50 protein-coding genes (2 of these 50 cut by a window edge) are annotated in these 57,671 nt (G+C 56.8%); 28 read left to right on the top strand and 22 right to left on the bottom strand.

Annotated elements, in window-relative coordinates; translation table 11 throughout:
- Positions 1-151: the start of a glutathione S-transferase family protein gene (locus GVJ63_RS16750; protein WP_061901952.1), read on the bottom strand. 791 nt of this gene lie to the left of the window's left edge; only the first 151 of its 942 coding nucleotides appear in the window; the start codon lies at positions 149-151; its stop codon lies beyond the left edge, outside the window.
- A gap of 98 nt (positions 152-249) precedes the next feature.
- On the bottom strand, positions 250-1,161 hold the full coding sequence (locus GVJ63_RS16745; RefSeq protein WP_061901953.1) for a LysR family transcriptional regulator: 912 nt from the start codon (positions 1,159-1,161) through the stop codon (positions 250-252).
- Positions 1,162-1,302: 141 nt separating this feature from the next.
- Between GVJ63_RS16745 and GVJ63_RS16740 the strand changes: the two genes are divergently transcribed.
- On the top strand, positions 1,303-2,427 hold the full coding sequence (locus GVJ63_RS16740; RefSeq protein ID WP_010253462.1) for a GNAT family N-acetyltransferase: 1,125 nt from the start codon (positions 1,303-1,305) through the stop codon (positions 2,425-2,427).
- Here GVJ63_RS16740 and GVJ63_RS16735 read toward each other — a convergent pair.
- Entirely contained in the window at positions 2,424-4,256 is a 1,833-nt protein-coding gene (locus GVJ63_RS16735; RefSeq protein ID WP_010671490.1) for an ABC transporter ATP-binding protein, read from the bottom strand. The two genes, GVJ63_RS16740 and GVJ63_RS16735, sit on opposite strands and share 4 nt — an antisense overlap.
- A 72-nt stretch (positions 4,257-4,328) precedes the next feature.
- Here GVJ63_RS16735 and GVJ63_RS16730 point away from each other — a divergent pair, with 72 nt between their 5' ends.
- Entirely contained in the window at positions 4,329-4,829 is a 501-nt protein-coding gene (locus GVJ63_RS16730) for a GNAT family N-acetyltransferase (protein WP_010253457.1), read from the top strand.
- A gap of 35 nt (positions 4,830-4,864) precedes the next feature.
- Here GVJ63_RS16730 and GVJ63_RS16725 read toward each other — a convergent pair whose 3' ends face one another.
- The gene (locus GVJ63_RS16725; RefSeq protein WP_010253455.1) at positions 4,865-5,782 is read right to left on the bottom strand and encodes a sugar ABC transporter substrate-binding protein; all 918 of its coding nucleotides are present in this window, start codon (positions 5,780-5,782) and stop codon (positions 4,865-4,867) included.
- A 420-nt stretch (positions 5,783-6,202) separates the two neighbouring features.
- On the opposite strand from GVJ63_RS16725, the gene GVJ63_RS16720 reads away from it, so the two are divergent.
- The 9 genes from GVJ63_RS16720 (at position 6,203) to GVJ63_RS16680 (ending at position 17,826) form a co-directional block, all read left to right on the top strand.
- Positions 6,203-7,594 (top strand): MFS transporter, encoded by a 1,392-nt coding sequence (locus GVJ63_RS16720; RefSeq protein WP_033759126.1) that lies wholly within the window; start codon positions 6,203-6,205, stop codon positions 7,592-7,594.
- Positions 7,575-8,531, top strand: a complete 957-nt coding sequence (locus GVJ63_RS16715; RefSeq protein WP_033785708.1) for a 2-hydroxyacid dehydrogenase — start codon at positions 7,575-7,577, stop codon at positions 8,529-8,531. The genes GVJ63_RS16720 and GVJ63_RS16715 overlap by 20 nt, the downstream gene beginning before the upstream one ends.
- Before the next feature lie 160 nt (positions 8,532-8,691).
- The gene (locus tag GVJ63_RS16710; RefSeq protein WP_010671493.1) at positions 8,692-9,858 is read left to right on the top strand and encodes an HD-GYP domain-containing protein; all 1,167 of its coding nucleotides are present in this window, start codon (positions 8,692-8,694) and stop codon (positions 9,856-9,858) included.
- Between the two features lie 108 nt (positions 9,859-9,966).
- On the top strand, positions 9,967-10,056 hold the full coding sequence (gene kdpF / locus GVJ63_RS16705) for a K(+)-transporting ATPase subunit F (protein WP_010253443.1): 90 nt from the start codon (positions 9,967-9,969) through the stop codon (positions 10,054-10,056).
- On the top strand, positions 10,056-11,744 hold the full coding sequence (kdpA, locus tag GVJ63_RS16700) for a potassium-transporting ATPase subunit KdpA (RefSeq protein WP_159227136.1): 1,689 nt from the start codon (positions 10,056-10,058) through the stop codon (positions 11,742-11,744). Before kdpF ends, kdpA begins: the two co-directional genes overlap by 1 nt.
- Complete coding sequence (kdpB, locus tag GVJ63_RS16695; RefSeq protein WP_010671495.1) at positions 11,741-13,789, top strand: potassium-transporting ATPase subunit KdpB; 2,049 nt, start codon at positions 11,741-11,743, stop codon at positions 13,787-13,789. The genes kdpA and kdpB overlap by 4 nt, the downstream gene beginning before the upstream one ends.
- Before the next feature lie 10 nt (positions 13,790-13,799).
- The gene (gene kdpC / locus GVJ63_RS16690) at positions 13,800-14,366 is read left to right on the top strand and encodes a potassium-transporting ATPase subunit KdpC (protein WP_010253435.1); all 567 of its coding nucleotides are present in this window, start codon (positions 13,800-13,802) and stop codon (positions 14,364-14,366) included.
- Positions 14,367-14,592: 226 nt separating this feature from the next.
- Positions 14,593-17,268, top strand: coding sequence for a two-component system sensor histidine kinase KdpD (gene kdpD, locus GVJ63_RS16685; protein WP_159227135.1), 2,676 nt, complete (start codon positions 14,593-14,595; stop codon positions 17,266-17,268).
- A gap of 54 nt (positions 17,269-17,322) precedes the next feature.
- Entirely contained in the window at positions 17,323-17,826 is a 504-nt protein-coding gene (locus tag GVJ63_RS16680) for a TIGR00645 family protein (protein WP_010253431.1), read from the top strand.
- A 34-nt stretch (positions 17,827-17,860) separates the two neighbouring features.
- On the opposite strand, the gene GVJ63_RS16675 is transcribed toward GVJ63_RS16680, so the two are convergent.
- Positions 17,861-18,829, bottom strand: a complete 969-nt coding sequence (locus GVJ63_RS16675) for a LysR family transcriptional regulator (protein ID WP_052270753.1) — start codon at positions 18,827-18,829, stop codon at positions 17,861-17,863.
- A 93-nt stretch (positions 18,830-18,922) separates the two neighbouring features.
- Here GVJ63_RS16675 and GVJ63_RS16670 point away from each other — a divergent pair, with 93 nt between their 5' ends.
- From GVJ63_RS16670 to GVJ63_RS16650, 5 genes are all read left to right on the top strand, one after another.
- Positions 18,923-20,125, top strand: a complete 1,203-nt coding sequence (locus GVJ63_RS16670; RefSeq protein WP_010253427.1) for an MFS transporter — start codon at positions 18,923-18,925, stop codon at positions 20,123-20,125.
- 61 nt (positions 20,126-20,186) lie between these two features.
- Positions 20,187-21,533, top strand: coding sequence for a sodium:proton antiporter (locus GVJ63_RS16665; protein WP_159227134.1), 1,347 nt, complete (start codon positions 20,187-20,189; stop codon positions 21,531-21,533).
- 22 nt (positions 21,534-21,555) lie between these two features.
- Positions 21,556-21,900 (top strand): hypothetical protein, encoded by a 345-nt coding sequence (locus tag GVJ63_RS16660; RefSeq protein WP_010671501.1) that lies wholly within the window; start codon positions 21,556-21,558, stop codon positions 21,898-21,900.
- Positions 21,901-22,643: 743 nt separating this feature from the next.
- On the top strand, positions 22,644-23,540 hold the full coding sequence (locus tag GVJ63_RS16655) for an alpha/beta hydrolase (protein ID WP_022623984.1): 897 nt from the start codon (positions 22,644-22,646) through the stop codon (positions 23,538-23,540).
- A 1,117-nt stretch (positions 23,541-24,657) separates the two neighbouring features.
- Positions 24,658-25,050, top strand: coding sequence for a helix-turn-helix domain-containing protein (locus tag GVJ63_RS16650; RefSeq protein WP_232526500.1), 393 nt, complete (start codon positions 24,658-24,660; stop codon positions 25,048-25,050).
- Positions 25,051-25,334: 284 nt separating this feature from the next.
- Here the strand turns inward: GVJ63_RS16650 and gorA are convergent, their stop codons facing one another.
- Complete coding sequence (gene gorA / locus GVJ63_RS16645) at positions 25,335-26,687, bottom strand: glutathione-disulfide reductase (RefSeq protein ID WP_159227133.1); 1,353 nt, start codon at positions 26,685-26,687, stop codon at positions 25,335-25,337.
- 128 nt (positions 26,688-26,815) lie between these two features.
- On the opposite strand from gorA, the gene rnz reads away from it, so the two are divergent.
- Positions 26,816-27,727 (top strand): ribonuclease Z, encoded by a 912-nt coding sequence (gene rnz / locus GVJ63_RS16640; RefSeq protein ID WP_010253411.1) that lies wholly within the window; start codon positions 26,816-26,818, stop codon positions 27,725-27,727.
- On the opposite strand, the gene GVJ63_RS16635 is transcribed toward rnz, so the two are convergent.
- A complete protein-coding gene (locus GVJ63_RS16635; protein WP_159227152.1) occupies positions 27,724-28,542 on the bottom strand; it encodes a CPBP family intramembrane glutamic endopeptidase in 819 nt (272 codons plus the stop codon). The genes rnz and GVJ63_RS16635 overlap by 4 nt on opposite strands.
- Positions 28,543-28,605: 63 nt before the next feature.
- Positions 28,606-29,448, bottom strand: coding sequence for a 23S rRNA (adenine(2030)-N(6))-methyltransferase RlmJ (locus tag GVJ63_RS16630; protein ID WP_069025485.1), 843 nt, complete (start codon positions 29,446-29,448; stop codon positions 28,606-28,608).
- A 430-nt stretch (positions 29,449-29,878) separates the two neighbouring features.
- Here GVJ63_RS16630 and prlC point away from each other — a divergent pair, with 430 nt between their 5' ends.
- Complete coding sequence (gene prlC, locus GVJ63_RS16625; RefSeq protein WP_010253402.1) at positions 29,879-31,921, top strand: oligopeptidase A; 2,043 nt, start codon at positions 29,879-29,881, stop codon at positions 31,919-31,921.
- A gap of 8 nt (positions 31,922-31,929) precedes the next feature.
- Positions 31,930-32,676 (top strand): 16S rRNA (guanine(1516)-N(2))-methyltransferase RsmJ, encoded by a 747-nt coding sequence (gene rsmJ, locus GVJ63_RS16620; RefSeq protein ID WP_122457530.1) that lies wholly within the window; start codon positions 31,930-31,932, stop codon positions 32,674-32,676.
- A 50-nt stretch (positions 32,677-32,726) separates the two neighbouring features.
- Here the strand turns inward: rsmJ and uspA are convergent, their stop codons facing one another.
- A complete protein-coding gene (uspA, locus tag GVJ63_RS16615; RefSeq protein WP_010253396.1) occupies positions 32,727-33,164 on the bottom strand; it encodes a universal stress protein UspA in 438 nt (145 codons plus the stop codon).
- Positions 33,165-33,580: 416 nt separating this feature from the next.
- Between uspA and uspB the strand changes: the two genes are divergently transcribed.
- Positions 33,581-33,916 (top strand): universal stress protein UspB, encoded by a 336-nt coding sequence (gene uspB / locus GVJ63_RS16610; protein WP_010253393.1) that lies wholly within the window; start codon positions 33,581-33,583, stop codon positions 33,914-33,916.
- A gap of 37 nt (positions 33,917-33,953) precedes the next feature.
- Here uspB and pitA read toward each other — a convergent pair whose 3' ends face one another.
- Complete coding sequence (gene pitA / locus GVJ63_RS16605) at positions 33,954-35,456, bottom strand: inorganic phosphate transporter PitA (protein ID WP_010253391.1); 1,503 nt, start codon at positions 35,454-35,456, stop codon at positions 33,954-33,956.
- A gap of 243 nt (positions 35,457-35,699) precedes the next feature.
- Here pitA and GVJ63_RS16600 point away from each other — a divergent pair, with 243 nt between their 5' ends.
- Positions 35,700-36,884 (top strand): NAD(P)/FAD-dependent oxidoreductase, encoded by a 1,185-nt coding sequence (locus tag GVJ63_RS16600; RefSeq protein WP_010671506.1) that lies wholly within the window; start codon positions 35,700-35,702, stop codon positions 36,882-36,884.
- Between the two features lie 5 nt (positions 36,885-36,889).
- On the opposite strand, the gene GVJ63_RS16595 is transcribed toward GVJ63_RS16600, so the two are convergent.
- Positions 36,890-37,876 (bottom strand): aldo/keto reductase, encoded by a 987-nt coding sequence (locus GVJ63_RS16595; RefSeq protein ID WP_159227132.1) that lies wholly within the window; start codon positions 37,874-37,876, stop codon positions 36,890-36,892.
- Between the two features lie 292 nt (positions 37,877-38,168).
- Between GVJ63_RS16595 and GVJ63_RS16590 the strand changes: the two genes are divergently transcribed.
- Together GVJ63_RS16590 and GVJ63_RS16585 are read left to right on the top strand one after the other, a co-directional pair.
- Complete coding sequence (locus tag GVJ63_RS16590; RefSeq protein ID WP_010253388.1) at positions 38,169-38,366, top strand: hypothetical protein; 198 nt, start codon at positions 38,169-38,171, stop codon at positions 38,364-38,366.
- 1 nt (position 38,367) lies between these two features.
- Positions 38,368-39,195: a hypothetical protein gene (locus GVJ63_RS16585; RefSeq protein ID WP_159227131.1), complete on the top strand. Its 828-nt coding sequence runs from the start codon at positions 38,368-38,370 to the stop codon at positions 39,193-39,195.
- Between the two features lie 32 nt (positions 39,196-39,227).
- Here GVJ63_RS16585 and GVJ63_RS16580 read toward each other — a convergent pair whose 3' ends face one another.
- Positions 39,228-40,310, bottom strand: a complete 1,083-nt coding sequence (locus GVJ63_RS16580; RefSeq protein ID WP_010671510.1) for a type I restriction endonuclease — start codon at positions 40,308-40,310, stop codon at positions 39,228-39,230.
- Between the two features lie 343 nt (positions 40,311-40,653).
- A complete protein-coding gene (locus GVJ63_RS16575) occupies positions 40,654-41,673 on the bottom strand; it encodes a LacI family DNA-binding transcriptional regulator (protein WP_033773085.1) in 1,020 nt (339 codons plus the stop codon).
- Positions 41,674-41,901: 228 nt separating this feature from the next.
- Here GVJ63_RS16575 and GVJ63_RS16570 point away from each other — a divergent pair, with 228 nt between their 5' ends.
- Positions 41,902-42,579: an SDR family oxidoreductase gene (locus GVJ63_RS16570; protein ID WP_022623996.1), complete on the top strand. Its 678-nt coding sequence runs from the start codon at positions 41,902-41,904 to the stop codon at positions 42,577-42,579.
- Positions 42,580-42,594: 15 nt separating this feature from the next.
- Here the strand turns inward: GVJ63_RS16570 and GVJ63_RS16565 are convergent, their stop codons facing one another.
- Positions 42,595-43,983, bottom strand: a complete 1,389-nt coding sequence (locus tag GVJ63_RS16565; RefSeq protein ID WP_010253379.1) for a sugar porter family MFS transporter — start codon at positions 43,981-43,983, stop codon at positions 42,595-42,597.
- A gap of 271 nt (positions 43,984-44,254) precedes the next feature.
- Here GVJ63_RS16565 and GVJ63_RS16560 point away from each other — a divergent pair, with 271 nt between their 5' ends.
- Positions 44,255-44,914, top strand: a complete 660-nt coding sequence (locus GVJ63_RS16560; protein WP_022623997.1) for an epoxyqueuosine reductase QueH — start codon at positions 44,255-44,257, stop codon at positions 44,912-44,914.
- On the opposite strand, the gene GVJ63_RS16555 is transcribed toward GVJ63_RS16560, so the two are convergent.
- Positions 44,915-45,415: a helix-turn-helix domain-containing protein gene (locus tag GVJ63_RS16555; RefSeq protein WP_064691023.1), complete on the bottom strand. Its 501-nt coding sequence runs from the start codon at positions 45,413-45,415 to the stop codon at positions 44,915-44,917.
- Positions 45,416-45,759: 344 nt separating this feature from the next.
- On the opposite strand from GVJ63_RS16555, the gene GVJ63_RS16550 reads away from it, so the two are divergent.
- Positions 45,760-46,782: an alpha/beta fold hydrolase gene (locus GVJ63_RS16550; protein ID WP_159227130.1), complete on the top strand. Its 1,023-nt coding sequence runs from the start codon at positions 45,760-45,762 to the stop codon at positions 46,780-46,782.
- 26 nt (positions 46,783-46,808) lie between these two features.
- Here the strand turns inward: GVJ63_RS16550 and GVJ63_RS16545 are convergent, their stop codons facing one another.
- From GVJ63_RS16545 to uxuA, 5 genes are all read right to left on the bottom strand, one after another.
- Entirely contained in the window at positions 46,809-47,777 is a 969-nt protein-coding gene (locus GVJ63_RS16545) for a diguanylate cyclase (protein ID WP_010671514.1), read from the bottom strand.
- Between the two features lie 103 nt (positions 47,778-47,880).
- Positions 47,881-48,858, bottom strand: coding sequence for a porphobilinogen synthase (gene hemB, locus GVJ63_RS16540; RefSeq protein WP_010671515.1), 978 nt, complete (start codon positions 48,856-48,858; stop codon positions 47,881-47,883).
- 127 nt (positions 48,859-48,985) lie between these two features.
- Positions 48,986-50,491, bottom strand: a complete 1,506-nt coding sequence (gene proP / locus GVJ63_RS16535; RefSeq protein ID WP_010253365.1) for a glycine betaine/L-proline transporter ProP — start codon at positions 50,489-50,491, stop codon at positions 48,986-48,988.
- A 424-nt stretch (positions 50,492-50,915) separates the two neighbouring features.
- Positions 50,916-52,523 (bottom strand): EAL domain-containing protein, encoded by a 1,608-nt coding sequence (locus GVJ63_RS16530; RefSeq protein ID WP_159227129.1) that lies wholly within the window; start codon positions 52,521-52,523, stop codon positions 50,916-50,918.
- A gap of 287 nt (positions 52,524-52,810) precedes the next feature.
- Positions 52,811-53,995 carry a mannonate dehydratase gene (gene uxuA / locus GVJ63_RS16525; protein WP_159227128.1) on the bottom strand — a complete coding sequence of 395 codons (1,185 nt, stop codon included), beginning with the start codon at positions 53,993-53,995 and terminating at the stop codon, positions 52,811-52,813.
- Between the two features lie 149 nt (positions 53,996-54,144).
- On the opposite strand from uxuA, the gene GVJ63_RS16520 reads away from it, so the two are divergent.
- Positions 54,145-54,828 carry a FadR/GntR family transcriptional regulator gene (locus GVJ63_RS16520; RefSeq protein ID WP_132499639.1) on the top strand — a complete coding sequence of 228 codons (684 nt, stop codon included), beginning with the start codon at positions 54,145-54,147 and terminating at the stop codon, positions 54,826-54,828.
- Here GVJ63_RS16520 and GVJ63_RS16515 read toward each other — a convergent pair.
- A complete protein-coding gene (locus tag GVJ63_RS16515) occupies positions 54,817-55,872 on the bottom strand; it encodes an AI-2E family transporter (RefSeq protein ID WP_010253354.1) in 1,056 nt (351 codons plus the stop codon). The two genes, GVJ63_RS16520 and GVJ63_RS16515, sit on opposite strands and share 12 nt — an antisense overlap.
- A 300-nt stretch (positions 55,873-56,172) precedes the next feature.
- Here GVJ63_RS16515 and GVJ63_RS16510 point away from each other — a divergent pair, with 300 nt between their 5' ends.
- Entirely contained in the window at positions 56,173-57,396 is a 1,224-nt protein-coding gene (locus tag GVJ63_RS16510) for an MFS transporter (RefSeq protein WP_033785697.1), read from the top strand.
- A gap of 84 nt (positions 57,397-57,480) precedes the next feature.
- Here GVJ63_RS16510 and GVJ63_RS16505 read toward each other — a convergent pair whose 3' ends face one another.
- Positions 57,481-57,671: the end of a TIM barrel protein gene (locus tag GVJ63_RS16505; RefSeq protein WP_159227127.1), read on the bottom strand. The gene runs 625 nt beyond the window's last position; only the last 191 of its 816 coding nucleotides appear in the window; its start codon lies off the right edge, out of view; the stop codon is at positions 57,481-57,483.

Genomic DNA, 57,671 nt, shown 5'->3' with positions numbered 1-57,671 from the left:
GGTGGTAGCGATCCGCTTCTGCCGCAAATTCAGTGGAGCCATCGCTGCTGATAAAATCCCGGAAACCGGACGTCTGACGAACAAATCCACCCTGTTTATCGGTCGATTGCACCGGGTGCCAGTCACTACTCCATTTGCCTTCTACTAACATCGCGCGACTCCTCTGTAATGTGAGAAGCAGCTTAACTGATGACTAAACGGCTGATAATCCGGTCATAAAGACAATCATTTCTTCCATTCTGGAAGAAATTACGCGGGCGGAAAACGGGTAAAGTGGCTCACCAGGAAGTCGATAAGCAGGCGCGCACGGTGTGCCAGATGACGGGCGGGCGGATAAACCGCAAACAGGCCAAGCGGTGGCGTGTCGAAATTCTCCAGCAGCCGGACAATCTCACCGCGTTGCAGCGCGGGAGCTGCGATAAAACCGGGCAGCCGCGCAATGCCCAGTCCGGCCATCGCGGCCTGCAGGCAGGCTTCGGTGTTGGCGAAGCGCAGACGCCCGCGGACCGGTACGGTGACAATCTCGCTGCTGCCGTCGCCGTCGCCGCCGGCAAACGGCCAGTGCCAGGGATCGCGAAAATTGGTGTCGATGATGCACTGATGCTGGGGCATCTCGCGCCAGTGCTGCGGCGTGCCAAACTGCTCAAGATAGACCGGCGAGGCGGCGATGCGCACATACACCTCACCCAGCTTGCGCGCGACCAGGCTGCTGTCGCTGAGGGTGCCGATACGGATCGCCATATCAAAGCCTTCATCGACGATGTTGACGGACCGGTCTGAAAAGCTGACATCCAGTTCAATCAGCGGATAGCGCCGGGCAAACGCCACCAGCACCTCAGACAACACCACAGTACCAAAGGAGCCGGGGGCGCTGATTTTCAGCCTGCCGGTAGGCGTCGTAGCGCTTTCACGCACGCTGGCATCCAGCGTCTCAAACGCATCGAGCAGGTTTTTGACCCGCTCATAATAGCTGCGCCCGACATCGGTGGGTGACAGGGCGCGCGTGCTGCGCTTAAACAGCTGGACGCCGAGCCGCTGCTCCAGCTTTGAAACCAGCTTGGAAGCCTGACTGCTGCTGGTGCCGAGACGTAACGCCGCCGCAGAAAAGCTGCCGGTTTCCAGCACCGTGACAAACATCCGGTCACAATCGAGTCGATCCATGGCGGTGTCCTGTGGAGATAAAGTCGCAGTATAGAAGCTGTGCTCCGCTGATGCAGCCTTCACTTTGCGTGCCTTAACCCTTTCGCTGACGCGGAAAACCTGCTTGACTGACTCTCTGCCCGACGTTCTCTGGAGTAATTCATGTCGCTGATTCACCTGACGTCACTGGCGGAGATCCCGGCCGCCGAGTGGGATGCGCTGTTGCCTGATGACCAGCCCTTTTTGCGCCACGCCTTTCTGCTCACGTTAGAACAGAGCGGCAGCGTGCGGTTAGAGGCGGGCTGGCAGCCCGATCATCTGCTATGGCGGGAGGAGGGGGTGACCCGCGCCGCGCTGCCAGGCTACCGCAAACGCCATTCACAGGGCGAGTACGTCTTTGATCACGCCTGGGCGGATGCCAGCCAGCGCGCCGGGATCCGCTACTACCCGAAATGGCTGGGCGCGATCCCCTTCAGCCCGGTCAGCGGCGCGCGCCTGCTGGGCGAAACCGCTGCCGCGGCGCAACTGCTGTCGGCCCTGCCTGAGAGCCTGTTACAGCAGGGCTTAAGCGGGGCACATATCAACTTTACCGATGCGCAGGCTAACCAGCTGCTGGCCGATCAGCCCGACTGGCTCTCCCGGCTCGGTTGTCAGTATCACTGGCATAACCGTGGCTACCGCGATTTTCAGGATTTCCTGGATTCGCTGATGTCGCGCAAGCGCAAACAGCTGCGTAAAGAGCGTGAGCAGGTGATGCAGAGCGGCTTTGAGTTTGACCGCTACCTGGGCTACCAGCTGCGCGAAGATCAGTGGGATTTTGTCTACACCTGTTACGCAAACACCTATGCGGTGCGCGGGCAGCGTCCCTATCTGACGCGTGACTTCTTCAGCCTGCTGGCGGAACGCATGCCGCAGAATATTGTGGTGGTGATCGCCCGTTTACAGCAGCAACCGGCCGCGATGGCGTTTTATCTGCGGGACAGCAACGCGCTCTATGGCCGCTACTGGGGCTGTCTTGCGGAGTTTGACCGGTTGCACTTCGAAACCTGTTTCTATCAGGGAATGGATTTGGCCCTGGATGAGGGGCTGACGCGGTTTGATGCCGGCGCGCAGGGCGAGCACAAGCTGGTGCGCGGCTTTGAGCCGCAGATTACCCACTCCTGGCACTATCTGCTGCATCCCGGCCTGCGTGATGCGGTCGCTGATTTTCTGGTGCAGGAGCGGGAAGGCGTGCGCGGCTGGGCGGAAGAAGCCCGCGACGCCTTACCCTATCGACGCGGCGATTAATCGATGCCGACAAAACCGCCGGTCTGATGCTGCCACAGCCGGGCATAGAGACCGTTTTGCGCCAGCAGCTCGTGATGGCTGCCCATCTCGGCAATGCCGCCTTTATCCAGCACCACCAGCCGATCCATCTTCGCGATGGTCGACAGGCGGTGCGCGATGGCGATAACGGTTTTACCCTGCATCAGCGACTCCAGGCTCTCCTGAATCGCCGCTTCCACTTCGGAGTCGAGCGCCGAGGTGGCCTCATCCATGATCAGAACCGGCGCATCCTTCAGCAGCACGCGGGCTATCGCCACACGCTGACGCTGACCGCCCGACAGTTTCACGCCGCGCTCGCCCACGTGCGCATCCAGCCCGGTGCGACCCAGCGAGTCGGAAAGCAGCGGGATAAACTCATCGGCGCGGGCGCGGTGAATCGCAAGCTGCAGCTCCTCTTCGCTGGCGTCGGGACGACCATACAGCAGGTTTTCACGGATTGAGCGGTGCAGCAGCGAGGTGTCCTGGGTAATCATACCAATCTGGCTGCGCAGGCTCTCCTGCGTCACGGCGGCGATATCCTGATCGTCGATCACAATCCGCCCCGCGTTCAGGTCATAGAGGCGCAGCAGCAGGTTCACCAGCGTCGATTTACCGGCGCCCGAGGGACCAATCAGCCCAATCTTCTCGCCAGGTTTGATGTCGAGGTTAAAGCCGTTAATCACCTGACGGCCACCGCCATAATCGAAGCGCACATCCTCAAAACGGATGTTGCCGCGCGTCACCTTAAGCTGCTTCGCCTGCGGCGCATCCTGCACGCTCAGCGGCTGCGCGATGGTTTTCAGGCCATCCTGTACCGTACCAATATTTTCGAAAATGCCGTTGACCACCCACATGATCCAGCCGGACATATTCACCAGGCGGATGACCAGACCGGTCGCCAGTGCAATCGCCCCGACGCTAATCAGCGACTGGCTCCATAACCACAGCGCCAGCCCGGAGGTCGAGACAATCAGCAGGCCGTTCAGCGCCGACAGGGTCAGATCCATGCTGGTGACCATGCGACCGGCGTTCTGGGTTTTTTCGGTCTGCTCCTGAATCGCCTCACGCGCATACTGCCGTTCCAGATCGCTGTGGGCGAACAGCTTGATGGTGGCGATGTTGGTATAACCATCGACAATGGTGCCCATCAGTTTAGATCGCGACTCTGAGGAGACCACCGAACGCGCTTTAACGCGCGGCACAAAGAAACGCAGCGAGGCGCTGTAGGCCACCATCCACAGAATCAGCGGGATCATCAGCCGCCAGTCGGCACCGGCAAACAGCACCAGAGAGGTCACCGCGTAGATCAGCACGTGCCAGATGGCATCCACCAGCTGCACCGCGGAATCGCGCAGTGAACTGCCGGTCAGCATAATGCGCTGGGCGATGCGACCCGCGAAATCGTTCTGGAAGAAATTGAGGCTCTGGCGCAGCACGTAGTTGTGATTCTGCCAGCGGATCATGCTGGTCATGCTGGGGCTGATGCTTTGATGTACCAGCATGTCGTGCAGGGCGATAAAAATCGGCCGCAGAATCAGCGCCACCGCCCCCATCCACAGCAGTATTGGCCAGTTATCCCGAAACAGGGTGGCGGGCGTGGAGTGATTGACCATATCGATAATGCGGCTCAGATAGCTGAACAGCGACACTTCAATCAGGGCTGACGCCAGTCCCACTAGCAGCAGTGCCGCGAAACTCGGCCAGACCTGCCGCAGATAGTAGAGGTAAAACGACCAGACCGTTGAGGGGGGCGAGTCGGTGGGCGCGTCATGAAAAATATTGATAAAACGCTCAAAACGGCGATACAACATAGCGATACTCTTTCCGTCCGGTAAAGAGCTACAGCTTAGTGCATGAACCCCGTTCGGCTAAAAGGAGAAAATATGGAAATCATTATTCGGGCACGGGAACCGCAGGATGCCGCCGCCTATCAGCGACTCTACAGTCATCCCGATGTCTATCCCTGGACGCTGCAGTTGCCGTTTCCCAGCGTTGCCACCTGGGAGAAAAAAATCGCCAGAATGGATGCCGAGGGGTTTATCGCCTTTGTCGCGGAGATCGAGGGCGTGCTGGCCGGTGAGCTGACGCTGTTTGTGGATAACAAGCCGCGCACCCGCCACTGCATCAGCTTTGGGCTGGGCGTGCATCCCGATTACGCCGGTCGCGGCGTCGGTGAGCGCCTGATCCGCACCGCGCTCGACTATTCCCGTAACTGGCTGGGGATTACGCGTATGGAGCTGGAGGTGTTTCACGACAACGAACGGGCGCTGCGGCTCTATGAGCGGCTGGGCTTTGAGCGTGAAGGGGTGATGCGCCAGGCCGCCCTGCGCGACGGTCAGCTGCGCGATGTGGTGATGATGGCGAAACTGCTGCACGAGAAGTGATAACCGGAGCGGCAGCGCTGCCGCTCCGCTTTTCATTACGGATTTTTATTGCTGTATTGCTGCATGTTCTGCTGCGTCACCAGTTCAAACGGGATCCACTGGTGGGAATCGACTTTTTCCCCTTTGATCATCTGCTGCGCCACCTCGACCGATTTTTTGCCCTGGCCTACGGCATCCTGGAATACGGTGACGGCCAGTTTGCCGCTTGCCAGGGCTTTCAGGCCATCCGGCGTGGCATCAATGCCGCCCACCAGAATGGTTTTCTTCGGTTTCGCCTGGGCAATCGCCATGGTTGCGCCAATCGCCATTTCGTCGTTGTTGGCGGCGACAATATCGATCTCTTCCCCGTTCGACAGCCAGTTGAGCATTAAATCCATGCCCTCATTACGCGAATAGTTGGCGGTCTGCTTCAGCACCACTTTCATGTCGGGATACTTTGCCACCACCTGCTCGACATCTTTGGTGCGCTGCAGCGCACCCGCATCGCTGAGGTTACCGATGATAATGGCGACCCTGCCACGATAACCCGCCTGCTTCGCCAGCGCTTCCATCTGCAACGTGCCCGATTCGCGTTCGTCAGAGCCGACAAACACCACGCCCGGCGGCAGGGTTTTATCGCCCGGTGTGCGGTTAACGTAGACCAGCGGAATGTGAGCCTGCTGCGCCAGTCTGGTCAGGGCAGGGGTGCTGGCGGAGTCGACCGGATCGACGATAATCGCGTCTACCCCGGAACTGATAAAGCTCTGCACCTGATCGGTCTGACGGCCCACGTCGCCGCGTGCATCTTCGAACTGCGCATCCAGCTGACGCGCTTTGGCCTCTTTCTCGATCGACTGGCGGATAATGGTCAGAAAGTTCTGGTCGAAATAGGCCATTGAGACGCCAATTTTCTCTGCCAGCGCCGACGTGGAAAGAGAGAGCAGACAGAGTATTGCCCATGCACGTTTTTTCATTGCAGACTCCCGAGGTTAACTGAGTGGAATAGATTTTTCATTTATTATAAAAATGGATAAAGATTATCATTTGCAGCTTATGAACAGTCGCCGGGTTTGACAACCGGCCCTTTTCACTCTTGCTAGCGCCGCCACACTTTGCCGTAAAATCGCCGCGTCATAGCTGCCAGCGCCGATGAAATCCTCGACGTGGCGCACATTCTGCGGCAGGCAGCCGCGGCTTTTTGCGCTTTTGTGCAGCATCGCACTGGCCTTTGTGGTGGTTGTCAGAAAACCGCTGAATCGGGCCTGACGATCTCAACATCCGCACAATGATCCATCGTTAGCCTCCTATCTATATTTCCTTAAGCGGGAAATCTCAGCGTTATTCCTGAAAAAAACCTCGTGGCGCAACCTGCCGCTTTTTAAGGAATTCAGCTCATGCTTAAAGACCAAACGACTCACCGGACGTCTCATGTGCGCATCTGGATCCTCTGCCTGATCCTCTTTCTGTCGGTCGTGGCTTATGCCGACCGTTCGATCCTCTCGATCTCCGGATCGGCGATCAAAGAGGAGTTCGGCCTGTCAGCGATCCAGCTGGGATTGATCCTCTCTGCCTTCAGCTGGGCCTACGTTATCGGTCAGATTCCCGGCGGGCTGTTTCTTGACCGCTTCGGGGCTAAAAAAGTGTATGGCGTCACGCTGGCGCTCTGGTCAGTCTCGACGCTGGCGATGGGATTCGTTGGCGAGTTCTCCAGCGGCATGACCGGCGCGCTGATGCTGATGTTTGGTCTGCGCTTTATGCTGGGATTGATCGAGGCACCCAGCTTTCCCGCCAATGCGCGCGTGGTGATTATGTGGTTCCCTGGCGCAGAGCGGGGACGGGCTTCATCGCTGTTCAGCTCGGCGCAATATTTTGCCGTCGCCATCTTCTCGCCGCTGTCAGGCTGGCTGGTGTCGCGCTTTGGCTGGGAGTGGCCGTTCTTTGTGCTGGGCGGCATCGGCCTGCTGGCGGTGTTTGTCTGGGCTGCCTGGATGCGCGAGCCGCGCAATCACCCTGGCGTGTCAGAGAGTGAACTGCGCCACATCGTCGACGGTGGTGCGCTGGTGGATATCGACTCGGCGCAGACGCTGAAAGCGCGGCCACCGGTCAGTAAAGCGATGTTCAGAAAGCTGCTCACTAATCGCATGCTCTGGTGCGCCTATCTCGGTCAGTACTGCATCATTGCGCTCAGTTACTTCTTTATTACCTGGTTTCCGATCTATCTGGTGCAGGCGCGCGGCATGAACATCATGGAGGCGGGCTTCGCCACCGTTGCTCCGGCGCTGTTTGGTTTTCTGGGCGGGATCAGCGGCGGCTATCTGTCAGACAAGTTAATCGCCCGGGGCTGGAGCGTCTCCTGGGCGCGTAAAACGCCCTATATCGTCGGCATGCTGATGGCGTCCAGCCTGGTGCTGGCGGCGATTATTCCCGGTAACGGCGGCATTATCGCCATTATGTCCTTCGCCTTTTTCGGTAAAGGTATAGCGGCCGGTGCAGGCACCTGGACGGTGATCAGCGACACCGCACCTAAAGAGGCGGTGGGCCTGGCCGGCTCCATTTTTAACGGCATCGGCAATATTGCCGGTTTCACCACGCCGCTGCTGTTCGGCATCATCGTCGGTCTGACCGGCAGCTACAGCATCGGGCTGGCGTTTGTGGCGGCACACTGCGTGGTAGCGGCGCTGCTGTTCCTGCTGGTGATGGGACCGATTGAACGCGTCGGTGAAGAGAGCGATCGCCCGGCATCCTATAACAATCAGGAGAAAGAAGATGGCATTAAAGCAATGTAAGGTGCTGATCAGAGGGAAATTCCTGCCGCCGCAGCTGATAGAGAACATTGAAAAGACGTTCACCGCGTTCCGGCTGTGGGAGGCGGAAGATGAGGCAGCCTTTCTGGCTGAGCAGGGCGCAGATATCGACATGCTGGTCACCAGCGGCAACGCGGTGATGGGCGCACCGGCCGCGCTGATCGCCGCGCTGCCAAACCTGAAAGCGATCTGCAGTAACGGCGTCGGTTATGACAGCATTGATACGGAAGCCGCCCGGTCGCGCGGCATTGTGGTGACCAACACGCCGGAGGTGCTCAATGATTGTGTCGCCGATCTGGGGATGGCGCTGCTGCTGGATGTGGCGCGCCGCATCAGCGAGGCCGATCGCTTCACACGCGCCGGTCACTGGACGCAGGGCCGCTTTCCGCTGAGCAGCAAAATCGGTGGCAAGGTGTGCGGTATCGTCGGGCTGGGCAATATCGGTCAGGCGGTAGCAAGGCGCGCGCAGGCGTTTGATATGGCGATTCACTATTACAACCCGCGTTCACGCCCCGATGTGCCCTACACCCGTCATGAGAGCCTGGTGGCGCTGGCGCAGCAGGCCGATTTTCTGGTGCTGACCCTGCCGGGCGGTGCCGCGACGCGCCACATTATCAATGCGGAAGTACTGCAGGCGCTGGGACCGCAGGGCTATCTGATTAACATTGCGCGCGGCAGCGTGGTGGATCAGCAGTCGCTGGTGGATGCGCTGGAAACCGGGCAGATCGCCGGTGCCGGGCTGGATGTGTTTGAACAGGAGCCGCAGGTGCCTGACGCACTGCGCCAGCGCGACAATGTGGTGATCACGCCGCATATCGCCAGCAGTACCCGCGAAACCATGGCGGCGATGGCTGACCTGGTCTTTGAGAATATGCTGGCGTTTGCCCGTGGTGAGCCGGTGCTGACCCGGGTAGTGTAACCGCAGCGGCGTCTTAACCCCCCTGCTGAAACGGGGGCGAGGCAGGACGCCTCTCCTCTGACCACTCACCAGACCCTCACCTTCGCACAAAACAGCCTGAAGAAAATTTGTCCGGCTGCCGATATCACCTTACCACCCGCTGATATTAAAGAGTGATAGCGTGATAAAGCTGATTACCATTGATGAATTGCGCCCAGGGATGTTTATCCACAAGCTGGAGGTCTGGTGGATAAAAGACCAGCGCATTCATAATGAGATGCTGATCACCGATCCCCGACAAATCGCCATGCTTCGCACTGAAGGGATCCGCCAGCTCTGGATCGACCTCGATCGATCGGTGCAGGCGCCGATCGCCTCCACGGTCGCGAAGAGAACCATTGGCCGCACCCCGTTTTTCCAGGAACTGGATCAGGCACAGCAGATCTTTTTGCAGGGCAAACCGAAAGTGCTGGCGATGTTCAACGAAGCGCGGCTGGGTAACGGCCTGAAGCTCGATTATATGATGGATCTGGTGGATGAAATCGCCGGATCCATCACGCGTGAACCCTCCGCCATGCTGAGCGTGGCGCGACTGAAAAATCATGATGACTACACCTATCTGCACTCCATGGCGGTCTGCGGGCTGATGATTGCGCTGGGTAAAAAACTCGGGCTGGATGAGCAGGAACTGCGTCGGGTGGGCATGGGCGGTTTACTGCATGATGTCGGCAAAGCGGCTGTGCCGCTGGCAATCCTGAACAAAGCGGGCAAGTTGACTGAAGAGGAGTTCAGGGTGATGCGTGAGCATCCGGTGGTCGGTGCGCAGATGCTGATAGAAGCCGACGCCGATGACGATCTGCTCGATATCACCCTGCATCATCATGAGAAATATGATGGCAGCGGCTATCCGCACCGCCTGAAAGGCGAGGCGATTTCGCTCTACGCCCGCATGGCGGCGGTGTGCGATGTCTATGATGCCGTGACCTCGACCCGCTCCTATCGCAACGGCTGGACACCCGCCGAGGCGATGCACCAGATGCTGAGCTGGCGCGGCCATTTCGACCCTGGCTTGCTGCACTCCTTCGTGCGGACCATCGGCATCTATCCGGTGGGATCGCTGGTGCGTCTGGCTTCCGGCCGGGTGGCGCTGGTGGTGAAAGCGGGCGAAAAATCGCTGATGCGTCCCTGCGTGCATGTCTTCTGGTCGCTGCACGCCCAGCGTGAAGTGAAACCGGAAGAGCTCGACCTTGGCGACAGCTTCTGCACCGACAGCATTGTGGGCGCAGAGGACAGCACGCTGTGGGGTAACGTCGATCTCAATCGTATCTGGGCGCTGGAAGTCGCCTGATTTTTCGCCATTTTTACACTATTTTTACGCCCGCCCGCTGCATTTTAACCCCTTCTTTATACGCCTCCGCGCAAGCTAAGCCATAAATCCAATCCTCTGGAGGTTCCTGTGAGCGTGGGCGTAATAACCGGCATTGTGCTGGTGGTGTTGTTACTGGGCTATCTGATCTATGCCCTGTTAAATGCGGAGGCCTTCTGATGGCGGCCAATGCTTTTTTACTCATCGCATTTTATCTGCTGCTGCTGATGGTGCTGGCGCAGCCGCTCGGACGGGGTCTGGCGTCGTTAGTGGCTGACAAGCCGGTGTTTGCCCGCCTGGAAGCGCCGCTGTGGCGACTGCTGGGCGCGCAACAATCGGACATGCGCTGGCCGCACTACCTGCTGGCGATTCTGCTGTTTAATGCGCTGGGTTTCGTGGTGCTGCTGGCAATATTGCTGATGCAGGGCGCGCTGCCGCTGAATCCGCAGCAGATGCCTGGCCTGAGCTGGCATCTGGCGCTGAACACCGCCGTGAGCTTCGTCACCAACACCAACTGGCAATCCTACAGCGGCGAAAGCACCCTGAGTTATTTCAGTCAGATGGTGGGCCTGACGGTGCAGAATTTCCTCTCAGCCGCGACCGGTATCGCCGTGGCATTTGCGCTGATCCGTGGTTTTGCTAATCGCAGCTCTGCGACCCTGGGTAACGCCTGGCGCGACCTGACGCGCATCACGCTCTATGTCTTACTGCCCATCAGCCTGCTGATGGCGCTGTTCTTTGTCAGCCAGGGCAGCATCCAGAACTTCGCGCCTTATCACAGTTTCTCCACGCTGGAAGGCGTGCAGCAGACACTGTCGATGGGGCCGGTAGCGTCGCAGGAAGCGATCAAAATGCTGGGCACCAACGGTGGCGGCTTCTTTAACGCCAACTCCTCCCATCCGTTTGAAAACCCGACGGTGCTGACTAACCTGGTGCAGATGCTGAGCATCTTCCTGATCCCGGCGGCGCTCTGCTTCGCGTTTGGCGAAAGCGTGCGTGACCGTCGTCAGGGCCACATGCTGCTGTGGGCGATGACGCTGATGTTTGTGGCGGCGGTATCGGTCGTCATGTGGGCCGAACTGCAGGGCAACCCGCACTTCCTCCAGCTGGGTGCTGACAGCGCCATCAACATGGAAGGTAAAGAGACGCGCTTTGGCATTCTTAACAGCAGCCTGTTCGCGGTTATCACTACCGCCGCCTCCTGCGGTGCGGTGAATGCCATGCACGACTCCTTTACTGCGCTGGGTGGCATGGTGCCGATGTGGCTGATGCAGCTGGGCGAAGTGGTGTTTGGCGGCGTCGGTGCCGGTCTCTACGGCATGCTGCTGTTTGTGCTGCTGGCGGTGTTTATCGCCGGGCTGATGATCGGTCGTACCCCGGAGTTCCTGGGTAAAAAAATCGACGTCTGGGAGATGAAGATGACCGCGCTGGCGATTCTGGTCACACCGGCGCTGGTGCTGATCGGTACCGCGCTGGCGATGATGACCGACGCCGGACGCAGTGCCATGGCCAATCCCGGCATTCACGGCTTCAGCGAAGTGCTCTACGCGGTCTCCTCGGCTGCCAACAACAACGGCAGCGCCTTTGCCGGACTGAGTGCTAACACGCCGTTCTGGAACCTGTTACTGGCTGCCTGCATGCTGCTGGGCCGCTTCGGCATCATCATTCCGGTGATGGCGATTGCCGGTGCGATGGCGGTGAAAAAAGTGCAGCCGGTGGGTAACGGCACGCTGCCAACCCACGGTCCGCTGTTTATCGGACTGCTGATCGGCACGGTGCTGCTGGTGGGTGCACTGACCTTTATTCCTGCTCTGGCGCTGGGCCCGGTGGCTGAGCATCTGCAACTTGTTCAGGGACAATCCTCATGAGTCGTCAACAACAGGCGTTATTTGACGCAGCATTGCTGCGTACCTCGGCCTGGGATGCAGTGAAAAAGCTCGATCCCCGGGTGCAGTTCCGTAACCCGGTGATGTTTGTGGTCTACCTCGGCAGCATTCTGACCTCGCTGCTGGCGCTGGCGATGCTGACCGGCCGGATCAGCGGCAGCGCCAGCTTTACCGGGGCGATCGCGGTCTGGCTCTGGTTCACCGTGCTGTTTGCCAACCTGGCGGAGGCGCTGGCAGAAGGGCGCAGTAAGGCCCAGGCCAGCAGCCTGAAAGGGGTGAAAAAAACCAGCTTTGCCAAAAAACTCTCAGCGGCGCGCTATGGCGCCGAGTGGCAGCAGGTCAGTGCCGATGAGCTGCGCAAAGGCGATGCCGTGCTGGTGGAAGCGGGCGACATCATCCCTTGCGACGGTGAAGTGATGGAGGGCGGTGCCTCGGTGGATGAGAGCGCCATTACCGGTGAGTCCGCACCGGTGATCCGCGAGTCGGGCGGTGACTTCGCCTCCGTCACCGGCGGTACCCGCATTCTCTCTGACTGGCTGGTGATCACCTGTAGCGCCAACCCGGGCGAAACCTTCCTTGACCGGATGATCGCCATGGTGGAAGGCGCGAAACGCCGTAAAACCCCGAATGAGATCGCCCTGACCATCCTGCTGGTGTCACTGACCATCGTGTTCCTGCTGGCGACCGTGACACTCTGGCCGTTCTCGGCATGGGGCGGAACGCCGGTCAGCATCACGGTGCTGGTGGCGCTGCTGGTCTGTCTGATCCCGACCACCATCGGCGGCTTACTGTCGGCGATTGGCGTGGCGGGGATGAGCCGGATGCTGGGTGCTAACGTCATTGCGACCAGCGGGCGTGCGGTGGAAGCCGCGGGCGATGTGGATGTGCTGATGCTGGATAAAACCGGCACCATCACTCTGGGTAACCGTCAGGCGACCCAGTTCCTGCCCGCGCCGGGCGTCAGCGAAGAGCAACTGGCCGACGCCGCACAGCTCGCCTCGCTGGCCGATGAGACGCCGGAGGGGCGCAGCATCGTGGTGCTGGCGAAACAGCGATTTAATCTGCGTGAGCGCGATCTCAGCAGCATGGGTGCCAGCTTTATTCCGTTCTCTGCGCAGACCCGCATGAGCGGCGTGAACGTGCAGGATCGACTGATCCGCAAAGGCGCGGTCGATGCGGTTCGTCGCCACATCGAAGCGAACCATGGCCGTTTCCCGGCCGAGGTCAATGCGCAGGTGGAAGAGGTGGCACGCAGTGGCGGCACGCCGCTGGTGGTGTCAGAGGGCGCGAACGTGCTGGGCGTGGTGGCGCTGAAAGATATCGTCAAAGGCGGCATCAAAGAGCGCTTTGCCGAACTGCGCAAAATGGGTATCAAAACGGTGATGATCACCGGCGATAACCCGCTGACGGCCGCAGCGATTGCTGCGGAAGCGGGCGTGGATGACTTCCTGTCAGAGGCCACGCCGGAAGCCAAGCTGGCGCTGATCCGCCAGTATCAGGCGGAAGGACGTTTAGTGGCGATGACCGGCGACGGCACCAACGATGCGCCAGCACTGGCGCAGGCGGATGTGGCGGTAGCGATGAACTCCGGTACCCAGGCGGCGAAAGAGGCGGGCAACATGGTCGATCTCGACTCGAACCCGACCAAGCTGCTTGAAGTGGTGCACATTGGTAAACAGATGCTGATGACACGCGGTTCGCTGACTACCTTCAGTATCGCCAACGACGTGGCGAAATACTTCGCCATCATTCCGGCGGCGTTTGCGGCGACCTATCCGCAGCTCAACATGCTTAACGTGATGCACCTTCACTCGCCAGCCAGTGCGATTCTGTCGGCGGTGATCTTTAACGCTCTGGTGATTGTCTTCCTGATCCCGCTGGCCCTGAAAGGCGTCAGCTACCGCCCACTGAGCGCTGCTGCGCTGCTGCGCCGCAACCTGCTGATTTACGGTCTGGGTGGCCTGCTGGTGCCGTTTGTCGGCATCAAAGCGATCGATCTGCTGTTAGTGTTTTCAGGCATGGCCTGAGGAGAGAAAAATGAGTCAGTTACGTCCGGCAATTTTACTGTTGTTGCTGCTTACGCTTGTTACCGGCGTGGTTTATCCTTTGCTCACCACCGGTCTGGCGCAGTGGCTGTTTCCGTCCCAGTCCAGCGGCTCGCTGCTGGAGGAGGATGGCGTGGCGCGCGGATCGGCGCTGATTGGCCAGAACTTTACCCAGCCCAACTATTTCTGGGGCCGCCCTTCAGCCAGTGGCGATAAACCTTATAATCCGCTGGCCTCAGGGGGCAGCAATCTGGCCGCCAGCAACCCGGCGCTGGACAAAGCGGTAGCCGATCGCGTCGCTGCGCTGCGGGCCGCGAATCCGCAGGCACCGGCCGCCGTCCCGGTTGAACTGGTCACCGCGTCAGCCAGCGGGCTGGACCCGGATATTTCGCCACAGGCCGCCCTTTGGCAGGCACCGCGTATCGCCGCCAGCCGCCAGTTGCCGTTGCCGCAGGTCGAGGCGCTGATTGATAAGATGACGCATCGTCCGCTGCTGCCATTCCTCGGCACCCCGACCCTCAATGTGTTGCAGCTGAATATGGCGCTCAACGAACTGTAATGGTGTTAAGAGCCTATCCCATTAGGCTATTTTATTTGTCAGTCTGAACCTGGGCAGTGCTCACACAGTCTGCTTTAGCAACCTGAACGCCCGTCAGGGCGGCCCTGAAGGGGCGAGCGCAGCGAGTCATCCTCACGTACTACGTGTACGCTCCGGTTGTTCCGCGCTGTCCGTGTCCAGACTGTCTGCAACAATTACGCCTACTGGCATAGGCTCTAAGGAAGCGATGAACCACGAACCCCAGCGTCCCGATCCCGACGCGCTACTGCAGGCTAACCGCGAGACTCATCGCGGGCAGCTGAAAATTTACTTTGGTGCCTGTGCTGGCGTGGGTAAAACCTACGCCATGCTGCAGGAGGCACAGCGGCTGCGCGCGCAGGGTCTGGATGTCTTAATCGGTGTGGTAGAGACCCATGACCGGCCGGAAACCGCGCAGCTGCTGACAGGGTTAACCCTGTTGCCGCGTCGCGCAACCGGCCGCTCGCGTCATGCGGAGTTTGATCTTGATGCCGCGCTGGCTCGCCATCCGGCGGTGATCCTGATGGATGAGCTGGCGCACACCAACGTGCAGGGCTCGCGCCATCCCAAGCGCTGGCAGGATATTGAGGAGCTGCTGGAAGCGGGCATCAATGTACTGACCACCGTCAACGTACAGCATCTTGAGAGCCTCAATGATGTGGTAGGCGGCGTCACCGGCATTCAGGTGCGCGAAACCGTACCCGATCCCTTTTTCGACAGCGCCGACGAAGTGGTGCTGGTCGATCTGCCGCCCGACGATCTGCGGCAGCGGCTGAAAGAGGGCAAAGTCTACATTGGCGACCGCGCGGAACGCGCTATCGAAAACTTTTTCCGCAAAGGTAACCTGTTCGCCCTGCGTGAGCTGGCCCTGCGTCGCACCGCCGATCGGGTGGATGATCAGATGCGCGCCTGGCGCGATCAGCAGGGACGGGAGCGCGTCTGGCACACCCGCGACGCCATTCTGCTCTGCATTGGCGACGACAGCGGCAGTGAAAAGCTGGTGCGCACCGCCGCCCGACTGGCGGCGCGGCTTGGCAGTGAATGGCATGCGGTCTATGTCGAAACGCCCCGGCTGCACCGGCTGCCGGAAGCGCGGCGACGGGCGATTCTGCGTACGTTACAGCTGGCGCAGGAGCTGGGCGCGGAAACCGCGACTCTCTCTGAGCCCGATGAAGCCGAAGCGGTACTGGGTTACGCCCGCGCGCACAATCTGGGCAAAATTGTCACCGGTCGTCGCCCGCTGCGGCGCTGGCGGCGTGACAGCTTTGCCGAACGGCTCGGCCAGCTGGGGCCGGATCTCGATCTGCTGGTGGTGGCGCTGGATGAGCCGCTGAAGGATGCGCCGCATCCGCTGCCGGATGGCCGCGTCACCAGCGAAAAATGGCGTATTCAGCTGCGCGGCGTAATGATGGCGCTGGTGCTCTGTATTCTTGTAACCGCCGCCGGGCAGTCGGTGCTGATCGGTTTCGATCCCGCCAACTGCGTGATGATCTATCTGCTGGCGGTGGTGATCGTGGCGCTGCGCTATGGCCGCTGGCCGTCGGTGATCGCCACGGTGATGAATATCGTCGCCTTTGACCTCTTCTTTGTTGCCCCCACCGGCACGGTGGCGGTCTCCGATCTGCAATATCTGGTGACCTTTGGCGTGATGCTGGCGGTGGGCGTAATCGTCGGCAATCTCACGGCAGGCGTGCGTTATCAGGCGCGGGTGGCGCGCTACCGCGAGCAGCGGGCGCGCCAGCTCTATGAGATGGCGAAATCGCTGGGCAGTGCGTTAACGCCGCAGGATATCGCCGCCACCAGCCAGCGGGTGCTGGATGCCACGTTACAGGCGCGCTGCCTGCTGCTGCTGCCGGATGAGCAGGGCGAACTGCAACCGGTGGGCGATGCGTTACCGGCCAGCGAGCCGGATCGCGCGATTGCTAAATGGAGTTACAGCAAAGGCCAGCCTGCGGGTGCGGGCACTGATACCTTACCGGCGGTGCCTTATCAGATCCTGCCGCTGAAAAGTGGCGCGCACTGCCGGGGTTTGCTGGTGGTGGAGCCGCAGAACCTGCGTCAGCTGATGATCCCCGAGCAGCAGCGGCTGGTGGAAACCTTTACGGTGCTGATTGCTAACGCACTGGAACGGATGGCGCTGTCGCATAGCGAGGCGGCGTCCCGGCTCTCGGCGGAGCGTGAACAGCTGCGCAATGCGCTGCTGTCAGCGCTGTCCCACGACCTGCGCACCCCACTGACCGTGCTGTTTGGTCAGGCGGAAATGCTGATGCTCGACCTGGCCAGCGACAACTCAAAATATGTGCCGCAGGCCAGTCAGATCCGCGAGCAGACGCTGAGCACCATCCGGCTGGTGAGCAACATGCTGGATATGGCGCGCATTCAGTCGGGCGGCCTCAACCTGCGTGAGGAGTGGCTGGCGCTGGAAGAGGTGGTCGGCGGAGCGCTGAGCAGCATGGCACCATCACTGAAAGGGCATGAGGTCCGGCTCGATCTGCCGGACGACATCGTGCTGATCAAAGGCGACAGCACGCTGCTGGAGCGGGTCTTCACCAACCTGATTGAGAACAGCCTGAAGTATGCCGGTAACAGCGCACCACGCGGCATTCGTGCCTGGCGTGCGGCATCACGGCTGGAGATCTCGGTCTGGGATAGCGGACCGGGCATTGCCGAAGACGATTTAAGCCGGATATTCGATAAATTCTGGCGGGGCGACAAAGAGTCGGCGGTGCCGGGCGTCGGGCTGGGTCTGGCAATCTGTAAAACCATTATCGAGAGCCACGGTGGTCAGATCTGGGCAGAGAACAGGGCCGAAGGGGGCGCGGCATTTCGTCTCTCGCTGCCGCTGCCGCCGGTCCCTGAAATTTCTGACGAAGGGCTGAAATAACTTCACAGTTGATCGGTTATACTCCCGGACCTGTTTGATTATTCGTGGGATTGTATGGAACGTTTTACCGAAAACCTGATGTATGCATCGCGCTGGTTGCTGGCCCCGGTTTACATTGGACTTTCGCTGGGATTGCTGGCGCTGACCATTAAATTTTTCCAGGAAATTTTCCACCTGCTGCCCAACATTTTCAGCATTGCGGAAAACGATCTGATCCTGCTGCTGCTGTCGCTGGTGGATATGACGCTGGTTGGCGGCCTGCTGGTGATGGTGATGCTGTCAGGTTATGAGAACTTCATCTCTAAGCTCGATATCGACGAAGATAAAGAGAAGCTGAGCTGGCTGGGCAAGATGGACTCCGGCTCGCTGAAAAACAAAGTCGCCGCCTCCATTGTCGCCATCTCCTCAATTCACCTGCTGCGGGTGTTTATGGAAGCGCGCAACGTCGAAAACGACAAGCTGATGTGGTACGTGATTATCCACCTGACCTTTGTGCTCTCCGCCTTTGTGATGGGCTGGCTGGATCAGATGTCGCGCAGCGATAAAAAACCGAAGTAACCTCTCTGGCGGCCCGCTGAGGCGGGCGCCTGCTTTACCCTTTCCGCTCTGTTCCCCCTGAACGACCCGCTGGCTGTGAGGCCGGACGCGTGCCCGCCAGCTGCGGCATCACCTCTTTGATCATGGCAAAAAAGTGTTGCAGCCTGGCCGGGTAGTAACTCGCCCAGGGATAGGTCAGCCACACCGGCAGCGGCGGTGCCTGCCACGCAGGCATCAGCTGAACCAGGCCGCCATCCGCCAGATCTTCCTGCACCGCCCAGGACGAGACGATCGCGGCTCCCATCCCTGCCAGTGCCGCTTTGCGCACCGCATATAAACTGTCGCTGCTTAGTCGGGGCGTAATCGCCAGGTTGACCGGCTGGCCGTCGTCAATCTTCTGCAACACCACTTCGTTACGGTAAAAACTGGTCAGTGCCAGCCACGGCAGGTCGCGCAGCTGTTCAACCCGCTCTATCGGCGGCTGCTGCGCCAGCAGGTGCGGGGCGGCCACCACAATACGTGGCACTTCTGCCAGCAGTATCGCCACCACCGAAGGATCGGTTGGCGCACCGACCTGAATGGCGCAGTCCACATTCTCTGCCATAAAGTCGGGCGTGCGGTCATTCAGCATCCACTCAATATTGAGCCGGGGGTAGCGGTGCAGATAGTCCACCAGCGGGGCGATCAGCTGATCCTGACCAAAGGCGTGTGGGGCGCGAACCCGCAGCGTACCGACCGGGTCATCGCTGGCCCCGGTCAGCTCATCTTCCAGCGCATGCCAGGTCGCCAGCAGCTGCCGCGCCTGGGCGTAGCAGCGCTCGCCATCATCGGTAAGCTTCAGCGCATGGGTGGTGCGCAGGATAAGCTTGAGGCCCAGCCGCTGCTCCAGGCTCTGCAGTCGGCGGCTGACGGTGGGTTGTGTCGTGCCGAGCTGCGCGGCGGCGGCGGATAAGCTGCCGCTCTCCACAATACGGATAAAAGTCTGCATCAGATCGATGCGATCGCTGCTGTTAGGATTGTTCATACGCACCATGTATAACGGTTTTGCCTGATGTCAGTCTACCGCGTATAACCGCAATGCGCTTTAATGGCAGGACGAAATGATGAGGATTACAGCATGTCAGCCATACAGACCCAGACTCAAAATGAACCGCTCTCTGCGCCGCTGGTGTTTACCCTGGCCGCCGGTGCCGGACTCAGCGTCGCGTCGATTTACTACAGCCAGCCGATGCTGGATATCATCAGCAAGCAGTTTAACGCTGGCATCGGCGCGGTCGGCATGGTGCCGATGCTGACCCAGGCCGGCTATGCGCTGGGCATCCTGCTGCTGGCTCCGCTGGGCGATCGTCATGACCGGCGCACCATTATCTTTATCAAAGGCTTAATGCTGGTGGCGGCGCTGCTGCTGTGTGGTTTTTCCGGTGGACTCAGCGCGCTGCTGATTGCCAGTTTTATCACCGGCCTGACCGCCACCGTGGCGCAGGATATTGTGCCCGCTTCGGCGGCGCTGGCGCCGGAACGCAGCCGGGGTAAAACAGTCGGCACGGTGATGACCGGGCTGCTGGTGGGCATCCTGCTGTCGCGGGTGGTCAGCGGGGTGGTGGCAGAGTATTTCGGCTGGCGCACCATGTATATGATTGCTGCGCTGGCGGTGCTGCTGATTACGCTCACGCTGTGGCGGGTACTGCCGCGTTTCGCGCCAGGCACCTCGGTGAGCTATCCGCGCCTGTTGCTGTCGCTGGTGCACCTGTGGCGTCACCATCAGACGCTGCGTCGTGCCGCACTGGCTCAGGGGCTGTTGTCAGTGGGCTTTAGCGCCTTCTGGTCGACGCTGGCGTTAATGCTCAGCGACCGCTTTCATCTGGACAGTGCCGTGGCCGGGGCATTTGGTTTAGCCGGTGCGGCGGGTGCCATGGCGGCACCGCTGGCGGGCAGTTTTGCTGACCGCATCGGTCCGGCAAGGGTTACGCAGGCTGGCGCCGCGCTGGTGACAATCTCCTTTGCACTGATGTTTCTGCTGCCGCTGCTGCCAATGCCAGCCCAGCTGGCGCTGATTGTCCTCTGCACCATCGGCTTCGATTTAGGGGTGCAGGCCACCCTGGTGGCGCATCAGACGCTGGTCTATGGCCTGGCGCCGGAAGCACGCAGTCGCCTGAATGCGCTGCTGTTTACCGTGGTGTTTATCGGTATGGCCACCGGTGCGGCGCTGGGAAGTCTGGCGCTGGCACACTGGGGCTGGAATGGCGTGGTTGCGCTCTCGACCTTAGCCGGTGCAGCCGCGCTGGCGGTCCGCTTCGCCAGTCGTCACCTGAAAAACTGACACCTCGCCCGTCAAAAAATGTGCCAGGCTTATTCATAAACCCGAAATAATCTGGAGTGTTATGAACTTTTTAGCCTGGACAGCAGCGACGGGCGGCCTTCTGCTGCTGATGTCGCTGGCTTCCGGTTGGATTCACCGGGGGCCAGTCACCTCATTTGGTCTGTTCCTTATCGCGGGCATGCTGTGCGGCCCGTGGGGATTTGATGTTATCCACATCGATATTGTTACCCATTCCGAAGCCGTGGCGCACATCACTGAAATCACCATGGCTGCCTCGCTGTTCATCACCGGCCTCAAGCTGCGTCAGCCGCTGCAAAACAACTGCTGGCACACCGGGCTGAAACTGGCTTTTCCCGCCATGCTGCTGACCGTGGCCGCGATGACCCTGCTGTCGCACTTCCTGGTAGGATTAGACTGGCCGATTGCACTGGCGTTTGGTGCCATTGTCGCGCCAACCGATCCGGTGCTGGCGAGCTTAATCTCGGTCAACGATGCGCAGGATGATGATTCGTTGCGCGTGGCAATCTCCAGCGAAGCGGGCATGAATGATGGCTCCGCGCTGCCGCTGCTGATGCTGGCGCTGCTGCTGTTTAATGGCGAAAGCCTGAGCGTGGCGATGCTGGGGCACTGGGGTGCGATCGAGGTGCTCTGGGCAATTGGCGGCGGTCTGATCATCGGTTTCGTGCTGGGGCAGTTGATTGGCCTGCTGGCGACCCGACTGCGCAATGCCAATGGCGATGTGGCACCCAATGATTTCCTGGCGCTGGCGCTGATTGCGCTGAGTTATTCACTGGTGGAGTGGCTGGGTGCCTCCGGCTTCCTGGCTGCCTTCGCCGCCGGGCTGGGATTACGCCGTGCTGAGATGGGCGTATTCCGTCGCCATCAGCCGGACGATCTCTCTGACGACGAGCGCGTGCTGCCCTCTGAAGCACTGGTGAACCCTAACAAACGCCTGGCGCATCAGGGCGACAACAATATGGTGAAGTCGATAGGGTTTGTAGTAGGCGACGCCCTCTCTTTTGGCGATACTATTGAACGTTTACTGGCGGCTGGCATGATGGTGGTGCTGGGCGTCACACTGGCGCAGCACTGGAACATCTACGGCGTGCTGATTGGCCTGGTGCTGTTTGTGGTGGTGCGGCCACTGGCCGTCTGGCTGGTGACGCTGCGCGCCGGACTGCCGCTGGGGCAGCGTCTGCTGATTGGCTGGCTGGGCATCCGCGGGATTGGCAGTCTGAACTACATCGCCTATGCCTGGACGCACGGTATGGAAGGCCCGCAGATGGAAATTATGACCAATATGGCGTTAACGCTGGTGGTCTGCAGCGTGGTGGTCCACGGCACCACCGTGTCGCCGCTGCTGAACTGGCGTCAGAAACGCCTAGAAGCCCTTCAGCGTAAGGTTTAACCCGAACTAACAGGAGTTAAGAATGAAAGTAACTCAGATAGTGCTGCTGAGCATCCTCGCCACCGGCAGCGCGCTGGCGGCGGACGAGGCTGACACTGAGCAGAATGTTTATGCCAGTCAGCTGTGCCACATTGTCAGCGGCGAGAAAAAGGTCGCCAGTGCGGATCAGTATGTCGAACAGATGAAATCGACCGTGGCGCGCAGTCAGTCGCCGTCGGCGATGAATCAGCCTGAATTTGATGAAGAGTCCGCGCGTGAAGTGGCCAGTGCCTGGCTGCAGCTGGGAGATGATGAGCGTGCCAAACTGCGCGTTAACGAACAGCAGTGTGAGCAGGCCGTGATGGCGCAGTTCCAGCAGGAAGATTAACCGCATCGGATTAAATAAAAACGCGCCTGCCGGGCTAATGCCAGCCAGTTAAGCGACAGGTGATAACGCAGTCTGGTGCCGCTCAGGGGCTGGCGGTCCTCGCGCCGCTGCGCGGTTCCTTCACTTCATTCGCCTGCCTGACGGACCGCCGGGGATGGCACATCCTGTGCCGCCCCGCCTTTCGCCCGCGTCCTGCGGGCTCTCCTGGCAGACTCATTCTGTTCAGCGCTGCGGATTGCCTGCTCCTGATCGCCACCGGCCTGCTCTGAAACTTCAGTGTGTATTGTTAAAAAGGGCACGAGAGTGGAGGCCTGAGCGCCTCTGCTGCTGAAAGGGTTATCCGCAGCGCTGAGGCGTGACGGTGGGCCAGAAGTCCACGCCGGGAAGCGTGGACAGTTCGGGGCCGGCCAGGGAGGGCCGATCCCCGAACGGTTCGTCGGCACGACGTCAAAGCCGAAGGTACCGCGTGAGCGGCGCGAGGACGGCCCGGCAGCAGCAGAGGTGCTCAGGCCCGCACTGCGGCTCGCTCGCCCGGAAAAAAGCTGCCACGTTTGACCGTGACAGCCTTTACAAATCTAATCTTAACTGATCAGCATTACGCCTGGCGGGCGCGTTTTTTTATGGCTTTTCAGGGGCCATTGCGTACATAATCGCCAGCCATGGCACCCGACTTGCATCTGTTGATTTTACTGCAGCCTGCCGCAACGGTTTGCTCACTCTTCTGGTATCACATAACAGGCATTATGATTACGCGTCGACGCTTTATTCTCGGCACGGGAGCGCTCGGGCTCTCCATGACCACCGGCAAAATATTTGCCCGCGATGACATTATTCCCCTCTGGCCGGACGATCCGCCCGGCGGCGGCGGCCCATCGGGCCAGTTGCATATTAACAGCACCGGTTCCTGGTCAAATATCGTCAGCCCGGCGATTCAGCGCTTTAAACCGGAAAATCCCAATGGCGAAGCGGTATTAATTGCAGCGGGTGGCGGTTATCGCTGGATCGGCATGGGACGCGAAGCCTGGCCGGTCGCGCGCTGGCTCAATGCCAATGGCTATACCGCCTATGTGCTCAGCTACCGGCTGCCGCATGAGAAGTGGCAGGCGGGGCGGCTGGCACCGCTGCAGGATGCGCAGCGTGCCATCCGGCTGGTGCGATCCTTTGAGCGCAAGGTGCATGTGCTGGGCTTCTCGGCAGGTGGGCATCTGCTGGGGCTGGCAGCGGCGCGACCGGACTTTGAATCCTATCCGGCCATCGATCCGCTGGATGAAGTGGTGCCCAAAGTCGACAGCGTGGGTCTGATCTATCCGGTCATCACCCTGGAAGCGCCTTATCAGCACACCAATACCCATCTGATGATGGTCGGCAAAAATGCCACGCCGCAGGATGAGGCGAACTGGTCAGTGCAGAACTACGTAACCCGGCAATATCCGCCGACGTTTCTGGCGCAGGCCGAGGACGATCACACCTCAAATCCGTTTAACACCGAGCTGATGCGCGACACCTGTCGCCGTAATCGTGTGCCGGTTGAGCTGATTCAGATCAGCAAAGGCGGGCATGGCTTTGGCCTTGGCAAGGCGGGCACGCCAGCGGCGCTATGGGATCAGGCTTATGTTCGCTGGCTGGATCGCGTGAGCTGAGTTGCACTGGCGCGGTGCACGACTGCACCGGGGGATCCGTTCTCCCCCTGCCTGGCGCAAGGTCACCAGATCGAAGGTGACCCTTTGTCCCGGTCCCGGTTAATGCTGCGCCCTCTGCCATCTTAAACCTCCCAAACCGAAACCCAAACCCAAACCCAGACCCTCAATATTGATATCAGCGGACTATGCTGACAGGTCAGGGCGCATTAATAACTCATTCTTATTTATCACGTTAGCGAGGGTGTACGGAGCTAAGGGGCACTCACGCTTATTTCTGACTCGGTATACAATGAGATGACAATCTCCTGCCGTTAGTACGGTACAAAATAGCTAAATAAAGACGCTTTAATAATTATCTTAATAAACAAACGGATCTGATTAATTCCCGGGCAAAGAACATTCCTATCTCATATCTTTTGCTTCTGTTTTTCCGCCATTACTTTGCTTTTTCCACCGATATATTGCCAGTTGATACAGATCAAAAATTGGCCAGAAATATCAGGTCTTATGGATTATAAAAAAACTAATGAAAGCGTTGAAGCGGGCGTGTTCGGATGACGCAATCGTCTTTCAATCCAAAGCGATTCTTCTTTTAAGCTTTATTTTGGCTGATTCTGCTACAGATGGCCGTGATAAAACCCGTAAGTTTTGAACTAAAATAAAAATCCCACTTTATTGTCTTCGTTAACGTTAGATGATTTCATAACGGCTACGCATAAGATGAGGCAAATCAGACAGCAATCCATCCTGGTCAGTTTATCGGTGGTTTCTGATTTAACTAAGAAATATTTAAGTTTTCTTGCCGGCGATGATAAGCAACAACATCTTATTGCACTCTGTCGGATGAGTATTAAGGTCAGTCTGCTTCTCCGCCAGAACAGACTTATTTATTATTACTTTTTATTAACGATGTGGCGAGGTGGATAGTCAGGATTTTAACACACAACAAAGGGTTATATGCATGACGATCATCGAGGCATCGCTATTACAGACCAGGAACAATGGAAAGGCGTGGCCAGGGCTGATTAAAAAGTGATGTACAAATAATGAAGGGATGTTTTTTAAATACCTGAATAAAAGTTATTATCTTGTTTTCATCATTGTTCTGGAGAACATCATGCTACCGGGTAATGAAGTAAATTTTATTGGCTATCTTATTGAAGAGAACGTGGTTTATTTACACAAGACAAAGCGACTAATTTGTTTGAATGGGTATGGTGAAGATATCATCCTGAGAAAAACCATGTCGCACGTATTAGAGTATCTTTTTGAAAATGCCACTATTGATGTTGTCACGGATTCGGAACTTATGGAGAACGTCTGGGATAAACATGGACTGAGTTCTTCTACGCAGCGGGTCTGGCAGGTTATGTCTAATTTAAAGTCGAAGCTCTTTTTTCTGGGTTTAAGTGATGATGTGATCCTGAGAGTTTCGAAGAAAGGCTATCTCCTCAAAAGCGACAGCGTGGAGAGGTTATTTAGCAGTCGTATCACTTCAGGCATTCATTAAGCACAGCGATAAATTCACTAACGATAATGCTGTGGAAATGGACGCCGGGCCTGTGAATATAATCGGTAGTCATTAAATAATTTCATATATAAATGGATTTAATTACTGTCGGTTCGGTTTTTTCGCTGTTAATCAGCCTGGCTCTTGCTGGGTGTTGATAATATGAAGAGAAACGCAGGTTTTACATTTCGCGTCAGCGGGCGCATTAATTTTCGTTGAGCGAAGTTGCAGGAAAAAACTGGCCCTGATGACCAGTTTTTCCCAATAGTATTTTGTTCGGGGAATTAACGCATCGTCACGAACTCTTCGGAGGCGGTCGGATGGATCGCCACGGTGTTATCGAAGTCCTTTTTAGTGGCACCCATTTTCAGCGCCACAGCGAAGCCCTGCAGCATCTCATCCATGCCGAATCCGATACCGTGAATGCCGACAATCTTCTCATCTGCACCCACACAGACCAGCTTCATGCGACACGGCTGACGATGCTGGGTTACCGCAGTGTACATGGCGGTAAATGACGATTTATAAACCTTCACCTGGTCGTCGCCATACTGTTCCCGTGCCTGCGGCTCGGTCAGTCCCACGGTACCAATCGGCGGATGACTGAACACCACCGTCGGAATATTGCTGTAATCCAGATGCTCGTCCGGTTTGTTGTTAAACAGACGCTCAGAGAGACGACGGCCCGCCGCGACCGCAACCGGCGTCAGCTCAACCGCACCGGTGTTGTCGCCCACGGCGTAGATGCCTGACACATTGGTGTTCTGGAATTTATCGACTTTGATATAGCCTTTGTCGTCCAGCGCGACGCCAGCGGCGTCAATATTCAGGGCATCGTTGGCGGGCTCACGGCCAATCGCCCAGACCAGGCAATCCACGGTATATTCGCTGCCGTTTTCCAGCTGCAGCGTCAGGCTACCATCGCCGTTTTTAATCACAGCTTTTGGAATAGATTTGGTGTGCAGCGCCGGGCCTTCGCTGTTCATCACTTCGACCAGCGTTTCGGTAAGCAGCGGATCGAAGCTGCGCAGCGGCGCGTGTTTACGGACGAACAGATGCGTTTCCGATCCCAGCGCGTTAACCACGCCAGCCAGCTCAACCGCAATGTAGCCTGCGCCGATGACCGCAGTGCGTTTTGGCAGCGCGTCCAGCTCAAAGAAACCGTCGGAATCAATGCCGTACTCTGCACCCGGGATAGAAGGGTGGACCGGACGACCGCCGGTGGCGATCAGAATATGGTTAGCCGTGATAATCTCGCCGTTGACTTCAACACTGTGCGCATCGACAAAGCGGGCAAAGCCTTTGATCACTTCAACTTTGTTTTTACCCAGCACGTTGTCATAGGAGTTGTGGATGCGATCAATGTAGGCGCTGCGGTTTTTCACCAGTGTGGCCCAGTCGAAGCGATTCACGGTGGTGTCGAAGCCATAATCCGGTCCGTAGAGATGGATCGCTTCGGCGATTTGCGCGGCATGCCACATGATTTTCTTCGGCACGCAGCCCACGTTCACGCAGGTGCCGCCCAGCTCTTTCGCTTCAATCAGGGCACATTTCTGGCCATACATAGCCGCACGGTTAATTGAGGCGATGCCGCCACTGCCGCCGCCAATGGCGAGATAGTCGAAATGTCGGGTCATTGAAGTATCCATCCGGTTGCATAAAAAATTGGGGTTGAGTGTAACGCTGCGGGTCGAAATGACGCAAAGTTTGCGCCTATGATTGTAATAGGGTTCTGTTTTTTCACTCGCTTACAGGGAAGCATACCATGCACCTTACTTTTCTCGGCACCGGCGGCGGTGCTCCCAGCCTGCAACGTAACGTCACGTCTATTGCTTTTACCCGCGCGCTGAGTGGTGAAACCTGGCTGTTCGACTGCGGGGAAGGCACACAATTACAGTTTATGCGCTCCAGCCTCAAACCGGGCAAGCTGGATAAGATTTTTATCACCCATCTGCATGGCGATCATATTTTCGGGCTGCCGGGATTACTCACCAGCCGGTCAATGGCCGGGCTGACCACACCGATGACGGTCTATGGCCCCAGGGGATTAAAAACCTTTGTTGAGACGGCGCTGTCGATCAGCGGCTCTTACACCGACTACCCGCTGACCATCGTTGAGATTGAGGCGGGCTGGACGCTGGACGACGGTGAGTTTCGTATCAGCGCCTGGCCGCTGAGCCATCCGGTGGAGTGTTTTGGCTATCGCATTGAACAGCATGATAAACCCGGTTTGCTGGATGCTGCGCGGCTGAAAGCGGAAGGGGTGCCACGCGGCCCGTGGTTTCAGCAGCTGAAGCAGGGTGAATGCGTGACGCTGGAAGATGGGCGGGTAATCAACGGTGCTGACTATCTTGGCCCCGCGACACCCGGCAAAACGCTGGCCATCTTTGGCGATACGGCACCTACTGAGGTCGCGCTGCAACTGGCGGCCAATGTTGACCTGATGGTGCATGAAACCACGCTGGAGGCCGCGATGGTAGAAAAAGCCAACGGGCGCGGGCACTCCACCACACTGCAGGCCGCCGAAGTGGCAAAACGCGCCGGGGCAAAACGCCTGATCGCCACCCATTTCAGTTCACGCTATCTGGCAAAAGACATGAACCGCCTGCTGGCGGAGTGCCAGACGATTTTTCCCTGCACCGAGCTGGCCTGGGATCTGGCGGTTTTTAACCTCTAATGATGCAGTGCGGGATAAGTGAAAAACAGCAGATGGGTCAGGTTAAGGCCAAAGTGCAGGGCGGTCGCCAGCCATAAGCGGCCGCTCCAGTGCCACGCCAGCCCATATAACAGCCCGGCCAGGGTGGCGAAGATCACCAGCAACAGGCCGCCGCTCAGATGCACCAGACCAAACAGCAGCGCGCTCAGTAACAGCGCCGGGATGCCGCCCACTACCTGCTTTAATCGCTGCTGCAGATAGCCACGAAACAGGGCCTCTTCCGCCAGCGAAACAAAGAACAGGTTGGCGAGCATAAATGGCCCCAGCCAGTCCGGTGTATGTCGCTCAAACGCTAATCCGCCCAGTAATACCGCGCAGTACAGCAGCAGCGGAATGGCGGCGATCAGCGCCAGTGCGGCGGGTAGTCGATAGCGTGGTGGCGTGGCAGGCGCGCGAAACAGCGTCGGCAGGCAGGCCAGCAGTACAAAAGGAATAAGCGCTTTATCGAAGTTAAACCCGAAGCTGAAAGGCACGCTGCGCGGTCCGGCCTGCACATCCTCTGCCTTAAGGGGATTATTAAAGCCTGGAAAAAGATGGAGGAGCAACCCGATGGCGATCAGCACCAGCAGCGCTTCGGTCACTATTTGTCGTCGATGATGGTCACGGTCATAAATACGGAGTGCCACCACAGCGGCGGTGCCGGTAAACAGCAGCAGCACCGGCCACGCTAACACGTCCTGATAAAAACCCAGCAGTGTGGTGAGCGCCAGTAATAATAATGCCAGCCGTCGGGCCGGTTGCAGCGCGGCCAGCGCGCCAGCCAGTATGATCCACATGGTAAAGACCTGGTACAACGCCGCCGCACCGGTAGTGAGCGGCGGCGTAGAAGACAAAGAGAGTTATTCGGGTACGATCTGGTTAACCGCGTAGTGGCCGGTACCCGCCGGAACCAGTTTCTGGTGCAGCCAAGGCAGCAGGGTATTCATCTGCTGGGCCAGTTTCCACGGCGGGTTAATCACGATCATGCCGGAGGCGGTCATGCCGCGCTGATCGCTGTCCGGACGGGCCGCCAGTTCGATTTGCAGAATATTGCGAATGCCGGTCGCTTCCAGGTCGCGCAGCATATGTTTGATCTGCTGGCGTAAAACCACCGGATACCACAACGCAAAGACGCCGGTGCCAAAACGTTTATGGCCTTCCTGAATCCCTTTCACCACGGCCTGGTAGTCGCTTTTCATCTCATACGGCGGATCGATCAGAACCAGACCGCGACGTGACGGCGGTGGCAGTTTCGATTTTAACTGCTGATAACCGTCGGCACGATCGACGCGGGCGCGGTTGTCTTTGCTGAATTCGTTACGCAGCAGCGGATAGTCGCTGGAGTGCAGCTCAGTGAGTTGCAGTTTGTCATCTTCACGCAGCAGATGGCGGGCAATCAGTGGCGAACCCGGATAGTAGCGCAGCGTGCCGCTACGGTTCAGCGCACGAATCGCATCAAAATAGGGTTGCAGCAATTCCGGCGCATCGGGCTGCTGCCAGATACGTGAGATGCCTTCCAGATATTCACCGGTACGCTCGGCGTGCTCGCCGCTAAGCTGATAGCGACCTGCGCCCGCATGGGTATCCAGGTAGAAAAACGGTTTCTCTTTCTCTTTCAGCGCCGTGATGATCAGGCTCAGAACGGTGTGCTTCAGCACGTCGGCGTGGTTGCCAGCATGGAAGCTATGGCGATAACTCAGCATTGTTTATCCTGTTGAATGTATAAGGTTTTAATTGATGGAAAATCAATTTATACCAATTATTACCTCACGTATTACCCACAGAACGACGCACAGCAACCGACGCAGGAAAAGCATGAGAATCCGCGATTATATCAGGGATGACCTGTTGATGGGCCAGAAGCGTGATAACAAATCGGGATTACCGCAAGCCGCTCAGGGCGGGGCGTGTGGTTCCCGGCACGCAGTCACGGAAAGCGACCGCAAATCTTCCCCGACGCGCCAGCCAGCATCATGTGCATGAGATAAAAGCGTGCATCTTCCGTGCTGCTATTCGCGCGTTTCTTCCCCACCTCATCCTGGCTGCCATTGATTTTCGCTACACTAAGCCGCATGTTACTTAGATTGCGTTGCGCGACCCGCTGCGCCCCATACATCTATAAAGGACTGCGCTATGACCAATCCGCTACTGACATCTTTTACGCTACCCCCTTTTTCTGCCATTAAGCCTGAACATGTGGTGCCTGCCGTGACGGAAGTGCTGAGCCACTGTCGCGCAGAAGTCGAAAAAGTCGTGGCGCAGGGTGCGCCGTATACCTGGGATAATCTGGTTCAGCCGCTGGCGGAAACTGACGATCGCCTGAGCCGTATCTTCTCACCGGTCAGCCACCTTAATGCGGTGAAAAACAGCCCGGAGCTGCGTGAAGCCTATGAGCAGACGCTGCCGCTGCTCTCTGAATACAGCACCTGGGTTGGTCAGCATGAAGGGCTCTATCAGGCGTATCGCAACCTGAAAGAGGGCGATCAGTACGCTGCACTGGATCTGGCGCAGAAGAAAGCGGTCGATAATGCCCTGCGTGATTTCGAACTCTCCGGCATCGGCCTGCCAAAAGATAAACAGCAGCGCTACGGCGAAATCGCCGCGCGCCTCTCTGAGCTGGGTTCGGCTTACAGCAACAACGTGCTCGATGCCACCATGGGCTGGAGCAAGCTGATTACCGATGAAAGCGAGCTGGCCGGTATGCCGGAAAGCGCGCTGGCGGCGGCTAAAGCACAGGCTGAAGCCAAAGAGCAGGAAGGCTGGCTGCTGACGCTGGATATCCCAAGCTATCTGCCGGTCATGACCTACTGCGACAACGCTGCGCTGCGTGAAGAGATGTATCGCGCCTATGCGACGCGCGCCTCCGATCAGGGTCCGAACGCCGGTAAGTGGGATAACGGCCCAATCATGGCGGAAGAGCTGGCGCTGCGTCACGAGCTGGCACAGCTGCTGGGCTTCGACTCCTACGCCGATAAATCGCTGGCGACCAAAATGGCGCAAAGCCCGTCCCAGGTAATCGACTTCCTTAATGACCTGGCGGAACGCGCCCGTCCGCAGGGTGAAAAAGAGCTGGAGCAGCTGCGCGCCTTTGCCCGTAAAGAGCACGGCGTGACCGAGCTTAATCCGTGGGATCTCACCTATTACGGTGAAAAGCAGAAGCAGCATCTCTACACCATCAGCGATGAGCAACTGCGCCCTTACTTCCCGGAAGAGCGTGCGGTCGCCGGTCTGTTTGAGGTGGTGAAACGCATTTACGGCATCACGGCGAAGCAGCGTAACGACGTTGAGGTTTATCATCCTGACGTGAAGTTCTTCGATCTGTTCGATGAAACCGGCGAACTGCGCGGCAGCTTCTATCTCGATCTCTACGCCCGCGAACATAAACGTGGCGGTGCCTGGATGGATGACTGCGTCGGCCAGATGCGTAAAGCCGATGGCAGCCTGCAGAAGCCGGTTGCCTACCTGACCTGTAACTTTAACCGTCCGGTGAAAGGCAAACCTGCGTTGTTCACCCATGACGAAGTGATCACCCTGTTCCATGAGTTTGGTCACGGCCTGCACCACATGCTGACCCGCATTGAAGCGCCTGGCGTCTCCGGTATCAGCGGTGTGCCATGGGATGCGGTCGAACTGCCAAGCCAGTTCATGGAAAACTGGTGCTGGGAACCGGATGCGCTGGCCTTTATCTCGGGCCACTTTGAAACCGGCGAACCGCTGCCGAAAGAGCTGCTGGATAAAATGCTGGCGGCGAAGAATTATCAGGCTGCGCTGTTTATCCTGCGTCAGCTGGAGTTCGGCCTGTTCGATTTCCGCCTGCACACCGAGTTTAATCCGGAGAAAGGTGCTCAGATTCTGGAAACCCTGCGCGAAGTAAAAAGCCGCGTGGCAGTGGTTCCGGGTCCGGAATGGGGCCGTTTCCCGCACGCTTTCAGCCACATCTTTGCGGGTGGCTATGCGGCGGGTTACTACAGCTATCTGTGGGCAGACGTGCTGGCGGCGGATGCTTACTCCCGCTTCGAGGAAGAGGGCATCTTCAACCGTGAAACCGGTCAGTCATTCCTGGATAACATCCTGACGCGTGGCGGTTCTGAAGAGCCGATGGAACTGTTCAAACGCTTCCGTGGCCGTGAACCGAAGCTCGATGCGATGCTGGAACATTACGGCATTCAGGGATAAGTCGGTTCGTGAAAATCTGTTTGCTCGATGAATCAGGCGCCGGAGACGGCGCCTTATCACGTTTAGCGCAGCGCTGGCAGCTGGAGCACGATGAAGAGGCACTGCTGGCGCTGGTGCAGACCCCGACGCACCTTGAACTGCGTAAGCGTGATGAGCCAAAGCTGGGCGGCATTTTTGTTGATTTCGTCACTGGCGCGATGGCCCATCGCCGTCGCTTCGGCGGTGGACGCGGCGAAGCCGTCGCCAAAGCGGTCGGCATCAAAGGCGGTTATCTGCCGGATGTGGTCGATGCCACCGCCGGGCTGGGACGAGATGCGTTTGTACTGGCGGCGCTGGGCTGCCGGGTGCGAATGCTGGAGCGTCATCCGGTTGTCGCTGCGCTGCTGGAAGATGGATTGCAGCGCGGGTATCAGGATGCGGAAATTGGCCCCTGGCTGCGCGATCGGCTGACGCTGATTCATGCGGCCAGCGCGCAGGCGCTGGGGGATATCACGCCGCCGCCGGATGTGGTCTATCTCGATCCGATGTATCCCCATCGCCAGAAAAGTGCGCTGGTGAAAAAGGAGATGCGGGTGTTTCAGTCGCTGGTGGGGCCGGATGAAGATGCTGACGCATTACTGGAACCCGCTCGCCGGCTGGCGAAGAAACGCATCGTGGTTAAACGGCCAGACTATGCACCGCCGCTGGCGGGTATTGTGACGCAGGCGGCCGTGGTAACCAAAAGCCATCGCTTTGATATTTACCCACCGCTTTAAAGCATAAAAAAGCCGGCTCTGCGCCGGCTTTAATCATTTATACGGCGAAATTACGCCTCGTCTTCATCGCGCAGCGGCACAATCAGCATGTCGATATGCACGGTGTTGATCAGCTGACGGGCTGAGGACATCAGCTTGCTCCAGAAATCCTGATGATGACCACATACTACAAGGTCAACGTCATATTTTCTGATCGCGTCAACCAGTACCTGGCCGAGGTCGCCACTGCCGCTCAGCGTCTCACTGATCGGGTAGCCCGCCGCATCTGACAACCCTTTCAGCGCCGCATGCGTCTCTTCAGAGATACGCTTCTGCATATCCCCTAAGTTGACATCAATCAGGCCGGTGTAGAGGTCGGAGTAATTGACATCAACGTGAATCAGGGAAATTCTGGCATCGTACGGACGAGCCAGCGAGACGGCCTTATCCACCAGCAACTGGCTTTCGGGAGAAAGGTCTACTGCAATCAGGATATGTTTATAAGCCATGATAAAACTCCTTTCACGAGGTTAAGGATGGCATCCGGTGTTCCTGCCGCGTCACAGCTTAGCGAAATCCCTTGCGCGAGCGGGCGATGAGCGCCACCAAAGTGTCTACCTGCATTGCAGGTGATGATGTTGTTATGTCCTCAGTATAGCCTTCTCCCACTGTAAATGCTGCCGTTGCCGCCTGGCTTATGAATAAGATCAAGGCTATGCCAGATTTACTCGCGCTGAACGAAAATCATCGTTGGAAAAAATGTAAAGATTTCTCCTACACTGAAAAAAGGCGGTCCGATTCGCAACCGCTCAGGGGGTCGAAAAACTTTCGCAGTCCGGTGATTCAGTGGCTGGTTATTTCTGCAGGTGGACTCAGTGTCTGACGCTGGGCCTGTTGCTGCGATTCCAGCCGGGAGGGGGAGAATATGATCAGCACTATTGCGCTTTTTTGGGCGCTTTGCGTGGTGTGTATCGTGAATATGGCGCGCTATTTTTCATCCCTGCGCGCTCTGCTGGCGGTCTTACGCGGTTGTGATCCGCTGCTGTATCAGTATGTCGATGGGGCGGGTTTTTTCACCTCTCATGGTCAGCCGAGCAAGCAGGTGCGGCTGGTCACTTATATCTGGGCAAAGCGCTATCTCGATCATCATGACGATGAGTTTATCCGGCGCTGCGAGCGGGTGCGGGGGCAGTTTATGCTGACCAGTGCGCTGTGCGGACTGGTGGTAATCAGTCTGGTGGCGCTGGCGATCTGGCATTAAAAAAGGGCGACCTGCGTCGCCCTTTTTTTTGCTGGCATCACACCAGTTTTAAGGCAATCCAGTAGAGCGAACCTGACAGCAGAATACAGACCGGCAGGGTGAAGATCCACGCCATGGCGATGTTCTTGATGGTCCGGCTCTGCAGCCCGCCACCGTCGACCAGCATGGTACCGGCAACCGATGAAGAGAGGATATGCGTGGTGGAGACGGGCATGCCGGTATAGCTGGCGACGCCAATCGACAGCGCTGCTGTCACCTGTGCTGACATTCCCTGCGCATAGGTCATGCCTTTTTTACCAATCTTCTCACCAATGGTGGTGGCAACACGACGCCAGCCAATCATGGTGCCGATGCCCAGCGCCAGCGCGACGGCCACAATAATCCAGATAGGCGCATACTCGATGGTGCCAAGCAGGTCGCTTTTCAGCTTATTGAGGAAGCGTTTGTCATCTGGCGAGGTTTCCTGCAGACGAGCCGCTTTATCAGCGGTATCGGAGATACACAGCAGCAGACGACGCATCTGACCGCGCTGATCAACCGTCAGCTGATCGTAGCTCTGCAGGTTATTCAGCAACACCTGCGCACCCTGTACCGCCTGTAATGCGCGCGCGCTGTCACAGTGGAACTCCTGCGGGCTGGTTGCTGGCACTTCTTCCGGCGTGGGCAGCTTAGGCGGTGCCATCTGGATAATATGGGTCAGCGAGGCGTTATGCTGCTGATAATACTGCTCCAGGTGATTGACCGCATCGCGGGTTCGCGTGATGTCGTAACCGGAGGCATTCATATTCACCACGAAACCGGCAGGTGCCACGCCAATCAGAACCAGCATGATCAGGCCGATCCCTTTCTGACCGTCATTCGCACCGTGGGAGTAACTCACGCCAATTGCCGAAACAATCAGGGCGATACGGGTCCAGAACGGCGGCTTTTTCTTGCCGTCGATCTTCTCACGGTCAGCAGGCGTCATATGAATACGCGCACGCTTTTTGGTATTGCTCCAGTAGCGACGCAGTATAAAGATTAAGCCGCCCGCCATCACCAGGCCGACAATCGGCGACAGGATCAGAGAAAGGAAGATGTTCAGCACTTTCGGGATGTTGAGCGCATCAACCACCGAGGTTCCGCTCATCAGGGCGTTGGTCAGACCGATACCGATAATGGCGCCGATCAGCGTATGGGAGCTGGAGGCTGGCAGACCGAGATACCAGGTGCCGAGGTTCCAGATAATCGCCGCCAGCAGCATAGAAAACACCATGGCGAGACCGTGAGCCGATCCAACGTTTAACAACAGATCGGTGGGAAGCATATGAACAATAGCGTAAGCGACACTCAATCCACCGAGCAGCACGCCAAGGAAGTTAAATACACCCGCCATGACCACAGCAAGCTGGGCACGCATGGCACGCGTATAGATGACCGTCGCAACTGCGTTGGCCGTGTCGTGGAAACCGTTGATCGCTTCGTAAAACAATACAAACAGCAGGGCAAGAACCAATAACAGGCTAGTACTGAGGTCTAGACCAGCAAACAGATGTAGCATAAACGTTACGCCATTTTTGGAGGACATGAACGCGGCGCATTATCCGCGACAACGTGCTGTATGGGAAAGGAAAATATAGCGCTAATTTAACCTTTCGATGTAAGGCGTAAGGGTAACTCAGAGAAAAAGGGTTAGATATTAGACAGATACAATATGACACATTTGCGGCATTTTTTTGACGCTGGCGTCTCAGTGAGCAGATCACTACAATCTGCGCCTTTCCAGTTAAGTGAGCGAGTCGTAGTGGAACAGTTTGACGTTATCATCATTGGTGCCGGTGCCGCAGGGCTGTTCTGCGCCGCCCAGGCCGGGCAGCGGGGACGCCGCGTGTTACTGCTGGATAACGGCAAAAAGCCGGGACGTAAAATTCTGATGTCTGGCGGTGGCCGCTGCAACTTCACCAATCTCTACACCGAACCGGCGGCGTATCTGTCGCACAATCCTCATTTCTGTAAATCGGCGCTGGCGCGTTATACCCAGTGGGATTTTATCGATCTGGTTAACCGCCACGGTATCGCCTGGCACGAGAAAACCCTGGGCCAGCTCTTCTGCGACGACTCCGCCCAGCAGATTGTCGATCTGCTGCTGGCCGAATGTGACAAGGGTAATGTCACCCTGCGGCTGCGGAGTGAAGTGCTCAGCGTGGCGCGCGATGAAAGCGGCTATACCCTGCAACTTAACGGCAGCACGGTTCAGGCGGAGAAGCTGGTCATCGCCAGCGGCGGTCTGTCGATGCCAGGCCTGGGCGCCACGCCGTTTGGCTATAAAATAGCGGAGCAGTTCGGGCTGAGCGTCTTTCCGACGCGGGCGGCGCTGGTGCCTTTTACCCTGCACAAGCCGCTGCTGGAGCAGTTGCAGACGCTGTCAGGCGTCGCGCTGGAGACCACTATCGATGCGCAGGATGGCACCCGCTTCAAAGAGGCGATGCTGTTTACCCACCGCGGCCTCTCCGGCCCGGCGGTGTTACAAATCTCCAGCTACTGGCTACCCGGAGAATTCGTCACCATCGATCTGTCGCCTGCCACGCCGCTTGAGGCGTTTCTGACGGCGCAGCGTGAAGCACATCCGAATCTCAGCCTGAAGAACAGCCTGGCGAAAATCCTGCCGAAGCGCCTGGTGGAAGTATTGCAGGCGCTGAAGGTGGTGCCGGATATCACCCTGAAGCAGCTCAACAGCAAACAGCAAACCGAGCTGGCGCAGACGCTGCACGCCTGGCGCATTCAGCCAAACGGCACCGAGGGATATCGTACTGCTGAAGTGACGCTGGGCGGGGTGGATACCACACAGCTCTCCTCGAAAACGATGGAGGCGCGTGCGGTGCCGGGACTTTATTTTATTGGTGAAGTGGCCGATGTCACCGGCTGGCTGGGCGGCTATAACTTCCAGTGGGCGTGGAGTTCCGCCTGGGCCTGCGCCCAGGCGTTGTAAGGCGCTTACCAGCGCTGATGCACGTGAGGCGCGATCTTCTCCTGATAGATCTGTTTCAGTGCCGCCATCGTATCTGCAGAGAGCGCATTGACATCGCTGGCGCGGGCATTGGCTTCAGCCTGTTCGCGGTTTTTCGCGCCAGGGATCACCACGCTGACATCTTCGTTCATCAGGATCCAGCGCAGGGCAAACATCGCCATGGTGGTGTCGTCAGTGACAAAGCGGCGAATCTCTTCAACCGCCTCCAGCGCCACCTCATAAGGCACGCCGGAAAAGGTCTCGCCCTTATCGAACGCTTCGCCATTACGGTTAAAGGTGCGGTGGTCGTCAGCGGCAAACACGCTGTCGGCACGCATTTTGCCGGTCAGCAGGCCCGACGCCAGCGGCACACGGGCGATGATCGCCACATCACGGCGTTTCGCTTCACGCAGCAGCAGTTCAGCCGGACGCTGGCGGAAAATGTTGTAGATCAGCTGAATTGACGAGACGTTTGGAAACTCCAGCGCCTTCAGACCTTCTTCAACTTTCTCAACGGAGACACCGTAGTGACGGATTTTTCCGGCAGCGACCATCTCATCCATCACCGCAAAGACGTCCGGGTTGTAGTAGACCTCGGTCGGCGGGCAATGCAGCTGCACTAAATCCAGCGTGTCGGTTTGCAGGTTCTCGCGTGAACGGTCAATAAAGGCGTTGAGGTTTTCAGCATTGTAACCTTCAGCCACATGTGGCGAGAGGCGACGCCCCAGCTTGGTGGCGACAAACGGACGTTCACCGCCGCGCTGATTCAGCACCTCTGCGATGATTTTTTCGGAACGGCCATCGCCATAGACATCGGCGGTATCAATAAAGGTAATGCCCGCATCCAGCGCAACATTCAGCGCGGCTTTGGCATCCTCCATGCTCACTTCCCCCCAGGTTCCGCCAATGGCCCATGCGCCAAAGCCAATTTCGGAGACGCGCTGACCGGTACGGCCCAGTGTTCGTAGTTTCATGCAAACATTCCTCGATGCGTTTCAGACAGGGTGACAGAAAGCGGCTAACCAATGAGCTTAGCGCTTCCTGGCAGAGAGGCGATGTGACGTCGTTGCAGACCTGCACAGTAAAAATACGATGCTGCTACGCCATGCTGCTGGTTACGTTGAAGATTTCAGCGGAAAACGGCATGGGCAAGGTGACTACCGCTTCGCTAATTAATTGATTTTAAGAAATTTCACCCGAAATTAAACAGGCGAGAGTGTGGATTCGGTCACATACTTCAATTTTAAGGCCAACAAGTGGATCGCTATGTTTAAATTTGTTAAGTCGGTCTTTGCCAGTCCGGATAAGTTTCTGCAGATCATGACCCGTCAGGATATCAACGACTCGATCGCTGAAGGTGAGCGCATCATTATTGATGAAAACGGCAATATCTCGGTCAACACGCTGAGCGAGGAAGTCCATGAAGATTTTGCCCGCCACGTGAATACGTTAAAGGGAGTGTGAGGTGGGTACCGCAATATTTATGGTGTTGATGGTCAGTGGTTACTGGTACACCAGCCGTGATTTGAACAGCCGCTTTAAAATCCGTCGTTCGTCGGGCTGGGATGTCTATTTCCTGGTCGCGCTTTACGGTTGTATTTTCGTCCTGCAGGGTGTGTTCGCGACCGGCATCGTCTGGTTACTGCTGCTCTGTATCTCCGGCATCGCCAACGCCGTCCAGATGATCCCCGGCGTTCATCTGAAGTGGCAGGTGGAGTTTATGAACTGGAGCTTCCTGGGTATCCAGGCTCCGGTGGTGATCATGCTCGCCTTTGCCATTCTGCTCTGTCTCTATCGCTCAAACTGGGCAGGCAGCGCACGACTGAACGTTTCCGGTCGTAAAGACCTCTATCAGCGACTGTCACGCTCCAATGGCGTGGAGCAATTATTGTTTCAATGCATGGAAGAGGGCGAACTGGCGTGGATTACGCTGAAGTCGCGCCGCATTTACATCGGCATGGTTCATGCCTCGACCTTTGAATATGAAAGCACCAAAAACATCGTTCTGATCCCGATGCTGAGCGGATATCGCGACAGCAAGACGCTGAAGCTGGCGGTGGAACATAACTACAGCAAGTGGTACGCCGAGCACGACATCACGCTCGACTCGAAACCCAAAGATGCGATGTCGTTCCGTAAAGTGATCATGGTTGACCAGATTGAGAGTCTGTCGCTGTTCGATCCGGCCAGCGCCACGGCGCTTTCAATGGGACATCCGCAGGAAGTGGAGAAGAGCCAGGGTAATGACGATGCGGACAGCCCGGACGATGAAAGCCGGGATACCGCGGGTTAATTGAGCCAGGACAGCATCCTGGCTCCTGGCTATCAACAATATTGCTTCGCTGCATCCCTTAACAGATCTGTGAAGTTGTAGATATCGTTGAGTGATGTAATCGGATGGCGAGTCTCTTTTTTCTCGCCATCAAACATCCCGATATATAGCTGACTGCGATTGAAGTGAAGTCGACAAATTGGCTTACGATTGTTGTCATCGATTAAAATACCAAGATAACTTTGAGTATCCCGGAAAGTGATACGCTGAGGTTCAATAACTTTTCGGATTATTGATTTTATGATGTGAAACCCTTCTATCTCCATTTCTGTAGTGACAATCATGCCGCTTTCAGCCTCGTTCTTGTCACTGCTGCTTTTTGCCGAATCCTCGTTATTAGGTTGTGGCGAAACCATCGCTCCACCGCTGATCGCGGATTTGAGTCTTTCATTCACCTGATCATTTAGCCACTGAGTAGCAGCTTTTTTAGTCAGTACAGAGAATTGCTCTCTGACTTTCTGCGTGAGTATGCCGTCATATACACGTGAGGCAAAAAGTTTAACGAAGTCCTCATCGGGTTCACTGAACTGACTGGAAATCATCTTCTTTATCTGGCTGATAAATTTAAGTTCACCAGCTGCACTGACAATCGAATCAACATCAAAAGCACTTTTGGTGAGCTTAACCAGCTCTGGAACCACGTGTTCATCAATATCCAGCAAATCCAGTTCTAAAAATGGCTTTTCATCCATTTTGTTCGGCGCATCCAGATCGGTAAAAAATTTATAGAGCTGGCCATTTGTTAAAATGGAAATTCGCGCGTTAGTCACATGGAAGTAACGGAAGAGTTGCGAAGCGTGTTTAACATTTAACGGTTCGCCAATCTTTTTGCATTCAATCAGGATCTGAATCTCTCCGCCTTTAGAAATGGCGTAATCAATCTTCTCACCTTTTTTTGTGCCGACATCACAAATGAATTCAGGTATGACTTCAGTCGGGTCAAATACATCATATCCCAGTATCTGACTGATGAAGGGCATAACAAACGCGCTTTTAGTGGCTTCTTCTGTCTGAATAATTGCTGCTTGCTGCTGAATCTTAGCGGAAAGACCATTGAGGTTATTGAAAATATCCATAGCTCACCCTGTTTTTAGTTCTTCTTAGCCATAGTGTTTAACTTCATTAGCTGAGGTAATGAAGCTTCCGGAATGCAAGAGGTCGTTTTTTATATTTTTACGATGCCAATCAATTGGTTAATTGATTGGCACCATTTTGAATTGTTCCTTCAATTCAGGATAAAGTAAGAAAAAATTATCAGAAAAAAAGGTAATTGGCTATTTCGTGATCGTTTAGAAAGGTTTTTTTTCAAAAAAATTCACTTTAAAAGGCTGATTTTGAATTTTAACCAGCCACATCACGTATTCGCCAGACAACGCTGACTCGGTTATCAGGCGATCACTCCCCTGAATATGGCCCACCTCACACCATATTTTCCGCCGTAAACAGCCGAAAGGCCACTTTGCCCGCCTGATAGACATCCGGCTGATAGCCGGTTTCGAGATGACTCAGCATCAGATCAATCGCTAAACGGGCATGCTGCTGAGCATGCTGATCCAGGGTAAAGGCCACTTCATCGTTCAGCAGTAGCTGGCGGGTGACATCATAAAGCTCATGGGTGATGTAGGTGCATTTACCCAGCAACTGGTGGGCGCGCAGGGTGTCGCTGACATCACTATTCCCCATCCCGGTGTTATAGACCCCTGCAATCGCCTGCGACGGACGCAGATGGCGAGCCAGTTCACTGCGAATGGTTTCCCGCTGATCCTGACCCGACAGCACTTCACGCAGATGACGCTGCGGCGCGCGCTGCTCCATGGCCTCACGAAATCCCGCGATGCGCTGACGATGGGCGCGGTAATCAAAACGGCCACTGACCATCATAATGTCGCCGGGCTGATTCACTGTCTTACTCATCAGCAGTCCGGCTGTGCGTCCCGCCTGATACTGGTCGATACCAACATGACACAAGCGGTCGGCATCGGGCAGATCGGTGACGATGGTGATCACCGGCACATTGCGGCTGCGGCACAGCGCCAGTGCCCGATAGATGGGCGGCGAGTCATGCGCAAAAACAATGATGCCGTCGCGGGTGCTGCTGCGGGCGATAATGCTTTGCGCCAGCTGCTCAGGCTGCGCTTCGGCCACCAGGGTTTTGTGTAGTTTCAGGCGGCGATAGCCAAGCTGGCTGGCGACCTCGCTGAAATGGGTGGTGAGCTGTTGAAAAAAGGATGAGCCGTTATTGCTGAGGAACACCTCAATCTGCCACGGATGCTGGTACTCCTCTGGCAGCAGACGCTTCAGCCCCACTTCGCGCGCGGCTTTCAGGACTTTGCGGCTGGTCTCCAGGGAGACACCGCCGCGCTCATTCAGCACCCGATCGACCGTCGCAATCCCGACGCCTGCCATTTTTGCCACCACCTCTAAGGTGAGCTTTTTCATTCAGACTCCATGCGAAAATGGCAAATTGACTGCTGCCTGCCAGACTGTTTATCTCTTCTAACCGGTTAAAAGTAAAAGATAAAGCGATTTAATGATGGAAAACCATCAACAGCGCTACGCCGTGGGGTTTTACCTGCAGTGCGGTCGTCTGGCTAAAAAGCACAACTGGCCGCTGCCTGGGCAGATTTACCGTTAAGCTTGTGACGAGACAATCAACGAGGAATGAATATGGCTCAGCAAAAAGAGGTTCTGATTATTGGTGCTTCACGCGGTATCGGTCTCGCGGTGGCACAGGCCTTTGCCGATGAGGGCTGGCAGGTTACGGCCACGCATCGCAGTGGCATCCCGGAGCAGGGTAACCGGCCAGACATTCACTGGCATTCGCTGGATATGACTCACTCATCAGCGGTTCAACAGTTTGCCAGTCAGCTTAGTGGCAAGTCGTTCGATGCGATTCTGATTAACGCCGGGATTTCCGGGCCTGCGCACCAGAAAGTGTCGCAGAGTGACGATCAGGTGCTGGCGCAACTGTTCCTGACCAATGCGATAGCCCCGGTTCGCAGCGCAGAGATCCTGTTGCCGCTGCTGAAACAGGAAGGCGTGCTGGCGCTGACCTCATCTCAGCTCGGCAGCCTGAATGAAAATCCGGAGGCGCAGATGCCGATTTACTCGGCCAGCAAAGCCGCACTGAATATGCTGAGCCGCACGCTGACTCCGGCAGTGGAAGCGCAGAGCGGGACGCTGCTGACGCTGCATCCCGGCTGGGTGAAAACGGATATGGGCGGCGAGAGTGCGCCCCTGACGGCAGAAGAGAGTGCCGCCGGTATCGTCCAGCAGCTGATCCAGTGGCGCGGTCGCGGTGGTCATCACTATGTCGATTACGCCGGCCAGCAACTGCAGTGGTAGGCTGAAGCGGGGCGGTTACGCCCCGATGTCACGCAGCGCTTTACCCTTCATCAGATTGCGTTCAATGTGCTCCAGCGTCACATGTTTGGTCTCCGGCACCAGCATCAGCGTCAGCACGATAAACACCAGGTTGAGTGCGCCGTAGAACCAGAAGGTGTTGGCATTACCCAGCTGATCCAGCATGGTCAGGAAGGTGGCGCCAACAATCATATTGCCGACCCAGTTAGTGGTGGTGGAGGCGGTAATGCCGAAATCGCGCCCTTTCAGTGGCTGAATCTCTGAACAGAGCAGCCAGATCACCGGTCCGGCCGCCATCGCAAAGCCGACGATAAACATCAGCAGCATCGCGACAGCAAAGTATTTGCGGAAATCTGTTTCAACGCCGATGTGCAATAGCGTTCCCAGCACGCCCATGCCAACCGCCATCACCAGAAAACTGGTGGTGAGCATCGGCTTGCGACCCCAGCGATCGACAAAGAAGATCGCAATCAGCGTGGCCAGCATATTAACCAGCCCGACAATCACCGTGCCCCACATCTGCTCACTGGTGCTGGAGAAGCCGGCGATGTTGAAGATTTTAGGCGCGTAATACATCACCACATTCATGCCGGTAAACTGCTGCATAACCTGTAGCAGCATACCCAGCCACACCGCGCGGCGGAAATTGCCATTAGAACGGAACAGCGACCAGCCGCGCTGCTTCACCTGCAGGCTTTCCCGGATCTCTTCCAGCTCCTCCCGGGCCTGTTCGCTGCTGTTACGCAGCCGATCCAGCACCCGCTGCGCCTCGTTAAAGCGTCCGTGCGCCGCCAGCCAGCGCGGACTGTTGGGCAGAAACAGCACGCCGATAAACAGGATCACCGCCGGAATGGCGATCACGCCGAGCATCCCGCGCCAGTTACCGCTGTAGCTGAACGCGGTGTCGGAGAGATAGGCCACGACAATGCCGGTGGTCAGCATCAGCTGGTACATCGAAATCATTGAGCCACGAATACGTTCAGGCGCAATCTCCGCCAGATAGAGTGGCGCGGTGTAAGAGGCGATTCCCACCGCCAGACCCAGCATCACGCGGGCACAGACCAGCGACTCCACATCCGGTGAGAAGGCTGACCACAGCGAGCCAATGACAAACAGCGTCGCCCCCGCCAGCATACTTTTCTTGCGTCCCAGCTTTGATGACATCCAGCCCGCCGCTAGTGCGCCCAGCGCCGCGCCAAACATCATCGAACTCACTACCCACTCCTGCTGATGGTTAGTGATCTGCAAATCCTTCGCCAGAAACGGCAAGGCACCTGCAATGACGCCGATATCCAGACCAAACAGCAGGCCGGACAGCGCAGCCATAAAACAGACGAACCAGGTAAAGCGGTTCTGTTGATTTCCCGATTTTTTTGCCGCGACCATGCGAGTCTCCTTGCGGGGTTTCTGTGTCAATATTGTTAATGTTATGTAAACATAGTCGATGCCAGTGTGGGGGCGATCACACTTCCGGCTATCACCGGTGCCACACAGCATTGCCGCGATAAGAAAGCATCAGAGATCAGCGGGTTGGTTCAGGAGAGGGAAACCGCGGCCGGGGCACGATTACGCAAAACAGGGCGCGTCGGGTCAGGTTTTGCAACTGCCCGCCTGCGGCATTACACTGCCGCTTTACTGCTATTGATTGAAGGTGCTTATGTCTGAACCTTTCCAGCGTCAGCCGCTGCCTCTGCCGGGCGGTCATAAAAAAGTCCTGCTGCACTCCTGTTGCGCACCCTGCTCGGGTGAGGTGATGGAAGCGATGCTGGCATCCGGCATTGAATACACGATCTATTTCTACAACCCGAATATTCATCCACTCAAAGAGTATGAGCTGCGTAAAGAGGAGAATATTCGCTTTGCCGAAAAATTTGGTGTGCCGTTTATTGATGCGGACTATGACCGGGATAACTGGTTTGAGCGGGCGCGCGGCCTGGAGTGGTCACCGGAACGGGGTGAACGCTGCACCATGTGCTTTGATATGCGCTTTGAACGTACGGCACTCTATGCCCATGAGAACGGCTTTCCGGTGATGACCAGTTGCCTGGGTATTTCGCGCTGGAAAGATATGAAGCAGATTAACAGCTGCGGAGTCCGCGCAGCGGCGGCGTATCCGGATCTGATGTACTGGGATTTTAACTGGCGTAAAGGTGGTGGGTCATCGCGCATGATTGAAATCAGCAAGCGCGAGAGTTTCTATCAGCAGGAATATTGTGGCTGTGTCTATTCACTGCGCGACACCAATCGTCATCGCGTCACCCAGGGACGTGAGCGTATTCAGATTGGTGTGCAATATTATCAGCCGGATGAATCCTGATTAACCTATTTCGCGGAAAGCGTCTGATGGCGCATATCCACGCGCTGAGCGCGTAACAGGCCGGACTGTTACGCCACAGCTCTGCTTTATCCTTTCCGCCCGACCGTAACTGCACAGCGCACAGGGATCATCAACGTCGGCCAGCTGCTGCTTTGCCTCGTCCTTCATCAGACGTTTACGGCAGACGCTCGGCGTGCAACCCATAATCTGCTTAAAAGATCGGGTAAAGGATTGCTGGCTTTCAAAATGGTATTTCAGCGCCAGGCTGATGATGGGCGTGCGGCTGTTTTTTAAATCATGAACACTGGCGTTAAGCTTTTTCTTACGAATATATCGCGCCAGGGTTTCATTATGATAACGGGCAAAAAGTTTCTGTAAATACCACTTAGAGTAACCCGCCTTTTCTGCAATATCATCAACGCTTAAACGCTGATCCAGATTATTATTAATCCACTCAGTGATAGAGACGATCACGCTTTCGTTATATTTATTTTCGTTCATAGAACCCCCTGTTTGATTTAAGAAGATTCTAAAATATTTATCTTAATGTGCTTATTCTTTGCGTAAAGATTTTTCAGGATTTTAATCGTTATCTCTGAAGATATTCATTTGAGGGGGTGTTATTAATAAAAAAGATGAATTGTGATTAATCTGTTGGTAATTGTAGGTGAATGAATAAGTGGTTCCGCGGGACAATAATCAAAATGAGCCGTGAGTCCGCAGCCAGACTCACGGTTTACCTTGCCGGAATCTCTGTAATCACGGCTATAGCACGGCACATCAATAGATTTTTGGCTGCGACATGCCAGGCTTACGGCTCACCTTTAACCTGGAGACCCCCCCGGATGAGCCCGACATACGCGCTGAAAAAACCGCTTGCCGCCTTGCTCACCTCGCTGGCGTTATTTGCTCATGCACCTGCCAGTGCCGCTGGTGTGTATGGCGAACAGCTGGAAGGATTTCAATACCCCTATCCGCTGCAGCATTTTGATTTTAAATCCCAGCAGCAATCGCTGAGTATGGGCTATATGGATGTGAAACCGGCGCAACGGGCCAACGGCGAAACCGTGGTGCTGATGCACGGTAAAAACTTCTGTGGCGCGACCTGGGAAGAGACCATTCGGGCACTCAGTCAGCAGGGATATCGCGTTATCGCGCCCGACCAGATTGGCTTCTGCAGCTCCACTAAGCCAGCCAGTTACCAGTACAGTTTTCAGCAGCTGGCAGATAACACCCATCAGTTGCTCACCCGGCTGGGTGTGAAGAAGGCGTTGATTATGGGTCACTCCACTGGCGGGATGCTGGCAACACGTTATGCGCTGATGTACCCGGAACAGACACAGAAGCTGGTGCTGGTTAACCCGATCGGGCTGGAGGACTGGAAAGCCAAAGGCGCACCGTGGCGATCCATAGATCAGTGGTATCAGCGCGAACTCAAACTCAGCGCAGAGGGCATTAAGAAGTATGAGCAGCAGACCTACTATGTCGGTCGCTGGAAACCCGAATATGACAAGTGGGTTGATATGCTGGCCGGACTCAACAGTGGGCCGGGCCACCAGAAGGTGGCGTGGAACTCCGCCTTAATCTACGACATGATCTTCACGCAGCCCGTATTTTATGAATTCGGCGATCTGAAAGTGCCCACCACGCTGATGATCGGCACCTCAGACACGACTGCCATCGGCAGTGATATCGCTCCGGCAGAGGTGAAAGCCCGGCTGGGTGATTACGCGGTACTGGGGAAAGAGGTCGCAAAACGCATTCCGGGGGCGTGCTTAATCGAATTCCCCGGTATGGGACACGCGCCGCAAATGGAAGAGCCGGCAAAATTTAACCAGACGCTGCTCGACGATCTGGCGCGTCCCTGAACCGTCAGGCGCTGCGGCGCCTGACCTTAGATCGCCACGCGTTTCTGCTTTTTACTGAGGTACATCTGCTCATCGCTGTCGTGCAGCAACTGCTCCAGCGATTGCGGATGCGCCGCGTCAAACTCCACGACGCCGGACGAGAATTGCAGGCGGTAACGGCGGTTCAGACTGACTGATTGCTGTTGCAGATAACGGTCAAACTGCAGCAGCAGCGCTTCGCTCTGCTGCTGCTGCAGACCATTAAACAGCACCACAAACTCATCGCCACCCAGACGGGCAAACAGATCCGAATGCTTGAACACCACTTTCATCGCATCGGCAAAGTCCATCAGCGCGCGGTCGCCTTCACGGTGGCCCAGCGAGTCATTAATCTGCTTAAATTTGTCGAGATCGAGAAAGGTCAGGCAGGCGGGCCGGTTTTTCAGCCGGCACTCGTTCAGCACCATCTGTCCCAGCGTCATAAAGCCGCGACGATTGGTGATCTGCGTCAGTTCATCACAGGTGGCAGTCTGAAAGGCGACCAGTTCCGCTTCGGCCATGGCGGCCAGGTCGCGCATCGTGGCCTGATCCTCTTCATTAAACTGACGCGGTTCACGACCAATGATACAGAGGGTACCCATTTTAGCGCCGCCCGGTGCCCGCAGCGGACAGCCGGCATAAAAGCGGATATGCGGTTCGCCGGTAACCAGCGGATTATCATAAAAACGTTCATCTTCTGCGGCATCTTCAACGATCATGATCTCATCCTGCAGGATGGCATGACCGCAAAACGAGATGTCGCGGGGCGATCCTGCGGGTTCATAGCCCTGAGCGGATTTAAACCACTGATGGTCAGCTTCCAGCAGGCTGACTAACGCGATAGGAACGTCATACAGGCGGCGCGCCAGACGGGTTAAACGATCAAATCGTTCTTCCGCTGGGGTGTTCATTATGTTCAGCGCACGCAACTGCGATAAACGTTGTGCCTCGTCGGCAGCGATTTCAGGTGCTTTCATCACAGAGCCCTTTGTTTTTTTAGCTCAAGCCAGGTTCTGGTGTTTGCCTTACGGCGAAGAAGAAGAGCGTGACATAGCCATCACGCTCTTTATAAGGAGGGGATCAGAGCACTTTTTGTTCGGCGAGATCAAGGGCGAAATAGCTGAAAATCAGGTCTGCACCGGCGCGTTTAATCGCACCCAGGCTTTCCAGCACCACATTGCGTTCATCAATGGCACCAGCCTGAGCGGCAAATTTGATCATCGCGTATTCACCACTCACCTGATAAGCCGCCAGCGGCAATTCGGTACGTTCACGGATATCGCGCAGGATATCCAGATAAGCACCTGCCGGTTTCACCATCAGTGAATCCGCGCCCTGCGCCGCGTCGAGCAGCGATTCACGGATCGCTTCACGGCGGTTCATCGGGTTCATCTGGTAGGTTTTACGGTCGCCTTTCAGCGCCGTTCCGGCCGCTTCACGGAACGGGCCGTAAAACGAGGAGGCGAATTTGGTGGAGTAGGACATGATGGCGGTCTGAGTGAAGCCCGCCGCGTCCAGTGCCCGGCGAATCGCCTCAACCTGACCATCCATCGCCGCTGACGGGGCGATGAAATCCGCACCGGCTGCGGCGGCAACGACGGCCTGCTTACCCAGGTTTTCCAGGGTTGCATCGTTATCGACGCCGTGATCACACAACACGCCACAGTGGCCGTGGCTGGTGTATTCACAGAAGCAGGTGTCAGACATCACGATCATTTCTGGCACGGTATCTTTGCAGATGCGGGACATACGTGCCACCAGACCGTTCTCGTTCCAGGCATCGCTGCCGGTGGCATCGGTGTGGTGCGAAATACCGAAGGTCATCACCGAGCGGATACCCGCTTTGGCGATGCGCTCAATTTCATAGGCGAGACGTTTTTCCGGAATACGCATCACGCCAGGCATCGCCTGAATCGCTTTGTAATCGTCGACTTCTTCTTCAACAAAGATGGGCAGAGCCAGATCGTTCAGGCTCAGTGAGGACTCCTGGAACATTTCACGCATTGAGGCGCTGGCGCGCAATCTTCTTGGGCGCTGGATAAGGGAATAATCAGACATTTTCATTCTTACGCAGGTGAAAAAAGTGACAACAGTTTACTCCCTTTGCCCGCGAGGGATGAAGGTTTGTGTGCGGTCAGGAGAGGGGAAAAGAACTCTCCCGCCGGGCGGCGGGAGAGCAGAACGATTACTCGTTGATATCCGGATGCTGTTGCACCAGGTTTTTACGTTTCGCTTCCAGACGGGAGATCTCTTCGTCGATATCTTCGATTTTGTGCTCGATGTTATCGTGATGTTCCTGCAGGATTTCGCGCGCTTCTTCCATATCAGAAGCCGCCGGTGTCGCGCCTTTCAGGGGCTTATTGGCAGTTTCTTTCATGTACAGACCGGTAATCAGACCAATCACTGCCACCACCATCAGATAGTAGGCTGGCATGTAGAGGTTATTGGTCGTTTCTACCAGCCAGGCAGCCAGCGTTGGCGTCAGACCGGCAACCAGTACCGAGATGTTAAACGCACTCGCCAGCGCACTGTAGCGGATGTGCGTCGGGAACATCGCAGGCAGTGAAGAGGCCATCACGCCAGTAAAGGCGTTGAGGATCACTGCCAGCAGCAGCAGACCACCAAAAATCAGCCCCAGTACGCCACTGTTGATCATCATAAAGGCAGGAATCGCGAAGATCATCAGGGCGATACTGCCGATGATGACAAACGGACGACGGCCGAAACGGTCACTCATCATGCCGATCATTGGCTGGACAAACAGCATACCGATCATGATGGCGATGATAATCATCACACCGTGGTCTTCGCTGTAGTGCAGGTTATGTGACAGGTAGCTCGGCATGTACGTCAGCAACATGTAGTAGGTGACGTTAGTGGCGATAACCAGACCGACACAGGAGAGCAGGCTGCGCCAGTGTTTGGTCGCAATCTCTTTAAACGATACCTGTGGACCATCCTGCAGGCCTTCGCGGTCGCCCTGTTCCAGTTTGTCCACGTGCTGCTGGAATGCCGGGGTCTCTTCCAGCGCATGACGCAGGTAAAGACCGATAATTCCCAGCGGCAGCGCGACGAAGAACGGCAGACGCCAGCCCCACTCAAGGAAACTCTCTTCTCCGATAATGGAGGAAATCAGCACCACCAGGCCCGCACCGAGCACGAAGCCCGCAATCGAACCAAAGTCGAGCCAGCTTCCCATAAAGCCGCGTTTACGGTCAGGCGAATATTCGGCCACAAAGATTGAGGCGCCGGTATATTCACCGCCCACCGAGAAGCCCTGAGCCATCTTCGCTAACAGCAGCAGAATAGGTGCCCAGATGCCGATGGAGGCGTAGGACGGTATCAGGCCGATACAGAAAGTACTGACCGACATGATGATGATGGTGATGGAGAGGATTTTCTGACGACCATATTTGTCGCCCAGCATACCGAAGAACAGTCCACCCAACGGGCGAATCAGGAAAGGAACAGAGAAAGTGGCGAGCGCCGCTATCATCTGAACGCCCGGTGAAACGTCCGGGAAAAAGACCTTACCCAGCGCATAGGCCACAAAGCCGTAAACACCGAAGTCGAACCACTCCATCGCGTTGCCCAGAGAGGCCGCGGTGATGGCTTTACGTAAACGGGTATCATCGATGATAGTCACATCATCGATCCCAATTGGTTTTACACGCTTCCTACGCAATTTCATAGAATTACCCTGTATTGGAACACGAAAGTCCTCAACGGCGCGAGCCGGGTGTGAGTCGTTCAGACCGCTGCGTTGAGAAATTTAAGCATAGCCGTAAATAAGCACTGTTTATGCGCCGGCAGACACAATAATTACTGTTGTGATTATTGCGAACAGCGACAGAGTATACCGTTTTTGTGTGATATCTGTCATGTTTGGGCTACATCCGGCCTGTTTTTACAACAAATAGAGCTGTTTGCAACCGCAAAAAAATTATCACTGAGCGTGACGACCGCCGTTTTTTTCAGCAAAACAGGGTCAAAGAGGGGGAAGTTACGAGGCATGCTGGCACCGGAAGCGGCTATCCGCTTTGCATCACAGGGCGGAGAGCAGAAAGATGAGTGAATGTGGCTCGACTGGCGGTTCAGCTGCCATCTGCTCTGGTTCAGACGTCGGGTTCCTGCCGGGTCTGAAGAGCCAGCTCCCGTTCAATCGGCTGTTCGCCCCGATCGGTCAGCCAGGCAACCAGCGCCGTGTTGTCCATCGGGCGGGCATAATAATAGCCCTGGATAAAGACCACGCCGCGCCGTTGCAGATAGCTGAACTGTAACGCGGTCTCAACGCCTTCTCCCAGCACCTCCAGCTCAAGCTCATGGCTGAGCTGGATAATGGCGTCCAGCACCGGCGTTCTGCCCTCCAGGGATTCAATCGCGTTGATAAAGCCGCGATCGATTTTCAGATAATCTATCGTGAAGGTCTGTAAATAGCTCAGCGAACAGTGACCGGTCCCAAAATCATCAATCGCGACCTTCATTCCGCAACCACGTAACTGCTCCAGCTTGCGTGCCACCTCAGCGCCATCTTTGATCAGGCTGCGTTCGGTCAGCTCCAGGGTAATCAGGAACTGCTTATCTTTGATCCGTTCGGCAAACTGCAGCATATCGTCGACAAAGTCAGGATGCTGCAGATGATCCGCCGCCACGTTAATGGCCAGGTGGAAATGGGGCTCAACCTGCCACGCCTGCACATCCTCTGCAATTAAATCGAGCAGATGGCGGGTCAGCGGCACAATCATGCCTTCCGCTTCTGCTGCGCCGATAAAAATATCTGGCCGCACGCCTTTCCCGTCGGGCGTTGTCCAGCGCAGCAGGGCTTCAGCGCCGCTGCAGCGTTGCAGCCGGTTGTCATAGACCGGCTGATAGTGCGCCCTGAACTGGCCGCTGGTGATGGCCCGGCGAATCTCATCGCGCCATGAAATACGCCGTTTCAGCCAGTTCGCCATCAGCATCATCAGCAGAATAGAGAAGATAGCGGCCATCGGCATGATGATAAACATCACCTGACGCCAGGCCGAGATCAGTTCAGAGGGTGAGGCAATGAGGGTGACAGAGAGCGGATAGCGATGGGAGATAGCCTGATAAATCATGGGTTCAAACCAGCTGGACGCGGCGATGTGTGGATCGCCAAACGAGATCGGCGCGCCGCCGCTGAACGTCATGCTGAAATGATAGAGATGGCTGCTGCTGATCGCGCGCATAAAATCGATCAGATACTGGCCATCAATCACTGCCCAGAATCCCTCGCCATCGGGCAGATCGCGCATAAAAATCACGGCCGGACGATTCGGTACGCCCGATGTCCCGGCAATGGACAGACTCCACCAGGCTTTTCCGGTAACCGGCGCGTCGCGCATGATCATCTCTTTCAGCAGGCCTGGGCGTGAACCATACACCGACGAGCAGGCGATGTGATCCTGCTCCATTTTACCGATCGCACGAAAATAGGGGTTTAGCGAGCCAATGCGCTGCAACTGGTTTTCAATCTGGCTGCAGGGCTGATGATGAAACTGGCGCAGCACGGTAATCATATCCCAGGCGCTGTCGCTCATTCTTTCAGCCTGAGATAACAGCGTATTCGCCGCGGTGACCTGCTGCTGATACACGGTGTGGCGCGCATCCAGGGCGGTGAAAAAAATGCCAATAATCAGAGGCAGCACGCCGGAAATAATAATCACCAGCCTGGCGTAGTCGCGTTTTCGTTTCAGTAGCGGCACCGCTGAATCCTCTGAGTATTATTGGTGTTATGCGGAGGTGCTGATCAATGGCGCAGCATAGCATCTCTCCGGGCGGTGCAGATTAGCGTTTTTGCGATCAGGAGAACTGACTAAGGTCAATTATCGACCAGACATTGCATTTTTTGACAGGTTGTTTGGTTTTCGTTGCGATGCAGCAAAACAATCAGGTGAAAACGGGAGGCAGGCAGGGTAAAAGGCCGATCCGCCGCAGTGGCCAGGAGAGACCCTGGCCCGTCACAGGGCGGGCGCAGGGCAGGACGTTTTATTTAATCGGCAAAATAGATCTGTTTCAGCGCTACTTCAACGCCGCGCAGTTCGGCAAGGCCTTTCAGGCGGCCAATGGCGGAATAACCGGGATTGGTGCGCTTATGCAGGTCGTCCAGCATCTGATGGCCGTGATCGGGACGCATGGGAATCGCCCGCAGGTTGCCCGCCCGACGGCGGCGCTGCTCTTCCGCCAGAATAACCTTGATCACGCCGACCATATCGACGTCGCCCGCCAGATGCGCCGCTTCATGGAAGCTGGCCGGGTTTGCCTCGCGTTTCGTGGCGCGCAGATGGATAAAGTTAATGCGGTCGGCATAGGTTTCCGCCATCTCAACCAGCGCGTTGTCGGCACGCACGCCATAGGAGCCGGTACAGAAACAGAAACCGTTGTGCAGGCTGTCCACGGTTTCTTTCAGCCACTGCATATCTTCCTGCGTAGAAATAATGCGCGGCAGACCCAGAATAGGACGTGGTGGGTCATCCGGATGCACCGCCAGTTTAACGCCCGTTTCCTCCGCAACCGGCACAATGGCGCGCAGGAAGGTGGCCATATGCTCGCGCAGTTTCGCTTTGTCGATGCCGTCATACTGCGTCAGCTGCGCCTGAAACTGCTCCAGGGTGTAACCCTCTTCGGCGCCTGGCAGACCGGCGATAATATTGCGCACCAGGGTGCTTTTCTCTTCTGCGCTCATGGCGGCAAAGCGCTGAGCGGCGGCCTGCTGCTCGGCAGCGCTGTAATCCTGCTCCGCCCCCGGACGCTGCAACAGATAAAGCTCGAAGGCCGCAAAAGCGTCGGCGTCGAAGCGCAGCGCTTTTGCGCCATCCGGCAGCGTCCAGGCGAGGTCGGTTCGCGTCCAGTCCAGCACCGGCATGAAGTTGTAGCAGACGGTATCAATGCCGCAGGCGGCCAGATTGCGTATCGACTGCTGATAATTAGCGATATAGCGAAGGTAGTCACCACACTGGGTTTTAATCGCCTCATGGACCGGGATGCTCTCTACCACCGACCAGACCAGACCTTTTTCCGCCAGCAGTGCCTGACGCGCTTTAATCTCCTCAACCGGCCATACCTCGCCGTTAGGGATATGGTGCAGCGCCGTGACAATGCCGGTCGCGCCCGCCTGACGCGCATCATCCAGTGAGACCGGGTCGTTGGGGCCGTACCATCGCCATGTATGTTCCATTTTTACTCCTCAACTGTGATGTGGCCCAGTGGTCAGGCCGCTGGGCCAAGAGTATGATAGTGGAAAAAACAGGGCCGTGATCCGGATCGCAGCATGACAAACTGCATCGGTGAAGAGATCGCTTTTAAGTGCAATCAGAGGAGAGGGTGATGACGCTGCCAGTAATAAAAACCGAGCGCCTGTACCGTCAGATCGCCAACGTCATCATGGCCGGTATCACGCGCGGTGACTTTGTGGCAGGAGGGTTGCTGCCACCGGAGCGTGAGCTGGCAAAACAGCTGGGTGTCAGTCGTTCATCAGTGCGTGAAGCATTGATTGCGCTGGAGATGACCGGCTGGGTCGATATCCGCACTGGCAACGGCGTTTACGTCGCCCAGCCATTGCCGCAGGCTGCGGTTCCGCAGGAGAGCGAAACCTGCAGTCTGCAGGATCTGTTGCAGGCGCGTGAAGCCTTTGAAGGGATGCTGGCAGGATTTGCCGCACGTAACGGCACCACCGCTCAGCGTGCAGCACTGCTGGCGCTGACCGCTGAACTGCAGCAGTACAATGAAAACGACGCGGCCTTTCTGGAGCAGGACAAGCGCTTCCATCTGCTGATCAGTGAGATGAGCGGCAATGATGTATTACGCGACCTGCTGGAGCAGTTATGGAACCGGCGCCACAGCCCGCATGTGCAGCGACTGGAGCGCCATTATGCCGATAACAGCTTCGCGCAGGAGATGAACGCTGACCATCAGCAGATCGCCAATGCGATTGTGGCGGGCGATGAAGCAGCGGCCCGTCAGGCGATGGAGAGCCATCTCCAGCACGTGCAGCAGCGGCTACTTGGTTAATGCCCGCGCCCGCTTGGGTCGTCCGGTGCCCAGCATAATCGCCAGACGGCTACCGCCTGGCGTGGTCTCCATCAGAATTTTAGTAATGCTGGTGAGCGGCACCGAGAGCAGCATGCCGACCGGACCGAGCAGCCAGCCCCAGAACACCAGCGACAGAAACACCACCAGTGTCGATAAGCCAAGACCGCGCCCCATCAGGCGCGGTTCCAGCATATTGCCAAACACCATATGAATCGCGGTAAACAGCGCCGCCACCATCGCGGCATCAAACAGGCTGTTCAGTAACAACGCCTGCAGGAAGGGCGGGATACCGGCGATAATCGGGCCGATATTGGGAATAAAGTTGAGGATAAACGCTACGACACCCCATAACAGCGCAAACTTCACATCCAGCAGATAGAGACTCAGCCAGACCGCGATGCCGGTTATCAGACTCACCAGGGTTTTCAGCGCCAGATAGTGCGTGACGCCTTTCAGCGCTTTATGCAGTCCGGCGATGCGAATTTTCGGATTCACCAGCGCGTTGCGCATTTTATAGGGCAGGTGATGGACCTCAAACAGCATAAAGACTACGGTCAGCACCAGCAGCACGGTATTGGTCATCGCGCCGGAAAAGCCGCTCAGCGCCACGGTAGCCAGGTTCATCATGGTATTAGGATCGAAACGCTGTACCAGCGCATCGGTTGAAATATTAAGATGAAAGCCCGCCGCCAGATGTTGCAGTACCGTCATTTTCTGCTCCATGGTGGCGCGCAGTTGCGGATAGAGATCGGAAAACTCGCTCATTGAGCTGGCAATAATGGCACCCAGCAGCACGAGAGCGCAGAAGATCACCGTGATCACCAGCCCAATCGCCAGTCCACGGCGGAAGCCACGACGCATCAGCATCGTCACCAGTGGATTCAGCACAATGGCAAAGAACGCCGCCAGCAGCAGCGGGACCAGAATGTCTGACGCTGCCCGAACCCCGGCGAGGATAATGACCAGCATTGCCAGTTTAATCAGAATATTTTGCCCGATCTTTTCCCGTTGCAGCTCGCTCATTCTCTCTCTCATAACGTAATTTGGCTGTTGAAAGTGTAGCTGAAACAAAATTAACAATCTGATTTATCAGAGAAACGGTAAAGCGCGGTGGCAGGTGGGTGATGTAATCAGCGCCACAGCACTCAGCTATCGCGGCAGAGCAGCAACTCCCCATTGTTCCGGTTTTTACCCGGCTTTCTGCTGCACGTCCGGGCAGGGGCAGCCGCCCGATAGCCGTGTCATTAAGATGCGCCAGTGGCGAAAGCGGGTATAGTTAAAGGATAAACCTTATCATTCAGCCAAATACGAGCGCGAGGACTCATGCCTGAACAGCCTGCCGCGGAACCGAACACCCCATCCGGAAACCTGCACATCTCTCTGCTGATCCTCTCTATCGTGGCCTACAACTTTGCCAGCTATCTCACTATCGGTCTGCCGCTGGCGGTATTGCCAGGATGGGTGCATGACCAGCTGGGCTTCAGCGCATTCTGGGCGGGCCTGGTGATCAGCCTGCAATATGTGGCGACGCTGCTGAGCCGCCCACACGCCGGACGCTACGCCGATCTCTGGGGGCCAAAGAAAGTGGTGGTGACCGGCCTGGTGGGCTGTCTGATCAGCGGGTTATGTATTTTGCTGGCGGCGCTCATCGAATCACCGCTGTTAAGCCTGACGCTACTCTGCGTGGGCCGCTTGATTCTGGGCGTGGGCCAGAGTTTTACCGGCACCGGCACCTCGTTGTGGGGGGTGGCGCGGGTGGGTTCGCTGCACATTGGCCGGGTTATCTCCTGGAACGGCATTGTCACTTATGGCGCGATGGCGATTGGCGCGCCGCTCGGCGTGGTGATATTCCGGGCGGGTGGCCTGCTGTGGCTGTCGCTGGTCATTGTTGCTATCTGCGTGGTAGGCATCGTCTGCGCGGTGCCGCGTCCGGCCGTAAAAGCCAGCCGGGCCAGACCCCTGCCGTTTCGTGCGGTGCTGGGGAAAATCGCCGGTTTTGGTGCGATTCTGGCGATGGGTTCGGCGGGTTTCGGTGTCATCGCCACCTTTATTACCCTGTTCTATCAGGATAAAGGCTGGGAAGGGGCCGCCTTTGCGCTCTCCCTGTTCAGCGGCGCTTTCGTCGGCGCGCGCCTGCTGTTCCCGAATGCGATTAACCGCCACGGCGGTCTGCGGGTCGCCAGCATCTGCCTGGCGGTTGAAGCCGCCGGACTGTTTCTGGTGGCCGCAGCGGGTGATCCCTGGATGGCAAAAGCAGGCGCATTTCTGACCGGTGCCGGGTTCTCGCTGGTATTCCCGGCGCTGGGCGTGGTGGCGGTAAAAGTGGTGCCGCAGCAGAATCAGGGCAGCGCGCTGGCGACCTACACCGCCTTTATGGATCTGTCGCTGGGGATAACCGGGCCACTTGCCGGATTCATCATGACTTATGCGGGTGTCTCACGCGTCTACCTGCTCACGGCGCTGCTGGTCTGCGTCGCTTTTTTCTGCACGCTGCGCATGCAGCGGCGTCAGGCGGTGTTGCCGGCAGCAGACGATTCTTCAGGATAAAAAAAATGGCCCAGCAGCGGGCCAGAACGTCTTTTCAGACACAGATAAACCGATTAATGGTGCGCGCAAAGCGCAGAACAGGATTCAGGCTTGCAGCAGTTCAATACTGTTGCGGATCTGGCGTTCAACCTCCGCAGGGGTCCAGTTGCTGAGCTGACTGGAGAAAGGCTCAAAGGCATAAACGCCCTTATAGCCAAGCATCTCCAGCCGCTTCACCTGCACCACGCTCTTCAGTACATCGTTATCACTCAGCATGATGCGTTCTTCATCGGTCA

Source organism: Pantoea sp. 18059, assembly GCF_902706165.1.
In the GTDB taxonomy this organism is placed as follows: domain Bacteria; phylum Pseudomonadota; class Gammaproteobacteria; order Enterobacterales; family Enterobacteriaceae; genus Pantoea; species Pantoea agglomerans.
The sequence above is the reverse complement of the archived record's forward strand: the minus strand, read 5'-3'. Positions and strand labels throughout refer to the sequence as shown.

What these genes read in the sequence shown, in the direction of transcription:
- proP (WP_010253365.1), bottom strand. Translation starts at nt 50,491, where the DNA reads ATGAAATTGCGTAGGAAGCGTGTAAAACCAATTGGGATCGATGATGTG.
- GVJ63_RS16745 (WP_061901953.1), bottom strand. Translation starts at nt 1,161, where the DNA reads ATGGATCGACTCGATTGTGACCGGATGTTTGTCACGGTGCTGGAAACC.
- GVJ63_RS16560 (WP_022623997.1), top strand. Translation starts at nt 44,255, where the DNA reads ATGTCTGAACCTTTCCAGCGTCAGCCGCTGCCTCTGCCGGGCGGTCAT.
- GVJ63_RS16510 (WP_033785697.1), top strand. Translation starts at nt 56,173, where the DNA reads ATGCCTGAACAGCCTGCCGCGGAACCGAACACCCCATCCGGAAACCTG.
- GVJ63_RS16545 (WP_010671514.1), bottom strand. Translation starts at nt 47,777, where the DNA reads ATGAAAGCACCTGAAATCGCTGCCGACGAGGCACAACGTTTATCGCAG.
- GVJ63_RS16575 (WP_033773085.1), bottom strand. Translation starts at nt 41,673, where the DNA reads ATGAAAAAGCTCACCTTAGAGGTGGTGGCAAAAATGGCAGGCGTCGGG.
- kdpA (WP_159227136.1), top strand. Translation starts at nt 10,056, where the DNA reads ATGGCGGCCAATGCTTTTTTACTCATCGCATTTTATCTGCTGCTGCTG.
- GVJ63_RS16740 (WP_010253462.1), top strand. Translation starts at nt 1,303, where the DNA reads ATGTCGCTGATTCACCTGACGTCACTGGCGGAGATCCCGGCCGCCGAG.
- gorA (WP_159227133.1), bottom strand. Translation starts at nt 26,687, where the DNA reads ATGACCCGACATTTCGACTATCTCGCCATTGGCGGCGGCAGTGGCGGC.
- GVJ63_RS16735 (WP_010671490.1), bottom strand. Translation starts at nt 4,256, where the DNA reads ATGTTGTATCGCCGTTTTGAGCGTTTTATCAATATTTTTCATGACGCG.
- uspB (WP_010253393.1), top strand. Translation starts at nt 33,581, where the DNA reads ATGATCAGCACTATTGCGCTTTTTTGGGCGCTTTGCGTGGTGTGTATC.
- prlC (WP_010253402.1), top strand. Translation starts at nt 29,879, where the DNA reads ATGACCAATCCGCTACTGACATCTTTTACGCTACCCCCTTTTTCTGCC.
- GVJ63_RS16565 (WP_010253379.1), bottom strand. Translation starts at nt 43,983, where the DNA reads ATGGTCGCGGCAAAAAAATCGGGAAATCAACAGAACCGCTTTACCTGG.
- GVJ63_RS16670 (WP_010253427.1), top strand. Translation starts at nt 18,923, where the DNA reads ATGTCAGCCATACAGACCCAGACTCAAAATGAACCGCTCTCTGCGCCG.
- GVJ63_RS16595 (WP_159227132.1), bottom strand. Translation starts at nt 37,876, where the DNA reads ATGAAACTACGAACACTGGGCCGTACCGGTCAGCGCGTCTCCGAAATT.
- GVJ63_RS16570 (WP_022623996.1), top strand. Translation starts at nt 41,902, where the DNA reads ATGGCTCAGCAAAAAGAGGTTCTGATTATTGGTGCTTCACGCGGTATC.
- GVJ63_RS16680 (WP_010253431.1), top strand. Translation starts at nt 17,323, where the DNA reads ATGGAACGTTTTACCGAAAACCTGATGTATGCATCGCGCTGGTTGCTG.
- kdpD (WP_159227135.1), top strand. Translation starts at nt 14,593, where the DNA reads ATGAACCACGAACCCCAGCGTCCCGATCCCGACGCGCTACTGCAGGCT.
- GVJ63_RS16675 (WP_052270753.1), bottom strand. Translation starts at nt 18,829, where the DNA reads ATGAACAATCCTAACAGCAGCGATCGCATCGATCTGATGCAGACTTTT.
- GVJ63_RS16715 (WP_033785708.1), top strand. Translation starts at nt 7,575, where the DNA reads ATGGCATTAAAGCAATGTAAGGTGCTGATCAGAGGGAAATTCCTGCCG.
- rnz (WP_010253411.1), top strand. Translation starts at nt 26,816, where the DNA reads ATGCACCTTACTTTTCTCGGCACCGGCGGCGGTGCTCCCAGCCTGCAA.
- GVJ63_RS16590 (WP_010253388.1), top strand. Translation starts at nt 38,169, where the DNA reads ATGTTTAAATTTGTTAAGTCGGTCTTTGCCAGTCCGGATAAGTTTCTG.
- hemB (WP_010671515.1), bottom strand. Translation starts at nt 48,858, where the DNA reads ATGTCTGATTATTCCCTTATCCAGCGCCCAAGAAGATTGCGCGCCAGC.
- GVJ63_RS16555 (WP_064691023.1), bottom strand. Translation starts at nt 45,415, where the DNA reads ATGAACGAAAATAAATATAACGAAAGCGTGATCGTCTCTATCACTGAG.
- kdpB (WP_010671495.1), top strand. Translation starts at nt 11,741, where the DNA reads ATGAGTCGTCAACAACAGGCGTTATTTGACGCAGCATTGCTGCGTACC.
- GVJ63_RS16720 (WP_033759126.1), top strand. Translation starts at nt 6,203, where the DNA reads ATGCTTAAAGACCAAACGACTCACCGGACGTCTCATGTGCGCATCTGG.
- kdpC (WP_010253435.1), top strand. Translation starts at nt 13,800, where the DNA reads ATGAGTCAGTTACGTCCGGCAATTTTACTGTTGTTGCTGCTTACGCTT.
- GVJ63_RS16660 (WP_010671501.1), top strand. Translation starts at nt 21,556, where the DNA reads ATGAAAGTAACTCAGATAGTGCTGCTGAGCATCCTCGCCACCGGCAGC.
- GVJ63_RS16730 (WP_010253457.1), top strand. Translation starts at nt 4,329, where the DNA reads ATGGAAATCATTATTCGGGCACGGGAACCGCAGGATGCCGCCGCCTAT.
- GVJ63_RS16665 (WP_159227134.1), top strand. Translation starts at nt 20,187, where the DNA reads ATGAACTTTTTAGCCTGGACAGCAGCGACGGGCGGCCTTCTGCTGCTG.
- GVJ63_RS16650 (WP_232526500.1), top strand. Translation starts at nt 24,658, where the DNA reads ATGCTACCGGGTAATGAAGTAAATTTTATTGGCTATCTTATTGAAGAG.
- GVJ63_RS16515 (WP_010253354.1), bottom strand. Translation starts at nt 55,872, where the DNA reads ATGAGCGAGCTGCAACGGGAAAAGATCGGGCAAAATATTCTGATTAAA.
- GVJ63_RS16550 (WP_159227130.1), top strand. Translation starts at nt 45,760, where the DNA reads ATGAGCCCGACATACGCGCTGAAAAAACCGCTTGCCGCCTTGCTCACC.
- GVJ63_RS16520 (WP_132499639.1), top strand. Translation starts at nt 54,145, where the DNA reads ATGACGCTGCCAGTAATAAAAACCGAGCGCCTGTACCGTCAGATCGCC.
- GVJ63_RS16630 (WP_069025485.1), bottom strand. Translation starts at nt 29,448, where the DNA reads ATGCTGAGTTATCGCCATAGCTTCCATGCTGGCAACCACGCCGACGTG.
- uxuA (WP_159227128.1), bottom strand. Translation starts at nt 53,995, where the DNA reads ATGGAACATACATGGCGATGGTACGGCCCCAACGACCCGGTCTCACTG.
- GVJ63_RS16655 (WP_022623984.1), top strand. Translation starts at nt 22,644, where the DNA reads ATGATTACGCGTCGACGCTTTATTCTCGGCACGGGAGCGCTCGGGCTC.
- GVJ63_RS16725 (WP_010253455.1), bottom strand. Translation starts at nt 5,782, where the DNA reads ATGAAAAAACGTGCATGGGCAATACTCTGTCTGCTCTCTCTTTCCACG.
- uspA (WP_010253396.1), bottom strand. Translation starts at nt 33,164, where the DNA reads ATGGCTTATAAACATATCCTGATTGCAGTAGACCTTTCTCCCGAAAGC.
- GVJ63_RS16635 (WP_159227152.1), bottom strand. Translation starts at nt 28,542, where the DNA reads ATGTGGATCATACTGGCTGGCGCGCTGGCCGCGCTGCAACCGGCCCGA.
- GVJ63_RS16580 (WP_010671510.1), bottom strand. Translation starts at nt 40,310, where the DNA reads ATGGATATTTTCAATAACCTCAATGGTCTTTCCGCTAAGATTCAGCAG.
- pitA (WP_010253391.1), bottom strand. Translation starts at nt 35,456, where the DNA reads ATGCTACATCTGTTTGCTGGTCTAGACCTCAGTACTAGCCTGTTATTG.